Source organism: Staphylococcus sp. AtHG25, assembly GCF_003217445.1.
Lineage (GTDB): Bacteria > Bacillota > Bacilli > Staphylococcales > Staphylococcaceae > Staphylococcus > Staphylococcus haemolyticus.
On record NZ_QJSN01000002.1, the window covers coordinates 115,343 to 173,013 of the forward strand.

Here is a 57,671-nt window from a genome sequence, read left to right on the forward strand (position 1 = left end):
TATAACAAAATGCATCTTTATTACATTTCGTTATAGCTCTCTTTATTTGGTTTCATAAATATTTTGACCAAGTAATTGATAATAAATATGAGAAATAATTGACTCATTTGACACTTTAGAATAATCAACTTTATTCGTAGCCAGTACAATAATATAATCTTCATTAAAATATACCGTAAATATTTGACCGAAAAACACACCATTAATTCGATTGACTTGAGGAGTCGAATAGAATCCATATCTATAAGATTCTGGATATTTAGTGCTCCCAATTTCTTGAAGTAAAGATGTTGTAACTGCTTGATTGAAAATATTATTTTGCTGTAAATCATTAACTAATCTAGCCATATCATGTGTAGACATAAATAAATTTCCTGCACCATAATATTGATCTAATACATTCGGATTCATCGTTTTTAGTTTATTATTTTTTACTTTATATCCAGTGGCCATATTCTTTTTATAAGGCTTTTCATTAAAGAAAGCACTATGCTCTAAATGATAGGGTTCTGCTAGTAATTTATAATAATTTTCCACATAAGAATGATGTGTTACTGCTTCTATAACTTGCGCAAGAACTAGATAGTTAGCATCGTTATATAAATGCTTATGATAATATTTACTATTAATCCCTCTTCTTTGAATATCATGAACTGCCCCATCTAAACTCTTTGTATTAGGATTAGCATTAAATTTATATAAACCACTTCTATGTAACATTAAATCTTTCAATGTAATTGTTTTATTTGTCTTAAACCATGGCAAATACTTAGTAACAGGGTCATTAATATTAATTTTGTTTGATAATTCTAAGTGTTTGAGTACTAAGCCAGTAGTGAATTTTTGAGCTGATCCAATTAAATACATCGTATTTGCATTGCTTTTTTTCTTACTGCTAATATTTTGATAACCATACCCTTTATCAAGCATTAATTTTCCATCTTTTAAAACTGTAATTGATCCATTGAAATGAACATTTTTTAAATACGTATTAATTTGTTCAATATTATCATCTTTTGCTTGAACCGTTTTGAGCTTATCAACTGTTTTATGGCTTTTATCACGATGTTCTATATAAGCCTTATTATCATTAACATTGTTATATTCACTGTCCTTAATACTATAGTTAGTAATTTTAATGACGAATAATATAATGAGAAGTATTAAAACAATTAATACTAAAATAAAAGCTATAATTTTTAATTTGTTATTTTTCATGGGGTCCCTCTTACGTCTAATATAGAAGTATATCTAAATTAAAACCTATTCTATCTAAATCATTTTTTATTCGTTTAATATTTTATATTATATAACACAACATCATTGAATTCATCTTACTTTAATCATACAGTTATAATTTTTTATTACATCGTACTTTAGTATGATAAAGTATTATCTAATATTGCTTAATCATCTTTTGTAAATTCTATTTTAATAATGTAAATTTTGTATTAAACTTAAAGTTGTAATTCTCTCCAAAAAGTAATACAATTTAAGGCTATGAGAGTATACATTATATATAATTGCACCATCCTTACAACTTTGAATACAAGCAAAAAATATAAATTTATTTTTGATTTTATACTTCATGTTAAATAAAAATGTAACGATTTTTATTTTTCAAATCATAAAATCTCTTATAAAAGATAATATGTATAGGAGCAAATGCTATGAACCGATTTTTAAAATATTTTATGATGTTACTTACACTAGTACTAATCGTTGTTCCTGTAATTTTTATCATCAATTTGTATAAAACTTCTGAAAGTGCAATGCAAGCCTCATATGATAAATCTGATTCGAAGCGTCAATCAAACATACGCGAAGGAAAAGTAAACCCTTCTAAAGATGCAGTTTCAATCTTATTTTTAGGAATTGATGATAATGAAGGTCGTCGTAAAAATGGCCAAACTACAGAACATTCAAGAACGGATTCTATGATTCTTTCTACCCTCAGTCCTGAAAAGCGTCAAATACGATTACTTAGTATCCCACGTGATACGATTAGTTATATACCAAAAGTTGGTTATTACGACAAGATAACTCACGCACATGCTTTCGGAGGACCTGTAGCTGCTATGGATTCTGTCGAGGCGACATTAAACGTTCCTGTTGATTATTATGTACGAGTAAATATGGATGCCTTCGTTGAGGCAGTTGATGAACTTGGCGGTATTTATTATGACGTCCCTTACGACTTAAATGAGCCTAATACAGACGATAGCGGTAGAATTAAAATTAAAAAAGGCTATCAAAAACTTAATGGTGATGAAGCGCTAGCCGTTGCAAGAACACGACATCACGATTCTGATTTAAAACGTGGCGAAAGACAAATGGATTTAATTAAATTATTATTCCAAAAAGCTAAGAGCCTTGATTCATATGATAAATTAGATGATTTAGTACAAATAGTTGGGAAAAATGCGAAACATAATTTAACTTCTTCTGAAATCAAATCTCTAGCATCTATGTACTTATCTGATGACATTGAATTTAAAAAGTCTCAACTCAAGGGTAAAGATGATTACTTACAAAATATTTACTATTATAATCCGAGCGTTAGTAGTATTATGAAATATTCAAATATATTGCGTTCTGATTTAGGACTATCTAAAATAACAGATAAGGATGAATTCTTAGATCAACGCGTTATTAAACATTACGGTACACTTGTACCACTTACACCTCTTGATCAGTCTTTATTGAAAAATAATCAAAAAGATTCATCTTCTTCTGATGATAACAACAAGGATTCAACAAATTCAGATAACAATAATAATATACAATCATCTGAAGAAAATAGTTCAAACTCAAATGAAGGTATTGACCAAAGTAGTCAAGGTAGTACTCAAAGTGATAACTACAATCAGACAAATAGTTCTGATTCATTCAATAACAATCAAGATCAAATGAATCAAATTTACTAATTGAGAGGAGCATAAACTATGTCACGTAAAACATATGAAAAAGCTGCTAACATTAATGGTATGTTTAATGTTTTAGAGCAACAAATTATTCATAGCAAAGACATGGCATTATTTAGAAGTGAATTCTTTTACGTTAATCATGAACATCGTGAAAATTTTGAAGCATTATTAGTCTACTATGGTGAAAATTCTGTTAATCCAATTGTAAATGGTGCGTGCTACATTCTTGCTTTACCAGAAATCTTCAATAAAGTAGATGTTTTTGAATCGGATTTACCGTTCTCATGGGTTTATGATGAAAATGGTATTACTGAGACAATGCAAAGTATTAGCGTTCCTCTTCAATATCTTATTGCGGCAGCATTAGAAGTTACTGATGTAACATTATTCAAGCCTTCAGGTTTTACAATGGGCATGAATAATTGGAATATTGCTCAAATGAGAATATTTTGGCAGTACAGTGCGATTGTTCGCCAAGAAGCCTTATAATAAAACAATTTCCACTCCTTTTTACAAATTTGCTGTAAAAAGGAGTTTTTTTTATATCTTTAAATCATATAGAATAACTTTATACTTTTATAAATTTTATTTTTGAAACTTTTAATAATTACATATATATGGGGGAATTAAGATGTTTGAAATAGTAAAAAACAAAGATATGTTATCAGAATGTTTTTATATTAGAAGAGAAGTATTTGTGAAAGAACAAGGTGTTCCCTTGGAAAATGAATTAGATTCATTTGAGGAAGAATCTACACATATTATTGGCTACGACAAAAATCATGTACCTTTTGCATGTGCGAGATTTAGACCTTATAACAACGCAGCAAAAGTAGAAAGAGTTGCTATTTTAAAACCTTATAGAAAAGATGGGTATGGCAAAACAATGATGCACGCTATTGAACGTTTTGCAAAAGATAAAGGATACAATCAATTAGTTTTAAATGCTCAAGTACAAGCTCAAGGCTTTTATGAGAAACTAGGTTATATTCAAACGGGCCCAGTTTTTATTGAGGAAAATATCGATCATATAAAAATGTATAAGAATATTTAAACTATTTATATTCTAAATTCATAGAGTACTTGTAATTAATTAAATAGACTATCTCATTTTTTTAATAGTAGCTTAAACTAATGTATTTTAAATTATCTGTGCTTCGTAATGTAGTCCTTAGTAAAATCATAATTTGTTTACTATATGTAAGAAAGTATTAAAGTTAGTTTACAAATAAGTTAAATCTAATCATAGCCTTAATTTAAATACTATAATGAATTTGTAATATTAATAATAACGAGGAGTAACAAAATGACCAAAAAGTTTAATTTAAAATTTCCTTCGATGATTGCGATTACATTATTTGGTGCTGCATTTACTTCACAACATGCACATGCAGCTGAAGCTAATCAAAATTCGAATAATACAAATAATGTTATTGATGATCAACAAAATATAGAAAATGCTGAGCAAGCTAAAAAAGAAGTAACTAATTCAGCTCAAAATGTATCAGGGGTACAAACGTATCAAAATCCTTCTGATGTTAAAGCATCTGTTGCTACAGTAAGCAAAACGTATGATGCTAAATTAGATAATTTAACTTCAACAACACAGACTCAAGATCAACAAAGTACGCAAAATCAAAGTATTGCTAACACAAACGCTACTAATTCAAATAGTGAGCTAGCTAATGTTAAAGATAGCAAGCAAGAAGTTTCATCTTCAAATAAATCTGATCAAAAAACTAATATCAATAACACACAAAGTAATACTGATGCTAATAAGAAAACATTGCAAGCTTCTAAAAACGCTTTATCATCATCTCAAGTTCAGCCAAATAATGATACGTCTGCTAATAGTAATCAAAACACTACACAAAATGTTAATAATCAAATTGATGAAAGTAGCTCTAACTCACAACAAGAGAATAGTTTAACTTCATCAAATAAGAAGCAATTGAATTCATCAACTGTTACTCCATCACAATCTAATCAAGTGACTCAGTCTAACAACCAAATGGAGTCTAAGCAAAGCAGTGATAAGAGAGTTAGTACTTATAGTAATAATGATAATAATTCAACTCAAATAAACGTAGATCAAGCTAAAACATCACAAGAAGCTAATACTAAGAATGCATCAGCATCAAAAACAACTCAAACATCTACATCTAACAGTACACAATCAGGTTATTCTGGATTTAGATCTGTTGGTGGCAAAGGTGGTCCAGCAACTTCAGTAAAAACAGTTAAACGTTATGCAGCTAAAGCAACTACATCATCTTTACCGAAATATAAACCACAAGTAAGTTCATCAATCAACAATTATATTCGTTCGAATAACTTACAAGCACCTAAAATCGAAGAAAATTATTCATCTTATTTCCCTAAATATGGATATCGTAATGGTGTAGGTAAACCTGAAGGTATTGTAGTTCATGAAACGGCTAATGATAACTCAACTATTGATGGTGAAATTAATTACATGAAAAACAATTACAACTCAGCTTTCGTTCATGCATTTGTAGACGGTAACCGTATTATAGAAACTGCCCCTACTGACTACTTATCATGGGGTGCGGGTCCAAATGCTAATGATCGTTTTATAAATGTTGAAATTGTTCATACACATGACTATGCTTCATTCGCTAAATCAATGAATAACTATGCAGATTATGCTGCAACACAATTACAATATTATGGATTAACACCTAATAGTGCTGAAAATGATGGTCAAGGTACAGTTTGGACTCACTATGCAATTAGTCGATTCCTAGGTGGTACAGACCATTCTGACCCACACGCTTACCTACAAAGCCATAATTATACTTATAATGAATTATACGATTTAATTAATGAAAAATATTTAATTAAAACAGGCCAAGTAGCACCTTGGGGTACTACTTCAAGTAGTAGCTCATCTAATACCAATAAAGGTGGTTCAAGTAATAATGGTTCAACTACTACATCACCAAAATTAACTGTTAAGTCAAATAGTGCCTTAGCTCAAATTAAAACTGATAATAGTGGTGTTTACACAACAGTTTATGATGATAAAGGTAAAGCTACTAACCAAGTTCATAACACTTTATCTGTCACTAAATCTGCCACACTTGGTAAAGATAAGTATTATCTAGTATCTGACTACAATAGTGGTAAAGTGTACGGTTGGGTTAAGCAAGGAGAAACCGTTTATAATACAGTAAAATCTCCTGTAAAAGTAAACCAATCATATAATATAAAATCAGGTGCTACGCTATATACAGTGCCATGGGGTAACTATAATCAAGTAGCTGGAACTGTTTCAAAATCTAATACAGCACCATTTAAAGCAACAAAGTCTCAACAAGTTGGCACAGCCACTTATTTATATGGGTCTTTAAATGGTAAAAATGGATGGGTTAGCCAAGCATTTCTATCTAATATAACTAAACCAGCTTCTGGAAGTAAAACACCTACTGTAGATAATACTTTAAAAGTATCGAATCTTAAGAATACATTAGGTCAAGTTTCTACTAAGAATAAAGGAACGTATACAACTGTTTATGATAAAAATGTGAAAGCTAACGCAACTATTGGTGGAAAAACGTACAACATAACTAAGAAAGCTACGTTGAACAATAAAGATTATTACTTAATTTCTGATTATAATGGTAATACTTCACGTGGTTGGGTACCTGCTTCAGAAATTTCTGTTAAAACTACAACACCTAACAAAACTAATGCCACTTATTACGATATTAATGGAAATGCAAATATTTACGACACACCTTGGGGAACAGCTAAACAAGTTAAAGCTACAGTACCTTCAAGTGGTAAACAGTTAAAATCAATTGATAACCTTAAAGTTGGTAACGAAACGTACTTACACGGTATAATCAACAATGTTTGGGGTTGGATTAAATCAACTGATGTTAAACAAACACCTAAAGTAAATGCTAAATTTGCTGTAAACACTAAAGCTACTAAGCCATCTACTGCATCAACTCAAACTGTGTCGAAAGTAGCTCAAGTTAATGCGAACAACAGCGGTGCACGTGCAACTGTTTATGATAAAACAGGTAAAAATGCAACTAAGTATGCTAATCGTACTTTCAACGTTTCTAAAGAAAAAACAATTGATGGTAATACTTTTGTGTTACTTCAAAATACTACGACAAATACACCTTTAGGTTGGTTCAGTGTCAAAGACTTGAAAGTTCAAAACTCTAGTTCTGAACAAAAAACATCTGGTACTTATAAAATTAACAACAAAAATAATGGTCTATACTCAATTGCGTGGGGTACAAACCAACAACGTTTAGATAATAAAGATTTAGCTAATAAATCAATTAAAGTATCTAAATCAGTTGTTATTGGAAACACAACTTATCTATACGGTACAGTTAACGGTAAAACTGGTTGGATTGCTAAGAATGACTTAACTTCATCAAATACTTCATCAGATAATGGTGAAAAATATCAATATGAATTTATTATCAACACAACTAATGGTTATTACTATGATGACCCTAGTTCAGCTAAAGCAACTTCATTAAAAGCTTTTAATGAACAAATTTTCCAAGTAACAATTCGTAAAGTCGTTAATGGTAAAACTTGGTATTATGGTAAATTAAGTAATGGCAAATATGTATGGATTAAAGATACTGATTTGAAAAAAGAATTAGTTAAATATTCAAAATCATATAGAACATTAAATCAAGCTGTATCACTTCAACAAAATGCGTACGGGGCTCCACCACAAGTTCAAAGAAATGGTTATGGTTGGTCAAACGCGACTTATAGTGAAATTAAAAATGCTATGAACACAGAAAAATTAGCTAAAGATGATACGCTTAAATACCAATTCTTACGCTTAGATCGCCCGCAAAACCTTTCTGTAGCAAGTTTGAATCAATTACTTAAAGGTAAAGGTGTTCTTGAAAATCAAGGTCAAGCATTCAGTCAAGCTGCTGCTACTTCAGGTATCAATGAAATTTACTTAATTGCACATGCATTAATTGAAACTGGTAATGGTCAATCTCAATTAGCTAAAGGTGCAAACATCGTAAATAACTATGTTACTACTAATAGTGCTACAAAATATCATAATGTATTTGGTATAGCCGCTTTTGATGCTAATCCAATATATAATGGTATTAATTATGCTAAGCAAGCTGGTTGGAATTCAGTATCTAAAGCGATTATTGGTGGTGCTAAATTTATAGGTAAAGACTATATTAAAGCAGGCCAAAACACGCTATATAAAATGCGTTGGAATCCAGACCACCCTGCTACACACCAATATGCAACTGATATTAATTGGGCTAATTCTAACGCTCAATATTTAAAACAACTTTATAATGAAATTAAAGCTGTTGGTAAATATTTTGATATCTCAAGCTATAGCAAATAAATAACTATATTTACTAATAAAATGAATGAGACATAAAATTCTCATTTGAATAACCAAGATTCTAGGACATTAAGTTCTTGGACAAATTAAAAAGACAATTTCTATTGATAAACTATAGAAATTGTCTTTTTATAATTATTTTATTATATATATGTTGCTAGTTCGTACAATTTTAAATATTCAATTAAAAATTATATTCTTGTGCCCATTTAACTGTACTAAAAAAGCCCTATCACTATAATGATCATTTGGCTAAATTCATTAAGACAATAGGACTCATTTATTTAAATATATATGTGACGACTATTTAGCTTATCTAATAGTTGATTTAAACTTTGTATTTCTTCCTTACTTAGACACTGACAACGCGCTTCTATTAACTCACATCTTGCCGTATTGATTTGTTGAATCAAATTACGAGCTTCTTCTGTTAGGCATAAGTCTTTGCAACGTAAATCTTCATGAGACTGTTGACTAGTTATATATCCTTTTTGCACTAATTTCTTAATCCATCTAGATACAATGGATTGCTCTCTACTAATCTTCATCGTTAAATCATATTGCGACAATCGATCATAACTATATAAAATTCTCAATAGTTCTAATTGATCATTTGTAATATCTGTACGCTGTCCAAAACGTCTATTAACCAAATTAAGGTCATTATTAGTTAGTGTAATAAGTTTTTCTAGTTGATTATACATTGTTGTTCTACTCCACATTTGTAATTGATAATACTATTATACTATGATTTTTTTATATGTCATGTACTTTCAATATTTTGTCACAATACAATTCTAAATAATTCAATTTTAATTTCATTAAGTTTTAAAGCATCTCGCTGAATATATATTTAAACTATGAATCATTGATATATTCAATTGCTATTTATAGTTAGGATTGTCCTTATTAAGGTAATAATTACCTGCTTTTAAATAACTTGCAAATGCAGACCAAAGTACATATGGAATCTGTAATAATCCAGTCACTCGATGTATTTTAAACATTGATACTGCATTAGCAACTACTGAGATAAACAACATGATACTTTCAATTAATGCAATACATCTTACTTTCTTTTTTAAATAAAGTATCGACCACAAATAGTTTAAAGTTAACTGCGTATAATGTGTCACTTTAATTCGAGTTGTCTTTTTTTATTTTTAGTAGTGATTAAATAAGAAACGCCCATTAATAAATATAATATTGGCCATACAATCGGAAATGCTTTTGTAGGTGGAGAAAATGGTGGTTTTCTAAAATTTTTGTAGTCCTGTTGTAATTCCTTTGCTATGATTCGACTGATGATACTCCCACCTACCATTGGATGTATCAGCTTAATGATGTCTTTGAACGTGTTAATATTAATCCACTCCTTTAATGTGATAACTTGCTCTTCCTATTATGCAAACACTATTCATATTTAAATCTATTTTTCTAAAATCAAATAGAATTTACATACAAATAATAGTTATTACCCAACATTTCATCCTAAATTGTTGCATTTCAATGATAATATATACTAAATTAAATACAGTTATTAATTAAAAAAGGAGACAATCGTATGTCGATGGATACAAAAAGAGATTACTTTTTCGATAACGCGCGCGCCATCCTTATCTTTTTAGTCGTATTCGGTCATATGATTCAACCTTATACTTCTGAAAGTAAATACTTATCTGCATTATATTTGTTAATTTATAGTTTCCATATGCCATCGTTTTTATTTATCTCTGGATACTTTGCGAAACATTTAGATAAACCACATTACCTAGAAAATGTAGCTAAAAAGTTAATTGCACCTTACGCTATATTTTATGCATTCTTTTCTATCTATTATTTTGTAACTGGTAAAAGTGATGCAATTCAAATGGACCCTTTTAATCCTGTATTTGCTTTGTGGTTCTTACTTACATTATTTTGTTTCCATGTCATACTTGTCATAGTACGTCGCTATAAAGCATATTATGTATTATCTGTCGCTTTGATTATTTCAATACTTGCAGGTTTTTCTGATGATATCGATGGTTATATGAGTATTTCAAGAACAATCGTATTTTTTCCGATTTTTTATGTTGGTTATTTAACAACGCGAGCTCATACTCAATTATTGAGAAATAAAAAATTAAGGCTAATTTCAATCCTTGTACTTATTATATTTTTCATCGTCTACTATATACACCCTATCAATTTAGATTGGCTTTTAGGTAGTAGTCCCTATACTTCACTTGAAAATAATAATGAAAATGTGTACAGCCCATTGAAAAGACTATTGCTATACTTCGTTATCTTTGTAGCTATGTTCTCATTCCTCAATTTAATGAGTAATCATAAACGTGTTTATACTTATATAGGAAATCGCACAATGTACGTCTATTTATTACATGGTTTAGTTATAGGTATAGTTAGAGGATTGGAAATACATCCTTTTAAAGATCATATATCAGTATTCACTTACGGTTATTTAATTCTCATTTCAGTATTAATTGTATATTTACTATCGACGAACCTTGTTTGTAAATGGACGAATCCTTTGATTAATTTAAAGAAACCTTCTTCTTTTAGAGGATAATGAAAAATTAAATACAAAAGGACTTACCAAATTATGGTGACTAAAAAATATGTTATTATAAGATTATTCTAAAAATTTTATAGTAACATTTAAAGTTACTATAATTTGGTTTTTTGAGGTGTAAAAAATGAAACTATCTTTAAATACGAATTCCAAATTTTTAAGAGCACCAAGTATACGTCAGTTCTCTAATCGTATGAAGCACATTGATGATTGTGTGAATTTAACGATTGGTCAACCCGACTTTCCTATGCCAGATATGGTAAAAGAGGCATACATCAATGCGATTAAAGAAGATAAAACTAGTTACTCACACAATAAGGGATTGCCGGAAACTCGACAGGCAATAAGTAATTATTTCAAAAATAAGTACGGTTTTTATTATAGTGAAGAGGAAATCATTATTACGAATGGTGCGAGTGAAGCACTTGATACGTCATTGCGAAGTATTATCGAACCTGGTGATGAGATATTAATTCCAGGACCTATTTATGCAGGCTATATTCCTTTAGTTGAAACATTAGGTGGTAAGCCTATTTATATAGATACTACAAATACAGAATTTAAAATCACTCCAGAATTAATTGCGCAACATTACACTGATAAAACAAAAGCAATTTTGCTTAATTATCCTACGAATCCAACTGGTGTGATATTAGAACGTGATGAAGTAAAAGGCATTGTAAATTATTTGAAAGAAAAAGAAATTTTTATTATTAGCGATGAAATTTATGCAGAAAATACTTTCAAAGGTAATCATGTCTCATTTGCAGAATTTGAGGAAATTCGTGATCAACTATTACTTATTGGTGGGTTAAGTAAGTCTCACTCCGCTACCGGTATTCGTATAGGCTTCTTACTAGGTCCTGAGTACCTAATTGAAAAGTTAACATTTATGCATGCATATAATTGTATATGTGCAAATGTACCGTCACAAATCGCATGTATTGCTGCACTTAATGAAGGATTAGATGCGCCTCAATATATGAACCGAGCTTATATAGAGCGTCGTAACTATTTAGTAAGCAAATTAAAAGAATTGGGTTTCGAATTGGATGCTCAACCAGAAGGTGCTTTTTATATATTCCCAAGTATTCGTAACTATACTTCTGATGATTTCGATTTCTGCGTCAAAGTGCTTGAAGAAGCACACGTAGCAATGGTTCCCGGATCATCATTCACCGATATGGGTAAAGGTTACATTCGTATCTCTTATGCATATGACATGGATGTTTTAAAAGAGGGCATGCGTCGATTAAAAAGATTCTTAAAAGCAAACTACAGTATATAACTTTAATTAAAAAAGGACACTTAAAATAGTGGTTAACTGTCAATCAGTTTATCACTATATAAGTGTCCTAAAATTATACTTTTTTATATTACCGTTACTGATTTATGGGAATTTAGGAAATTGATCAAAGTCTGGATCACGTTTTTCTTTAAACGCGTCACGACCCTCTTTAGCTTCATCAGTAGTGTAGTAAAGTAATGTAGCATCTCCAGCCATTTGTTGTAATCCAGCCAAGCCATCAGTATCCGCATTCATAGCAGCTTTTAAGAAACGTAAAGCTGTTGGAGAGTGTTTCATAATTTCTTTACACCATTGAACTGTTTCATCTTCGATTTGATCTAATGGTACCACTGTATTAACTAAGCCCATGTCTAAAGCTTCTTGTGCATTATATTGACGACATAAATACCAAATTTCACGTGCCTTTTTATGACCAACGATTCTTGCTAAGTAACCAGAACCATAACCAGCATCGAATGAACCTACTTTAGGACCTGTTTGTCCGAAAATAGCATTATCAGCAGCGATTGTTAGGTCACATACTACGTTTAATACGTTACCACCACCGATGGCATAACCTCTAACCATTGCGATAACTGGTTTAGGAATGACACGGATTAAACGTTGTAAATCTAATACATTTAAACGTGGGATTTGGTCTTCGCCTACATAGCCACCATGTCCACGTTTCTTTTGGTCACCGCCAGAACAAAATGCTTTGTCACCTTCACCTGTTAAGATGATTACAGAAATGTTTTGATCATCACGTGCACGACTAAATGCATCAATCATCTCAGCTACTGTTTTAGGTGTAAATGCATTTCTTACCTCAGGTCTATTAATCGTTACTTTAGCAATTCCTTCGTAGAATTCATATTTTATTTCATCATATTCTCTAAGTGTTTCCCACTGTCTAGTCATTTTGCTCCTCCTTTAAAAAACCTAATACTATTGTATCAAATTCCGCTTTATCTTCCACATGAATTGTATGACCTACATTTGAAAAAGTATGGATTTGACTGTATTTCATACCCTTATTCATAGCTTGTCCAGTTTTCACAAATTTTTGGTCTAATTCACCAGTTAAAATAAAGCAAGGTATTTGAATATTACCAATTTGTTCCCATAAATTAGGCATTTGACCAGTGCCATAATCACGCAAAGCTTTTGCTAATTTATGTGGATCTTGGGATAATCGCATTTCTCTTATAGCCGACTTTTTATCTTTATCTAGTTCATATTGCGTATAAAATAATGGTAATTTTTCCCAATCATTAACGAATACCTCTAACCCAGCAATATCTAATACTTTTGCTCTTGCTGTATCTATTTGTTGACGCTCATATCGATTATTTTCATCTTTAATTCCTGGAGAACTACTTTCAATTATCAATTTTGACAAAGAGCAATTACCGTACAATGCATAATACAAGGCCACTCTGCCACCCATTGAATATCCGAGTAAAGTAATATCATAAGATTTGTATATATCTAATAACTCATCTAATTGTGTCGTAATGTATGGAAAGTCCCAAATTACATCAATTGGTGATTGATCTTGTCCATGTCCTGGTAAATCGACTGTAAGAACATTAGCCTCTTGTGAAAAATATTGAACATCATCATTAAACGTACGACTATCACTAATAAAGCCATGTAAAAGTACTAATAACTGATTTGAATTATTTTGTGATTGATAGAAGTTATAGTGTAACATTTAGAATACCACTCAATTTCTTATATAGAATTTGATGTTGTGACATATTGTCATCTCGATTTGTTACCATTTCGTAAATATGTGAATTCATATGTGATAGCTTTTCTTGAGTGAAATCTGCCACAGTATTAAATCGTTTGAATGTAAAATCATAAAGCAATGCTGTATATTCAAAATTCAATCCAGTCGGCGTTCCAAACAAACGTTCAAAATATGCTTCAGCAGATGCTTTTTGTGGAAGATATGAGAATATACCGCCACCATTATTATTAAGTAAAACAATATTTAAATTAATATTATTAATTTTAGCCATTAAAAGACCATTCATGTCATGGTAGAATGCTAAATCGCCGATTATCAGAGTGATTTTCTTGTGTACAGCCATTCCAATAGCAGTTGATACAACTCCATCGATACCATTTGCACCGCGATTCGCATATACTTCAACTTCACTATTATAAAGTAGATTATCGACATCACGAACTGGCATACTGTTACTTACAAAAATAGCATCATCTTTAGTTAATTTATCAATTAATATTTTTACAAATGCCGCTTCATCTGTTGCATTTGTCATATGTTTATCGATTGTATTTCTAGCCTGTGATTCAAGTGTTCGCCACATGTTTATCCAGTCTTTTCGATCGACAGCTGTTTCTTCGATAAGATTTCTAAAGAAATCATTTGCAGATATTTCATATGAAATACTCGGTGGCGTTGGAAATACATCTATCTTGTCATTATTCTGCACTAAAATTTGATATGCATTTGTGCGCTTAAGCCATTGATTTAATTTTTTTGAGATAACAGGTTTACCAACTCTTATTACGAAATCAACATCTAAGTCGAGTCCTGCACGATAGTATAAATCATATGTCGTAATCACATTTGGATGATTATACTTACGTAGTTGACTTAATGGATCTGCAAGTATAGGTATGTCATGCACGGTCGCATAAGTAAGTATTTGATCGATAGCTTGATGTTGCATATCACCAACTATTATTAACCCTTTTTTCTCTTTTAATATATGTCTGATGTCTTGAACATTAATATTTTTTTGATAATGCGGCAGCTTTTTAGAATAAGATGTTAGCCACTCTTGTCTTTCTAAGTTAGGTGTTAATGGCTCTCTAAATGGTAAATTAAAATGAATAGGACCTCTATGTGGACCATATAGATACTGACTTGCAATTTGCATTTGATAATAAATTACGTCTAGCACGTAATCAGTACCATCTGCTACAGGCATATCAAATTGAAAATTAACATAATTTGCGAACATATTAACTTGATTAATTGCTTGTGGTGCCCCCACACTTCTTAATTCATGTGGACGATCACTTGTTAATACAATTAAAGGTATACGACTAATTTGGCTCTCTGCAATTGCTGGTGTATAATTTGCCGCCGCAGTACCAGAGGTACATAAAATAGCTACAGGGCGTTCGCTACCTTTTATTAAGCCTAAAGCAAAAAACGCTGCACTACGTTCATCAGGATGTATCCATGTCTTAATATTAGGATGTGCTTCAAAAGCAATGGCCAATGGCGTTGATCTTGAGCCGGGACTAATTACAACTTCACGTACGCCATAGGCATATAACTCCGAAGCAAATGTATATACTTGTTTTGTTAGTGCGTCATTATGATTCATTCTTATCCACTACTCCTAAAGCATTCATCATCGGTGAAAATTTAACTGCAGTTTCAGCTAACTCACTATCAGGGTCAGAATCTTTTACGATACCACACCCTGCAAATAACGTGGTTTGATTTTGTTTTATTAACATTGAGCGTATTGCTACAATAAATTCACAATCATCATTCATGTCGATATAACCAACTGGTGCGCCGTATAAGCCTCGTGTTCCAAATTCATTTTCTTCAATAAATTTGAGTGCTTCATTTTTAGGGTAGCCACCTAAAGCTGGTGTAGGATGCATTTCATCAATTAATCCTATAAAGGAATTGTTTTTTAACTGACCTTGAATTTGAGTATATAAATGATATAGATGGTCGTTTTTTAAAATATTAGGTGAATGATTATATTCAATATTATCAACATAAGGCGTTATGTCATCTAGAATACTTTTAACTACAAAATCATGTTCACCTAAATTCTTTTTATCTTTTAGAAATGCTTGTATATTTTTTTCATCTTCGTCTATGTCGTTAGATCGCTTAATCGTACCAGCTACAGCTTTTGTAGATAGAACACCGTCTTCTACTTTTAAAAGTTGTTCTGGCGTTTGTGAAAAGAATACAGATTGATTGGATTCTAAAATGAATAAATAGCTGTTTCTTTCACTTTGTAATGCTCGATTAAGCACATAAGGTATATTAATTGGTTTATCAAATTTAATCATACGACGTCTTGCAAGAACGATTTTTTTAGTTTCATCAAGCTGAGCAATCGCATCCCTAACGAGTTCTTTCCACTCATCAACATAGATATCTTCCATTCGTAAGATATTCCCCATTGTTTCAACATGTTCAGCTTTAGCAATTTGAGTTTTTTCAAAGTAATTTACTACTTCTTTAAACTGTTCAATATCAAATTGGGCTCTTTCAACTGTATATGTCAGATAAGTAGTTTGTCCGATATTTGATATTAAAACTTGAGGTATCACAAAATGATTAATGCCAAATTCACGCCATTCATCATCAGATTTATGGCTAGAAAATTGAAATCCTCCAATGACTTTCAAATGATGCTTTTCTATATCCGGGTGTACCAATTCAATATCTTTTTTAAATTTTTCCCACTCACGAAAGATCGATTGCTTATTATCAAAGTTATTTTTGAATCTTTGAACAGCATGATAGCCGAAAAATGAAGACGTATTATCATTTAAGCGAAAATAAAAGCGATCTCCTGCCTGAGATTCTGTTAAATTGAATAATTCATCAGGTGTAAGTTCTCTATCAATTTTCACTTCAACAGATACCCAGCTTTTGTTACTTTCATATATTGACTCAATAATGTCATCTTCCTTTATATTCGCAGCCATTCATTTCACTTCTTTCATTATCTATTTTTTCTCATTACAATATTGTATCATTTTTAACTATTTATGGTGGCATAATTGCTTAATCTTCTAGAGAAATATTTTACGTTGATTGACCTTTATTTACTATTCTTTTAAAATACATATGTTAAAACAATATACAATAAGAGGTAGATTAAATTATGGCAAATCAATATCAACAATATTCTACTGTTAGAAAATATTGGCATTTGATGCGACCTCATACTTTAACTGCTGCTGTTGTACCAGTTTTAGTTGGTACTGCAACTGCAAAACTTTTTTTATTAGGGAGTCAAGATAACATCAAATTCATGTTATTTATTGCAATGTTAATCGCTTGTTTACTTATCCAAGCTGCAACAAACATGTTTAATGAATACTATGACTTTAAAAAAGGTTTAGATGATCACACTTCCGTTGGTATCGGTGGTGCTATCGTAAGAAATGGTATGAGTCCAAAACTTGTCATGAATCTAGCAATTGCTTTTTATATCGTTGCTGCATTGCTTGGTATCTTTTTAGCAGCGAATAGTTCATTTTGGATCATTCCAGTAGGAATCGTCTGTATGGCAATTGGCTATTTATATACAGGTGGTCCAATGCCAATTTCTTGGACACCTTTTGGTGAACTGTTTTCTGGTTTATTCATGGGCATGATTATTATTTTATTAGCGTTCTTCATACAAACTGGTAATATCAATAGCTTTGTGGTTTGGATTAGTATTCCAATAGTAATTACAATTGGTCTAATTAACATGGCTAATAATATACGCGACAGAGTCAAAGACCAAGCGAGTGGACGTAAAACTCTACCTATTTTATTAGGTAAACGCGCCTCAATTACATTTATGACAGTTATGTATATCATTGCATACGTTTTCGTTGTCTATACTGCATTATTTGTAGATGGTGGTTCACTATTTTATCTACTTGTCTTGTTATCATTCCCTATGCCAGTTAAAGCCATTCGTCGTTTCAAAAAGAATGATACACCTGCGAGTATGATGCCTGCTATGGCTGCAACTGGAAAAACAAACACAATTTTTGGTGTATTATACGCTTTAGGTATTTATATTAGTGCCCTATTAGGTGGCATTTAATATATCCTCAGATAAATTTCAAATATTTCATTGTAAGATGATTTGGAGTGAGTCAATGAAACTAATTATAGTTTCTGTCTCCTCCGTTTTTTTTGCCTATGATGAATAGACCATATGTAAATATTGATGGCCATACAACTCTATATCCTCAGTCCATTTAAAACCTAAACGTTCGTATAATTTCTTAGCTCTTGGATTATCGTAGTCACAACTTAAGCTCCACTTTCTATCCGGGTATGTAGATATTAGATAATTAAATAATTTAGTTGCAATACCCTGTCCTCTATATTCCGAGAATGTTGCAACAGCCTCAATGTACCATTCATCATCTTTAGATTCTTTCAAAGGTAATGGCGTACCTATTGCTTTTATGTCCTCTTCCAACGGCAATTTATTCCATGCTGCTTCTAACTCTAATTCTTTATCACCCTTATATGCTATGATGCATCCTGCAACATGATTGTCCTGCTCATATACCCAAATATTATTATAATTCGTTCTATAATTAATATTGACTATACTTTCTTTAATTGCATGAATAACACGTTCTTTAGTGATTTCTTGTACAATATCTAGTTCCATATCATGCCAAATGATATAACATAATTCCGCTATTTGCTTACTGTCACTCGGACGTGCTTTTCTGATCAATTTACCATTCTCCTCTCCATAAATTTGTTATCTTTATTATATAAAATTTACAAATATTAATAAATTAATTGCAGTAAATTGAAACATTTTAATTGTAATTATAATCATTTTTTCAATCACCTCAGTAATATTTGATTTAATTTTTGAAATGCTTAAAATATGAGATTAAGGAGGCAACATAGTTATGAGAGTTAATAAAACATTATATGTATTATGTTCTTTATTTTTGGGTGGTGTCGGCATTCATAAATTTTACGCAGACAAAGTGTGGCAAGGCGTGCTTCATTTAGTGTTCTTTTGGACTACTATTCCAACCATTATTTCAATTATCCATGGTATTATCATAATCTTTACAACTAAAGCTGATCAAAATGGCTATATATTTATACCAAATAACCGCAATCCAAAAATTTAATCAGTAATTTTAGAAATTATCTTTAATAATGTGTAGAACGGGTAAACTCAAATAAACATAAAAAAAGGAGTAAGCTAGTATGAATATTATCAAACGCGTACTTAGAATTGTTATAACAGGATATTTAGTAAAATGGATTCGTAATAAAATTGAGGGAAAATCAAACGGTGGTCAAAAATAAAATTTAAAAAGGTCTATTCGCTAACTTTGATTTAAGTAGTGAATAGACCTTTTATAATGAGTTACAGGATCCTAATTTACTCATTGAGAAATGCCTCCAGATTTTTATATTCATTAGTAAAGTTAATAAAATCTTCCTGGTTCTTATTAATCAACGCTTCATCAATCAATTTCATTAACTGTTTCTTTCGTCCTTGACGAAGCGCCTCTTCAATGACTAGCTCAACGCCTAAATCATTAACTGTCGTTACAAAATCTTCTAGTGTCGTATTTTTGACATTCGTGTTGTGATTCATTGTAATCACTGCCTTTCTTTTTTTGTATAGGGATAGTATACAAGCTTATATTTTTTAAATCAATAGAATATTCTGACTTTTCACAAAAAATAAGTGTAATTTTATATTTAATGATTACCTTGACAACATATAAAAATTTTATATAATAAATTTATATTATTAATCGTTGGGTTTTTAGCGCTTAATAATGATATAAATTTAAGGAGGTTAAGAGATGACAAATATTTCTCAAAGCCAAAATACTGTATATATTATTCGAAAAGGAGATATGATAATCAAACCCGTCATTGATGATTATGAGCAAACAAAAGGATCTGAAATATGGAAATATGATTCCACAATAGTTTCAAGCCCTTTCAAAACTCAAAAAATCGTTGAACGCTCATGTAAATTTTATGGTAATAGCTATATTAGTAAGAAATCCGAAACACAACGAATTGCCGGCATTACTAGTAAACCACCTATTTTATTGACTCCTCTCTTCCCCACTTATTTTTTCCCTACGCATTCAGACCGTTTAGAAGAAAACATGTGGATAAATATGCATTATGTACATGAAATTAAGCCTCTTAAAAATCGAAAATGTAAAATTATTTTTGCAAATCATCAAACATTAACACTTAATGTTTCCTACCACAGTATTTGGCACCAATACTCTAACTGCATTTTTTATTATTACATGGTCGATAAACAATCTCGTATGAAGTCAAACAATCCAGAAATGCCAATTGATTATGAAAAAACGACTTTAAATATTTTCGAAGCACTTTCACATTATTCACTATTACAAGATAAATAGTTTTACGTTTAATTTTAAATCATACGGGACTTTTATATTAATATAGTGTAAATGTTCCGTATATTTTTTAAATATAATCCCTTGCAAATTTTAAGTTTATTGATATAATAATATTTGTGCTCATAGAGATACATTATATAAATACATATTATTCCGCAGTAGCTCAGTGGTAGAGCTATCGGCTGTTAACCGATCGGTCGTAGGTTCGAATCCTACCTGCGGAGCCATATGGAAACGTACTCAAGTTGGCTGAAGAGGCGCCCCTGCTAAGGGTGTAGGTCGCGAGAGCGGCGCGAGGGTTCGAATCCCTCCGTTTCCGTTTGTTACCTTTAAATAGTATCAAATAGAGATTAAAAACCCCGTTATTACGGGGTTTTCTTTATATAGTTTAAAATAGTTTTAAATCTAAGCCGACAACGAAGTCGACAACTTACTGAATATTTCTCAATGTTGTCGGTTTTGTTGTCGGTTTGTCTCCTCAATCGCTTGTCGCTCTAGGGTTAGAGACGTTTCGTTTTTTTACCTTTCTTAGTATCTCAACAGTATATTGAAAATGATTAAGCTTTTCTATTTCTTTTCTAGATATTATCTGTTATCGTTATATTTAGTTCATCGATAAAACTATGGATGAAAATATAACCGACTCCTTTCTGCGACATTAGTTTCCGGCGCTATCTGATCTCTCTGTAAAGTTTTCAGATAGCGCTATTTTTATAATCGATAAATGTCATAATTGAAAACCAACATAATTTGTTATATACTTCAGAATAAGGAGCTCCCCCCTAAGGCTCCGAAAAAATCATCCTTTGTTATTTGATTTTCGGTCTAGGTAACCAAGATGCCATTTTATAAGTTGTTTTAACACTTCCGGAACTATCAGTACTGCCAATACTGTATGTCCTAGAAGTGTTTTTATTATATTTCTTATTTTTTCGGTTTCATTTATGTAAATAATTTGATATACTCACATTTGGAGTTCATCCTTATATTTATGTTGAACAAGAAAATCACCTTTTCTATAATTATTTAATTTTCTATGCGTTATCTGAATCCACACCTATGTTTTCAGATAACGCTTTTTTATTTAAATCAATATCTTCCGTGTTATTTTTACGCATAAAAAAATAACCATACCTATTAAGATACGGTTACTAGACGTCTATCAAATGAGTGGTCAGTTACTTACTGCTAAACGCAAGCAAGACCTCCACTAAATCGGAATGGCTACCGAGAATGATTAAATTATAACATAAAAAAAGAGGCAACCGTCAGCAACAGTTAGCCTCAAGTACACTCCTCAGATGTGTACCGCAATTTCTATTTGATTATAACATAAAAAAGCCTACTAGAGAGCGTATCATCTAGTAGGTAAATACATCACAATAACCTACCCTCATTCGAGGACACAGCAAACCGGCTCGTCAGCCGCACATATGAATTCTCAGTTAATGTGATGCAGACACTTTATTCAGTCTGTGTCAGTTGTGACTGGGTATGGTTCATGAATGGCCATTTCGTATCTCCATTATAACATAAAAAAAGAGGGACAAGCACGAAACTTGTCCCCAGTGAATGGAATAAAAATCGTGTTTTTTATTATAACATATTAATACACTTTTGTAATTCTTAAACGTTCATGCCAAATATAACCATTGTTATTTTTAGAATAAACACGACACCAACCGTCTTTAACTTCAAATACATAGAATTGATTATATCCCGCTCTATATACGTCGTTCGTCGTATACCATTCCTTACCTTTAAACTTCACTAAAGTGGCTCCGTAATGGTCAACTCTTGCTCTAAATTTAGCTTTAGATGATTTCTTCATCGTTTTAGGCGGAATGTTACCAACTTTTAAGCCAGTAGTGCTATCTAGTTTATTTTTCTGATTGACTATTTGTTTATTCGGTTTATTCGCTAATTTACTTCCACCTGAAGTTTTATAAATATTTTTAACGATAAGACGTTCATACCATACAAAACCGTTATTACTAGCACTGTATACTCTAGCCCAACCATCACGAATTTCATATACATAGAATACGTCGCCCGGTTTATATTCTTCATTTGTTGTAACCATCACATTATTGTGGTTAGGTCTACAAATAGTGACACCTGCGTTATCAGCAATTGCTTTGAAATATGGTTGATTACTCCAAGTTAATTTTTTAGGCGGCTTTTTGTTTACTGTAATTGAACTGTTAGATTGACGTTTTGTCGCTTTAACTTCTTTAATATCTGTTAGATCTACGCTATCATCAGCAAAGTCTGGCACAATGAAATGTGTTAAGCCTGTATAATCATCTTCACGCAATTTAGCTGGTGTATTGGCATTTCCATCATAGTTTTGCTCTAAGATTGTGAATGTATTTGTACCACCTGAATTGTCCCAAACTAAGCCTGTATGCCCCCATTCTCTGTAAATACCTTCAGTATACACTGCAATAGCGCAAATAGGAGGAACATAATTCCTTGTATTTTTAACCACTTTCCAACCTTTAGGCATAGCATTTAAAGTATGCAATTCTTTGGCATTACCATAAAATCTTACGCCACCGGTAACGTGATATATGAAGTCTACACTCAAATCTGCGCATTGATAAGCATACATTTTATCAAAGTCTACAAACTGACCTTTCAAGCTGTGCATGTATTCAATTGCTTGTTTATACTTAACCACACTTTGTGGCGAAGGTGTCGGCTTTTTGCTTGTTTTCGTTGATAATTTCTTGCTTGGTGCAGGTTTAACGCCATTAATATATTTAGCAATCTGTTTATCTAAATGCTTAACGTTTCGTGAATATCCGCAAGCCTCTAATAAGTTTCCGGGATCAATTTTATCATCTTGAATGTCTTGGTGTCCCGGCACTTCTGTTTTGTAATCAATACCCCAATAGTTACATAAATAAGCTAATACACGTGCCATATTATCTAATGACTTACGAGAACGTTTTTGACTACTAGGGAAGTAACTACCTTCCACGCCAAACGCTACATCATTTGCATCGGCGTTATACCATTGATTGTCTGTCGGTGTATTGTATAAAACATGCCATGCTTTTTCGGTAACTGGAATACAGACAATACATTCTTTATCATCAACAAAAATATGAGCGCTTGCGACGATTGACCAATCAATCATATACGTATTTTTATAATAATTCACGTTTGTTTGTGCTGTTGTTTCAGGATTACCTGTATCATGTGCAACCGCAAACAATGGTTTTTTACTTGTTAACGCTTGCCCACTTCTACGTGTTCCAATCGGTAAAAAATCATATTTAACGGGAACGCCATTCCATTTTTCTGCCATTATGCACGACCTCCACCAATTTTATTATTTTTATCTTTAGTTGATCCTGTACGTGTTCTTACAGTTTCCCAAATACCAGTAGCCATTAGTCCACTTATTAAGCCAGCAAGCAACCGACCGCCGATTGATAATTCAGTAACAAGTTCAGGGATAAACGCTGTAATACCACCTAAAACGATACCTATACCAATAGCTATTAAAGGTACAATATTTTTAGGTACGCCAGCTTGCTTAACCAATTGTGTTAATGCGATTGTGATAACTGAAATTACTGTTGCAAATGCAATGATACTTTCCATCTCTTCCACTCCTTATTCAAAATAAAAAGCCGACACATAAGTGCCGACTTAAATTAATTTTATTTACATTTACCAAACCAATAACAAGTCCAGAAACTAGCTTTTGCAAATAGTTTAAACATATCAATCACCTCCTTATATGCCGAATATCATTCTGATAATGGCAAAAATAATAGAACCTGCCACTGAAAAACCCATACCTAACATTAAACGTTTCATCTCTTTGATGTTTTTACGATTTTCTCTTTTATTTTCTTTATCAATTTCTCGTTCTCTATTTATACTGTCTAGAGTGAAATTCATTTTTTGGTTGATTAGTTCTTGATTATGTTGTCCATCTTTTATTTGCTCCAAAGATGCGAATATCTTTTCATCATTATCTTCTAACCGTTTTATTCTTGTTTCATAATCGCGTCCTTGACTACCCTCCATTCTTGCACCTCTATTCTGCGTTAGTTTCAGTTGTTTCTTCCACGTACTCTAGTGAAGTTGATAACTTTACTGGTTTAACTGTCACTTTTTCACTAATAATACCGAACTCATAATTTAATCCATTTAGACTATTTAAACGACTAGCAAGCGCTTTAACTTTATCTAAATCATCAAATTTAGTTGCGATATTCACATTATTAGTTGGGTAGAATTGACCTCTAAAGTCATTATCTAAAACAGCTTCTTCTCCTTTTTCATTCACTTGTACTAAGATATAACTTTCTGTGTTTTTTACGATTTCATTTGCCATGATAGTTTCCTCCTAAAATTTGGTATAAAAATAGTGCTAAAGGTTACTCTCCTTCAGCACTTACAGTATCTTTATTTTCTTGTTCTGATTGCTCTCTAATTACTGCTCTTAACATTGCATTTTCTTGTGAAAGTTTAGCGTTTTGAGTAACTAATTCCTCAATGACATAATTTGGATTAGCTTGTAATTGGTTGTTCATTTAATTGTTCCTCCAGTTTATTTATTTTTTCGTTTAATTGTTGTATTGCTCTAAGTGACCATGTAACCATTTCATAAAGATTAACGCCATCACCATAAATAAATTCATCAGGTGTTTTATAATCTCTACCAATAACAACTCCTCTATGATTTAATCCTTTCTCTTTACCTTCTTCATTTTTATATTTGAATTGATAAAGATCTAAATCATTAGCAATGACAGTTAAAGCGTCATAATCCCATTTCTTAATATCTGTTTTATATTGCTCAAGTGATGCGTTGTTAAAGGCTGAGGCTCTAACTGGTTTGTAACCAGTATCTCCACCGTTATACTTTAAGTTGTTTGTTACTCGTAATTCTCCAGTAGACACGCCGACATAAAAATTGTCATTTGAATTTAATCGAATAGATTCAGCTTGAATATCATGACACTGTAAATCGGTATAGGTAGGATTTCCGTTGTTATACCCTTTAAAGTCAGTAATACGCAAACGCCCATCTTTATTAGTTCTGACATAAGCAAAATCATTTTTTGCTGCTAAATCGCCATAAAAATTATTTGCGTAGAAACTACCAGTACCAATATTACCTTGATTATCAGTAGCATATACTATCGGCTCATAATCTCCGCTACTTTCTCCACGTATTCCTTTTTTCTTAAATCTTATACCAGAGCCTGCTAAACCTTTTGTGTCGTATATTTCCCCGTATAGTATTACACCGTCTGTATCTGCCGCTGTATCGTTTAATTTAACGTACATACTAAATTCATTAACACCAACACGTGAATTAGCGTTTGGTCTAAAGTAAATACTATTTTGATTACTACCGATATTTACAGTGTTATCTGCCTCTATAACAACACGATTATTTTCAGAACGCATAGCTACAACGCCAAGTCCTGAATGTAAAGTTACGCCACGTGCATTATCGTCATATGAGTAATCAAAAAATGCTAAGGTACCTGATGCACTAGAAGGGTTACCGTCTATATATGTTGATATACCGAAGTCAGACATATATATTGAGCGGTCATACTCGTTGTTTCTAAATCTTAAATAACCGTCTTTCATTCGTGTATATACGTTATTAGTTTCTGTGCCACTACGCCATGTTCTTTGGAATGAGCCGAACAATGAAATCTCATCATCTTTAATTACAACATAATTCGTACTACCACCGCCACGTATACCAACTTTATTAACATCAATATCTAAACCTTCTGGACTTAAATTCAAACGGTTGATAATTTCATCTTTACCGACTTTGTCATTTACACGATTAGCTACAACGTTAAAGTCTTTATTAACCGTAATATCTACTTTATCGCCTCTAAGTTGAATACCGTTTTTATCCATTGTGTATGATTGGATATTACCGTTCTCATCGTAACTTAAATTTATCCCTTTAGTTGTGGCTGATATTTCTGAAATGACTTGAGATAATGTTTTTCGACTAGCGTTGAACTTTTGTTCATCAACTTTTAATGCTATTTTATCGCCGTTTTGAGTGATTGATGTTTCTAGTTTAGTCATAGCTACGTCATTAGATCGTTTATATTCATCTGTGTATGCTTTAGCGTTTGTTTCGGCTTGTTGTATATCTTTTTTAACATCTTCGTTAGCTGGCGCCCAACCTGTAACTTTATCGCCTTCAACTAGGATAGCTTTTTCGACTGTTACGTTTAAATCGACGTTAGATTGACCTGCTACATCTTTATAAATAAAAAATTCTGTACTTTCAGATTGTGCCATAAATGTATAAGCAATTTGACCGTCTTTAATATCTACTGTATCTCTTATTCCTGAAGGGTTATATGGATAAACGCTAGTTTGTCCGCTTTGTCTTTCGTCATTAGTAACAATATCAGCTTTTAAAGTATAAGTTTTACCTGTCTCTAGTGGGTGCGATAAATAATATCTTATATAAGAAAAGCCTGCACCACTAGATCCGTCACTTCTTCTTTCGCTATCTAAAAGTAAGTTTTCACTTCCGACATCTAGGTTGTTGATTTGATTATCCGTATAGTTCTCTGTTTCTTTTTTTATGTTATTAGCATGATTTTTAGCCTCTGTTATGCCACTTTCAAATTTAGTTATTGTTACTTTATCAGTAATTTCATTTGAAAGTTGTTTTCTTTGGCTATCTGCATTATCTAATCTTTGAACCATTCCGTTTTTATCTAACGTATAATCTTCTTTAGATACCTTACTGTCAATTTGTGTAGGTAAAATATCAAGTGTAGCTTTATTGCTTTCGACTGTCGTTTCTAAAGGTGTAAGTCGTCCGTCAACATCTCTTAATTTTTGCTCTACATCATCACTTTTAGCCATCAAGCTAATTTGTTTATCTAATTCAGATATATTAGTTTCATTAGTTGTAACGCGTGTTGTGATTGGTTTTAATTGATTAGTTGTATTTTTATTTGCTGCTTCTTGCGCCTCTTGTGCTTTTTGTTCTGCGTATTCTTTAGCTTCATCTCGTTTTGCGATTGCGTCAGCGATTGCTCGTTGTTCTTCATCAGATACAATACCGTCAGCATATGCTTTTATTTCTGTCTGTTTTAATTCGTCTTGTGCATTTGCATAGGCTTGTGCTGCTTCTTGCGCGTCTTTTTGTGCTTGTTGTATTTGTCTTTGTAAATCTTCTGGCGCTGGCGTCCAGTCTGTCGCTACATTTCCTTTTTCAATCTTAATATTGCTTATTGTGTACTTATCGTCAGTATAGCCTTTATTATAAAAATCTAATAGCCATTTATCACTTTCTTTATTTGCTGTCATAAGTTTTTTAGTAAAACTAATTCGTTGTTTTTTGTTACCAATGTTTTCAAAGGTATTCATGCCGACAATAAAATCAAAGTTTATATTTGTATCATATACTCGCAAAATATTGCCCTGTTCCATTTCAACATCAAAACTTACTGTTACAACGTCGCCTAACTCTAACTTACTATGAGCGCTTGTTATATCTACTCTGAAAAACTGTTTTAAACCAGACATTTCGTCGTTTAAATCTTTTTTAATTTCTGCGCTTCCTTCTAATAAGTTTCGGCTTCCTACTGATAAATTATTTACTTTATTATCTGTATAATTTTTAGCGTTTTCTTGCGCTGCCTTTGCATACTCATTTGCTAAACTTTGTGCTTGTGCCGCTTTTTCTTCGGCGTGTTTTTTTGCTTCTTCAAATTTAATTTGCGCGTCTTGTATTGCTCGTTCTTCTTCGGCTGTAATTTTATCATCTGCGTAGGCGTTAGCTTGTGTTTGCGCTAAATTAATTTCAGCTTTTAACGCTTCTTCTTTTGCGGCGTCAGCGTCTATGCGTGCGCGTTCTTCTTCGTTGATTAAATTATCAGTATAGGCTGCCATTTCATCTTTTAATGATTGTTGTTGCTGTTGTAATAGCTGTAAGTTTGCGTCAGCTTGTCTAATGCGCGCTTGTTCTTCGTTTGTTATTTTGCTATCGGCGTATGCTTGCGCTCTTGTTTCTGCGGCGTCAGCTTGTGCTTTAGAAATTTCTTGTGATTTAACTAAAATTTCGTTTTGTAAATCTTCTGGCGCTAGTGTGTAATCAGTAGCAAAATTACCATATTCCAATTTAACTTTACCTACATAACCATTATTTATGAAGTCTTTATGCGTCATGGCATTACCGCCGAAGAATAACCTTATGTCCTTACCTATTCTATCTTCACTTACTTCGAATGTATGTGTAATTCGTGGTTTATCATTCGCTAAGGTATCTATATTCTCGCCGTAATATACGCCAAATTCACTTGGAATATTTTCTGTAAAATGTGGCTCAAAGCCTAATGAATAAGTACCGGCTTTTTCAACATTAGAAAGTATAATGTAATCGGTAATTTTTTCGCTATTTCTTATTAAGTTTCTTCCGCCAACTTCAATACCGTCTATTTTACGTTCTACACTACTTATATTCGCGTTTATTTCACTTTTGGTAGTATTAATCTTGCTGTCTATTTCTTTACCTAAAACACTATTTAAATCACTTATTTGACCGTCTGTATATTCTTGTAATGCTTGTCTAACGTTATTAACATCATTACGATTTGGAATATCCGCGTATAAACGTTGATTTTCGCTATCCCAACGGCCGTTAGGTAATGTTTCAGCAATTTTATTCATAGCGTCATTAAATTTTTTGTCAGTATATTGCGATTGCAATAATTTTAATCTGTCGTCTGCTGCTATTTGCGCATTACGCATAGCTTTATATAAATCTTGTAAACGTTCGCGGTAACGTAAAAATAACGCTTGTGTATCAATTAATTTTCCTATTGTTGCTGTTTCTGGTGTCATGCTGTCTAAATTTGTTTTTATGTTGTTATAAACGTTTATAACGCTATTCATTGCATTATCTAGCTGTAAACGTAAATCATCATCAACTAAGTATTCGTTATTAAGCAACTTGTAAACTTCGTCTAATAATTTTGAATGTTGTATGTTTAAATTTGCGAATGTGTTAGTTAAAGAATTGTAAAGCACTTTTTCACGCGTCATTCCGCCTAGCTGCTCAACGTCTTTAGCTGTTTCGTTTCGCCATTCTCCGTTAACATAACGTCTTAATACAGCAACGTCAGGGTTTGATGTGTCATACCATAATGTATCGTTTTGTGGGTTTTCTGGTGGCTCTGAACCTTTAAATATTTTACGTTCGTAATATTCTAATTCTCCAGCTACAACATCACTCACAATAGTATTTACATTAGAAATACTGTCGTTTAGTTTTTTAGTAATTTCATCTAATTTTCTATTAAAGAACTCTCTGAGTTTTGTTTCTTCGTATTCAATAACATTACCGAATGTAAATTCACTTTCATCTGCTAACCAATTGTACTTGATACCTATAACTTCTGCTTCTATATATAACGGTGGTCTGAAATCTCTGTCTTTCACTCTGACAATATCTCTTAGATGCACTGTTACATCATTATAATATTTATGAATATCAATTGAAGATACTTCATAACTTATCGCTGCTTGATTACGCTTATTAAGTTCTGTTTTAGCAAGTGTAGTCAAACGTTTAAGCGTCATATTCTCGTCGTTACTTTCAGGCTCATATACATCCCAAATATAACGGTTAGGTAGTCCGAAAATCTCTTGTGCTTCATCATCTACTACAACAGTTTCAATTCTTGAGCCATCTTCTTTTTCAGGACCAACTGCAAGTAAAGCTGTTTTCACTTCAGATAGATCAATCGTTCTTGTCATACCTGTTAAGTCTTTACCTTTAGTGATTTCCTTACCTTTGAATAAGTTTTTAGGTTTAGCAATTGATACATAACGATGTTCGACTGAATGAGCGCTTAACTCAATATAAAACTCAGGGACCATACTATAAGTAGTGCAAAGCATATAAATTAAATCAAACGGGTTAGTATGAGAAGTCCATGATGTTGTTCTATTACCACCATATTCTGTATCATCAGATACTTCCCAACCTGTATCAGCAAGTGTTTTAAGTAACGCTTGTGTTGTTGTATGTGCTTCAAATTTACCAGGTTTAATAGGTTTAGCTGTTTTCAAATCTTCTAAATAACTAGCATTACATTCAATTTCAGTCGTACCGTCAAAGTTATCTATAATGTGGATGATAATGAACTCTCTAAAAATACCATTGTTATCTTGAGCAATAATGCGATTACATTCTCTTAGTTTTTCTGCTCTAGTATTTTCAATTGTAAAATCAAAGGTTTCTGTTTTTTCTTCTACATTCATACTCATTTCAACATTAAGTAATGCGCCATCACTTTGACTAATAAAATCAATAATGTTGTCGTTAAAATCAAGTACATGTATTCCTACATTCTTCACTATCTAACCTCCAATCTATAAGAATCTATCTTGCCAGTATACTGTCGTGTCATATGTGTTTTCGGGGTAAATCATACATTCATTCACCCCTTTATTTATGTTGAAGAAGTCACTGCCAAATGTTTTTAAATCAAGTGCAGGTTCTTCGTTAATGGTTACCGTCTTTTCTTCCATATTGATATTAATTAAGTCACCTTTTTTGATGATTAAATCTCTTGCTTTAGGTGGTTTAGGTAATATTTCATGATTATAACTACCTAAAATTGTTGTAGGCATATGATAGTTACTACCATTTTTAGCAATGTAGATACTCACTGCCGATATAGGTCGTTGATAGAAGTTTCCTGCATCCACAAACACCTTTTCTGTCACATCTACTGGAGTAATTCGTTTAGGATATTCTACTTCATCGTATTTCCATGTTTTTATATAGAATTTATCTCCAATACGTTTTAAACGCATATAAATTACTATATGTTTCCATGTATAAAACTTAGGTGCGTTTGTATAACTGTATATCTTCTTTTGATTACCGTTTTGGTCGAATAGCGTTGCATAGATTGTTCCGATATTTTGTGTTGCTCTAGGGTTGCTGTAACCAATAGAAGCAATCACACGGTTATCTGTGTCATATATATACTGCGTTGCATGCGTTGCACCTTTTTTACCTTGATTAACATGTATTTTAACTGTCGAACTAAAATCTTGAGTGCTTTTACCGAATGAGTGCTTATATTCTGCACCATTCCATCCACTTGTACTTGTAATACTACTTTCATCAAGCATAAAAGCGTCTTTTGAAGAACTCATTGCCATAGCACCACCAACTGTTCCACCAGTAACGTTGTCGTTAATAGTACCGTTAGTGACTTTAGTCCATCCAAAGAAAGAACGCATCTCATCATTAAATAAAGTCGGTGTATAATCTTCAACTTTTTTATCTAAATCATCATCACCAATCATAAAATAGTCTTCGTTATTCTTCGTGATAGAGAAGTAACTCGCATTCTTTAACGCTGTTGCTTGCACAATGATAGGACTATCGGCTGTTCCTGTACTTACCACTGATACTTGGTCTGAAATAGCTGTGTTTTTAGTGCCTTCAACTGCGTATTTGTATGGATCAGCTAAAACAACATTAATACTGAATTGCCAAAACGTTTTACTATACTTTTCTAACTCAATCGGTCCTTCAAAGTAAGCATTCCAGTACCAATCTTGTGATTTAAACTGTAAAGGTACAGCATGGTCATAATCAAACAGCTTAACTAACTCATTTAATACTTCATCATGCGTTTTTTCGCCACCTGATGAAAGATAATCATTTCTGATGATTAATGGAAGTTCGAATTTATATTCTTTAAGTTGTCTTTGTTTAACTACACTCCCACTTCTACCTAATACTTCTTCAGTTTCAATACCAAAATTAAAAGAGGGTATTTTAAACCCTCTTTCAACTACTAACCATGGAAGTGTTTTATTATTAACTTTTATAGTATCAATCAATTATGTGACCTCCCCTGGTTTAAATCTTGATTTTCTTTGTTTTTGTCTATTGTATTTATCAATAGAATTGAAAACTTGTTGTTCGTGTGTATATTTATCAATTGTTGGATTAAAGTCTTTATCAGCAATTGCATTATTACTTGCTACTATTTGAGTTAATAGAGCAATTTGTTGTTGTTGTGCTTGTAACATTTGAAGTAAAACATCATTATCATTACTACTATTTGGTTTGGGTAGTGAATTAGGTCGTTTATTTCCTCTAGCGCTACTTTTCTTATCTATATCTTGTGCTGCAAGTGCTAGCATTTTCATAGCGTCACTACGTCTAGCTGGATCAGTTGGAATTATCCATTCAGGATAACCACCTTCTGCAATGTTGTACCAACCTGCAGATTTGATTAAGCCACCTGTGGCAAAACGTCTTGAACCAGTTGGTCCCCAACCACTTTTACCATAAGGTAAATCTCTGCGCCAGTTAGAGTTATTAAAGAATGCAAGCAATTGGTCGTAACCATTTTTAATGTTTTTATGACCTTTAACCGCATATGTTTTGAATGTACTTGGTACGTATTGTAATAGTCCTTGTGCCGGTGTACCTCGTAAGTTGTTAATATCTCGGATGTTACCTTGTGTTACTCCAGCGTTACCGTTGGATTCTCTAGCAATTTGTGCAACGATACCGTTTAATTCTCTATTAGATAAATTAACTTTCATTTTCTTAGCTGCTCGTTTGATATCGCCTTTCCACTTGCTTGCTGATTTGTTTTGACTTCCACCGCCATTATGTGTTTTTAGCCATTTAGTAGGGTCAAACGGTCGTCCGTTACGTTGCATTTCATAATGTAAATGAAGTCCTGTTGAACTACCAGCGTTTTGTCCGTCCTCTCTAGGATCGCCACCGGATACGCCTAAAAGTGTACCCGGTCTTACTTTTTTAGTACCATTGAACGCTAATTTGTGTAAATGGCCGTAAATTGATTTCAAATTACCGTTAGTGATTTCGACGTGTCTACCAAAACCACCACTCCAACCGTTAAATGTTCTAGCTGTACCGCTCATAGTTGAATAAACTTTATCGTGTTTGTAGTTGATATCTAATCCATAATGAGGTCGTGCGAATGGATAACCAGCTGCTCTTGCTGCTGCCGCTGTTGGTGCAAAGCCGAAGTTAATACCTTTTGAAAGGTCAATATATCCACCGTCGCCACCGCCAGCTTCTTCAAACCATTCCTTAACTTTATTAACGGCTCCCTCTTTTAGTTTCTTGAACATACCTTTCATAAGGTTAAATGGTAATTCAGCACCTTTAGGTATGCCAAATGAAGCCATATTAATACCAAAGCCTTCAAATACTTTTTCTAATAATTTTTTTGGTTTTTCTATCCAATCTAGTACATCGCCAATTTTATCGGATAACCAATCTTTACCTTTTTTAGCAGTGTTTAACGCACTATCAACAACTGCTTTTCCACCTTCTACAACCTTACCAGTCATAGCTTTGACGCCGTCTTTAGTTTTTTGAGCTACGTCGCCCACTAAATTGTCATCTTTTTTATGTTTTTTCGGCTTTTTGCCTCCACCTAATAAATTGCCAATAGCTGTACCTATACTGAATTTAGGTATTGTACCGCTGTTAAATTGTGGTCTATTAAGTAAACTATGCGTTTGTGCGCCATTTAAAATACGAGTTCCTTTGGCAAGTGGAATTGTTGTATCTGTAGCTGGTGTGATGAAAGCTTTACCGCTAGGTGGAATGACTGTTTCATGTCTAAAGCCACCTGGACCATTGCCTGGACCTTTATCTCCAACGGTAGCTAAAGTGTTTCGATTAAGTTTACCTTTCGTAATATAACTTTGAGTATGGGTGCTTTCAGTACCAGTAGAGAGTTTTATTTCAGGTAACTTAGGCATATCTAATTTTCCAGCTACCCAGTTCACACCGCCAATTAATTTATTTAAACCTTTTTTAACTGCTGTAACCATTCCAGTAATATGGCCTTTGATTTTTCCAATAATGTTTTTAAGTCCACCATTCATATTATTGAATGTTCTTCGAACACTGTTCCATAAACCTTTAGCCATATTAATCGTTGTATTCTTGATACTACGCCAAGTGTTAGACATAAAACTTTTAACTTTGTTAAAAATATTACGCGTTCCATTTGATAAACTATTCCAAGTACCTTTAACGCCACTCCATAAAGATTTCGCTAATCGCACTGTTGTATTCTTGATGTTACGCCAAATATTACTCATAAAGTTTTTAAGTTTATTAAAAATTCTTTTAGTACCGTTGTATAAGCTATTAAATGTATTTTTGACACCAGACCATAACGCTTTAGCTAACCTCACTGTTGTGTTTTTAATATTACGCCAAACACTACTCATGAAGTTCTTGAGTTTATTGAATATACGGTGTGTAAATCGTGATAGAGCATTCCATACACCTTTAACTCCTGACCAAAGACCTTTAGCAAGTTTGACAGTAGTATTTTTAATGCTACGCCATACATTAGACATGAAGTTTTTTAGCTTATTAAAGATATTGCGCGTTACTTTAGATAAACTATTAAATGTATTTTTTACGCCACTACTTAAACCTTTAGCGAGTTTTACTGTTGTGTTTTTGATAGCTGTCCACGTTCTTATGATAAAAGCTTTTAAATTAGCTAGTATTTTTCGAACACCATTATACATGCCTTTAATAGCATTAATAACACCGTTTTTAATAGCATTCCAAGTTTTAATAGATATTGCTTTAATACTTTGCCATAGACGATTGATGAAGTTTTTCAATGTATTAAGAATGTTTCTAGCTGTGCTGACCAATGTTCGAACAATGGCTAGCACTCCAATTTTTAAGGCAGTCCATAATTTAATAGAAGTATTTTTAATGCTTGTCCACAATGCAGATAGGAAACCTTTTAAAGTTGAGAAACTATTTTTTGCTAAAGCTACGAGGCTTCGAATGATTACTAATACACTACTTTTAATTGCAGTCCAAATTGCAATGGAAATATTTTTAATTCCATTAAGAATAGCAACTATAACATTTTTTAATCCAGTAAATAAAAACTTAATAGTGGCAACTAACACTTTAACTATTCCAAGCGTTACATTTTTTACTATCGTCCATATTGTTCTAAAAGAATTAATAATCAATTGTCCGATAGTTTTAACAATAACCACCATATTACCGAGTGTAGAACGTAATATGCCCGAAATAATTGATAAGTATCCACTGAATACTTGTTTTACACCTTCCCATAAAAGTCTAAAGTCTCCTGTAAACAAACCTTTAAATATTTTAATAACGCCACGAATGACATTAAGCCCGCCTTGGACTATTTCACGTAAGCTAGTGAACACATTGATGACAATTTGTTTAATACCACCGAATATAATACCAAAGAAAGCTTTTATACCCGATAATATTGGTTTAATTACACCATTAAATAGCGAATTCAAAATTGAGCCTACTGCAATCTTGATAGTAGTAAATACCATGATAATAAAATCGCCATTTTGTTTCCAAAATGTTTTAAAGAAAGCTCCTATAATAGTAGATGTTGTTTTTATGAAGTTAACAAAATCATTGTAAGCGCCACGTACCATTAAAAGAGTAGCATAAAATTGTTTTGCTGCTTCATCAGGTAGTATCTTTTTAAGAATGTTTAAACCTTTCCCAGAATTATTATTCATAATAGCGCCGATTGCACTAAAGAATTGTTTAATTACACTCCCTAAACCAATGAACGCATTTTTTATCGGTGTGACTACTGTGTTGACGATATTTCTAAATGTTTCTGACTTTTTATAAGCAACTACAAATGCTGTTCCTATACCTGCAATAGCTGCAACTGCGATACCAACCGGACCTGTTAATGCAGTCATTAGTCCGCCAATCAAAGGTATCTTAGTAAGTAGTTGCCCTATATTAGGTAAAACGCCTTTAATACCACCATTAAATAGGCTAAAGAATTTAGCCCCGCCTTTAGTAGCATTAAGTAACGTCATAGCTTCTGAAATACCTACAATACTATGTGCAAGTACTCCAGTTGCAACAATGAGCGGAGGTATAGCAGCGCCTAATAAAGTGAATGCTGCGATTGCTATCTTAGTAGCATTACTTGTCCCTTGTAAGTGTTCGAATAGTCCTGTCAACTTATCTGCTAAGAATGAAACGATAGGTGCAACTGCATCTCCAATTGTTCTAGCAAAGTTGATGAAAGTGTTTTTTAACATTTTCAACTTACTACCCATTGTTTCATAACGGATGTTAGCTTCATCAGTCAAAGCACTATTTTCTTTCCAACCTTCTGAGCCTGTTTTGAGTGCTTTATCTAGAACTTGATGATTGTTAGCCATACGTCTAATAGTATCGGCTTCTCTTATTCCTTTGATACCTACATCATCTAAGGCTTTTAATACTCCTTTTGCTCCGCCTTCAGTTTCACCTAAACCTTTAACGAACATTGATAAAGCTTTACTTGGGTTATTTTCCCAAATTTGTGCAAATTCTTTACCACTAACGCCTGCAGTTTTAGCAAAGCTATCTAAAGTGTCGCCACCTTCAGCAACAGCTTTTGTCATCTTATTCCAAATCTGTGTCATGGCAGTACCGCCGGCTTCTGCCTCGATTCCTACTGATGACATCGCTGCACTAACTGACATAATTTCATCAGAACTAAAGCCTGCTTGTGCGCCTGCACCAGCTAAACGTTGTGCCATTTCAACAATTTCTTTTTCAGTTGTAGCTGTACTATTACCTAAAGCAACAACTGTAGAACCTAATCTATCTACATCTTTAATTGGCATATTTGCAGCATTAGCAAATCTTGCAAACTCTGTTGCTGCTTCATCTGCAGTAAGATTTGTAGCTACACCTAAGTTCATCATTGTTCTAGTGAATGAAGTGATATCTTGTTTCTTGATACCTAGTTGCCCTGCAGCTTCTGCTACTCCTGCTATTTCTGTTGCAGCGAATGGCATTGTATTACTCATTTTAGTAATCTCGTTGCCCATTTTATTTAATTCGCTACCACTCATGTTAGTTGTTTTAGCCACACCTGCTAAAGCTTGTTCCCAATCAACAGAAGATTTAATAGCTATTCCCATACCTGCAACTGCTGGCATAGTCATATAAAGCATTGAAGTAGATCCAACACTTCTCATAGTAGAGCCTACATTTCTAATAGAATCTTTATACTTATTAACACTTTGAATACTTCTACCAAACCCACTAGATGCTAAACGTTGTGCGTTCCGTTGTTCTGTTTCTAGTCGTTTATAGCTTTGCGTTGTTTGATCTAGTTCGCTCTCAAGTTCATTCATCTTAATTTTTTGTTGAGTGATAGCACTAGATAATTCTCTAGCTTCTTGGCTGTCGCGCCCTTGTGCAGTAGCTACATGATTGTATTGCGCAATTAATTCTCTTAACACTACACGTTGCTCTGACATGTTAGTTTTAAGTGTGTTTAAATGATTACCATAGGCTTTTACACTTTCCCCTGCACGAGCAAGATTGCTTCTTGATAGTGATAGAGTATCATTAAACTGCGACATCTTTGCTCTAATTTGAGCCATAGAAGAAATGCCTTGCTTTTGTTCCATTTCTAGACGGTTATGCGCTTGTGTTGTTTGATTTAATTGAGTATTTAACTCTTTTAATTTCAAACGTTCTTCAGATAACTTTACATTAAGCTGTTGTGCTTCTTGACTTGTAGCACCGTATTGTTTTTTAGCAAAGTCATACTGTCTTGATAAATTTTGAACAATAAGTTGCTGTTGTTTCATTCCATTGTTCAATTCAGAAATGCGCGCTTTATATGCTTGAGCGGTTTGACCACTCATTTTGAATTTATTAGCACTAATTGTTAAAGATTGTGCTACTTGTGACATTTTTTGTCTAATTTCAGACATTGAAGCAGTTAAAGTTTTTTGTTCGAATGCAAATCGTTTAGCTTCCATAGTCGTTTTCTTATATTGATTGTCTAGTTGTCCTAAAGTTGCTTTTTCTTGTAAGATTTTCTCTTTTAACTCTAACGCTTCTTTACTCATAACGCCTTGTTCTCTAGCAACCTTTTGATAACGACCTTCTAATACTCTAATTGTATTTTGATGTTTTTGAATAACTGTGTTTAATTGATTTAAATAATTCTTGTAACTACTTGTAGATTTTTCTGTACTTTGAAATGCCATATTTGCAATGTTAAGTTGACGTTTCATTGTACCTAGAACATCATTAATCTTTTTCATTGAGAAAATTGTTTGTTTAGTCGTTGTACCGAATTGTTTCATCTCTTGTTCAGTTGAATTCAATTGTCGTTGATACATTTGCAATGCTCTATGTTGCTTACTATATTCTTGACGTAACTTTTCTGCTTCAACACTAGAACGTTGTTCTTCTAAAGTCATTTTCTTTAACTGATTAGAAATGTCTTTCATAGAATTTTCAGTTACATCAATCGCTTTAGTTAATTCTTTCGTTCTTGTTGCATAAGACTGCATGTTTTTCTCTGAGTGCTTGAAATTAGCATTAGATCTACGCATTTCTGAATCTAACGTTTTGAATTGCGCTCGTATTTGTTTCATTGTACGTTCAATACCAACATCACGCATATTCATTAAGATTGATAAACCTTTAAATCTTGATTCAGCCACTTACTGCCCCTCCTTCCTTATTTAGGTATAAAAAAATAGCCTTAGTATCAATGACTAAGGCTACAATGCAGAGAATAGCGCATCGGCTTTTTCATCAGTATCAACAGTATTTAGATGACGTTCATCTAAAATTTGAAGTATATAATAAAATGGCATTTCAAGAACTTGGTTTGCTGGTGTACCATTTTCCACCATATCTTTTACGACTTTATCCAAATTCTTCAACATGCCATTGTAAGTTAATTCTTCTTTTTTTAATTTGTTTAACTGATGCTCTGAATAAACTTTTTTGTTTCCTCGTCTTGTTGACCATTAGCAATGAATTGTACTTGTTTTTGTAATGTTTCAAGTGCGTCAGGCGCATGTAGACGATTTCTAATATCTTTAGCAGTGAATTGTTTACCATAAATTTTAACTACTACATCGATTAATTTATCTAATTGTTCTTTGAATGATAATTCAACTTCTCCATTTTCTGCTTTCTCTAATTCAGCCATGATATCCACTGATTCATATAAAACATCTAATGGTATAAAGTGTGGTGTTAAGTATGTTTCTAATTTAATTTCTTCTGCTTCTGGGTTTTCTACTAAACGAATATAGTTACGCTTTAATTTGTTTGACATGTCTTAATATCTCCTTTTATTTCGAAATAAAAGGACGGCATCACACCGTCCTAAAGATAATTTATTTTTCTTCTACTCTTTCAAAGAAAGGTAACTTATAACCTTTTTTCTTTAAACGTTTTTCAAAGTCGTTGACTACTTTTACTTTTTCTTCTACAACCTCATCTTTACGATATTCTTTACCAGTTTTAAGGTCTTTAGCATCTTTTAAAACTTTATATTGAACCATGGATTAACACTCCTTATGCTTCAGCAGCAGATTCTCCTGTTGTACTATCATCAGTATCTACTTCTGTTTTACTGTCATAAGCGCCATTTAATAATTCTTCGAAGAATGAGTCAACATTTGCACCTTCACGAGAACTATCGAATAAGATTTTACGTTTACCGTCAGCCACACGGTGCATTGCAGTACCTTCAGATTCTTCTGAACTAAATTCCCAGTTTTCTTCAGCTGTTTGACCTTCTAAGTTCGGATCAGCAAACATAACTTTAGTTAAACCAACTTGTTGGTAAGAACCATCGCGACGTTCACGTTTAAACCATACTGCTACATAGTTATTTTGTTTACCGCGTTCTTCAGAATATACTCCATTTTCGTCGTAAATTTCATTAAAGATTAATTCACGAATTTCTTGAGGGAAAGCATGCATTGTCATTGAAATTGTACCTTCACCATCTGTATTACCTGATTCAATGATTGAACCATCAGCGTAAGCATTAACAATTTCTCCGCCAGTTTCTACTGAAATTTCTTGTAAACCACGAGTTTGTGTTACATTTGAATATTTGATAGTACCGTCTAATTCATCTGTTTCTAATAAAGCGAAACCTAAATCTTTAATATTGATAAATGATTTTGGTGTTTTAGCATATTTAACCATTTAATTTTCCTCCTCATAAAAAATTGCTTCATATCGTCTTGTTGAGCGATACAAAGCAAATTCTTTGTTATATTCATTTCCTAAATTACTTACTTGCCCTGCTTTCAATTCTTTCCAGAGCAAATCACTAATACGTTGTGATATTTCGTTTCTTCTTAATCGTGCATTGTAATCTGCACTAGCTTTCACAAATACATCTATTTGAACAATATAACTATACGCTGCACGTTCTCCGTCATAATGTACTTCGGGAATAGGATCATCAAAGTCATCTAATACGACATAAGGCTTTGTGATGTCTTTAACGTCAGGATAGTCATTGAACTTTACATTCTTGATATCTAGTATTTTCATTAGTTTTTCGTCATCTTTTAGGACGCTATATATTTTATTTAATATATCAATCATAGTAACTTCTCCACTTCTTCCTGCACCGTTTTATAAAACTCTTTCTCAGCTGTACGCAATGCTTTATCTATCGCACCAAAACCTTTAGGTCGAATAAACTTACCATTTCTAGCGTGAAAGCCTTTCTCGTTTAAATGAACAATAGAATATCTATGATGTGGTCCTTCCCAATATACTCGAACAGAACGAACGCCTTTATCCCAATAAGGCGCTGATAGCTTAGCCTCTTCATACTCTGCGCCAGTATCTCTAAAGTAACGAATATTACTTTTGATACCGTCTAAAACAATATTTCCCGCCTTAACCAACGCCTTATCTATGATTTTGTTCATTCTTTGACGACTAAATCTATTCTCCAAATCTTTTTGAAGTTGTTTTAATCCATCTGCACGAATACCACTAAAATTATTACTCGCCATTAGATACCACCCCTGCAGTTAACATTAAAAATTGTTCGTTCTCTACATCGGGTTGTACTAATTTAATATTCAAATCTTGATGAATATATGGCGAATCTATTGCAACGTAATGTTTTTCGTTTGGTATATATTGCCCATGTGTTTCACGTATAAATATCTTCACATCATGTTCTGTACCATTTGCAATTGCTTGTTGTAATTCAGTCATTTTCCACTGTGGAACGTATGCCCAACAATGATATAAAACTCTTTTACGTTTTACACCTGCTTCTGGTCCTTCGTTCTCTTGATACTCATAAAAATGAACACGCGTATTTAACTTTTTTGTTGTAATAAATGGTTTTTTAAATTTACTTTTCATTTCCATCACGCTCTCTTAATGTCAAAAAGCCAAAGTGTAACAAATCATCTTGATAATTGTCGTTAAAAAACTCTAATAAATCTTCATAATCATATCGAGCGCGTGCAAAAACTAAGTTTTTACCATTCAAATTACTATTAATATCAAATGCGCCAAAACGTGTTTCTAAGTTCTCGTAAGACATATTTAAAACACGTAATAAGTGTTCATCTTCCGTATCATGAGAAATCTTAGTGTATTCTTTAAATTCATCTAAATTTTCATCCGATATTTTAACGCTTGGCATTAGTATCAACTACTTTCTTAGGCTTGTGCTGCACCATCTGTAGTACCACCTGCAGGAGTTGAAGTACGAACTGCAGTAGATAATTCTAAGTCATACACGCGTGATGCATTGTTATCAGCTGGTTGGCCATAAGCAAATGTTTTAGCAGTGTATAAAATACAATCTTCTAAAGCTAAAGTTTGGTCGAATTTTTTAACTGTTAATCCGCCACCACGTACTGCATCATAGCGATCAGTTACAAAAGCAACTAATTTATTTGTTGGAACAAATTCAGATGATACGATTTGTACGTTATAAGGTAATACTGTTACAAAACCACCATTAGCAGTTAAATAAGTGTAACGTGCTTGTACATCCCATGAGTCTTGTGGGTTAACTACTAATACAACTTTACCGTCAATATTTACTTCTTTACCGTTCTCTTTAACAGATAAGCCTTTTAATACGTCTTTTAATTCATTTACAGTTGTGTCTGCATCTGCAAAAGTTAAAGTTCCAGATGTTGTTTTATCAACGACACCGCCATTTTCTTGGATATCTTTCATTAATCCAACTGGTTGGTCTTTAGATGCACCTTCACCTGTTAAGAATGCAGCTTCTAAAGCAACCGAAATAGCTTCTTCAATTTGAGTACGAACAAAACGTTCTACCCAGTTAGGCCCAAACATTTTTAAGTCATCTGGAATAACTACGAAACAAGTTAATTTAGATTGTTTGAATTCTTCTTCATCAAATGCAGCATCTAATTGACCTTTGATTTCACCGAAGATTTTACCCCAAACAGCTTGACCTGTTGGTTCTGCTTTAATGATACGTGTTACTAAACCTGCGTTTTGAATGTTGATTTTTGAAAGTAATGGATGTTCTGATTGTAAATCATCAAACACACGTTCAATAACTGTTTCAGGTAATAATTTTTCTTCTTTATATCCTACTTCTGTATTGATTTCATTAAAGAATTTACGTTCTTCTGAAGTTAAAGGATCTTGTGAACGTTTAGCTAAAATACCATTGTCTACTACACGATTATTTACTTCCGCTGAAATTTCTTCTTGTAAATCGTTTGATAATGCATCAAACATTTCTCCGAATGCTTTTGATTGTTCTTCATCACTTGCACCATTGCGAACTAATTCTGCAAAGTGTGCTTTGTGATCTTGATAGTTTTTTAATTTCTCTCCTACTTTGATAGGCATTAATATTCCTCCTTAAATTTATGCATAAAAAATAGCCATTAACATCAATTGCTAATAGCTACTTAAAATGCAAATCTTGAAAATTTATTTTCTTTTGGTGGTGGATTAGTACCTCCGCCTTGGCCTTCGCCTTCATTACCTTCGTCATCGCCCTTTTCTAATTTATCTAGGTGTGACTTAATGTTTTTAACTTCGTTTTCCAAATCTGCAATACGTTGTTCATTTGAATCATCACTTGAAGGTTCATCTGGTGTTCCTTCTTCTGCTTCATTAATCATTGCATTGATAATTTTTTGTTGTTCTTTAAGTCTTGCAATATACTTAGAATCTTTCAAATTACTTACACCTTCTTTCTGCTTATCAACAGATTTACGAGATGATTTCTCATCTGCAAAACCTTTATTGATTGCCTCATCTGCAGTTAACCATGTTTCATTAGTGATTAGATTAACAATCTCATCACGATCTAAACCTGTTCTATCGTGATATATATCAACAATAGATGTATCAATTGCAGTTAAAGCATTCAATGTTTTCTGAATGTCTGATTTGTTACCAAAAGCCATTGTAGAAGCTTCATGTACCATCATATTTGCGCCTGTTCGGATAATAATCTTATCTCCTGCCATTGCAACTAATGATGCCGCACTTGCAGCTAATGCAGTGACTTCAATTGTAATGTGATTTGATAAGGACTTTAAGTAATTATAAATTTCTATTCCTTCAAACACATCACCACCGCCAGAATTTAAGCGAATAACAATATCTTCTTTAACATTATCAAGCGAATCTTTCACAGCTTTAGCGCTGATAGTGTCGTCAAGAAAAGATAAGTTAGCAATAGTACCTGACAACGTTAAAATGTGCTTGTTATTCTTAGTTTCGTTTCTAAAAACTGGCGTGACATTTCTCACAATTGGATTACCCATTATTAGTCTCACCCCCTTCTGTTGGTGAAACTGATTCGTAGTTTTTAGTTAATACGTATTCATCTAGGTGTCCATCATCTCCTGGTTCATCGCCAAGCATGACACGAATTTGATTACCAGTATAAGTACCAGAAGAACGCAGTTTATCAATCGCTTCTGCTAATTCGATTGGGTTTTTCTTATCTATACCGACAATTTCAATGCGTTTATTTTCTTTTAAGTACTCATCTTTAAAAAATAATTTAGCATTTAATTCACGCTCTAATTTCTTAGTTAAAGGTTTAAAACAAAATTGATTAGTTGCTTCAATCGCTTTTTCTAAATCTGCATTTTCTCCTAGAATTAGAGAGGGTGATATACCGACAATACGTGCAATATAGATGAGAATATCTTCTATTGCTTGTCGTAACTCTTTGAAATCTGAACCATTCGCACTAGAATTATTTGTTGAATGTTCTTCGTATTCCAACCCTTTCGTTAAAGGCACAACTGCAACTTGATTTTTCTCAAAGGTGTTAAAAATCATATCAATATAATCTTGAATACCTTTCGTACTTAATTGCGTTGAACCTATATTTAAAACGCCTCGTATTTGATTTTTCTTGAGTTGCATATTCAACATGCGACCAAATACTTCGCCATAATCTTCAAACAGTCCTAACGAGAATTTATCTAACTTTTCATTGGCGTATTCTAAATAAATTACATCATCCATTGAAAAGTAGCGATTATATTTATAGTCGTTAACCATAACTGAATTAAAGCGATGTGGTAATAGTCCTAACTCTGTTTCATGTTCGAAATCATCTGCCACATATAAATAATCATCATCCGATTTAATGATTAAAGCTTCGTTATCTACAAGAAGTTTATAAATAAATTTCTGCCAAAACTGTGTAGCATTTTGATTAGGGTTTGGTCGAACATTCAATAAGTAATACATATCATCTTTAGTGACATGATCACTTTCTTTCACTCTAAATTCAGATCGAGCGATTGTCCTTGCTACATACTCAACTACCACATTTAAAGCCATTCTTTTGATATAAGCTTTTGAACTTGTTTCTTGTAAAAGTTCTAAATCATACATCCATGAAATCTCTTTATTTTTTTGAAATATCTTATCAAATAGCCCCATAACTTATTCCCTCCTTCCTTTAAAATCTCAAGCCCCTTAACAGATTGATTTCTTCTTCTAAATTAGAATCTTTCAAATCATCTGCTCTATACAACGCATGTATAAGAGCTTGGAAACCATCAGTTTTACGTCTTATTGGCTCTTTCTTTTCGTATTCTTTGTTGCCATCTTTACGTATCTTAACGGCAACATTTTGCGTGTACCAACGCATTAGAGGGTTATCACCAAAGATAAGGTGATGTTGCGCGAACATATCTTCAACTCTTGGTGCAAGTAATGATTGAATTGCACGAGTGTTTTTTATTACTTCATATTCGATACCTGCATCTTCAAATAAAGGTCTAAGTAAATCCATACGGAAGTTGTCGGCTACGACTTTTTGTAGTCCGTAATTCTTTTGCGCTTCGATAAACCAATCAATAATATGTTTAGGGTTTATTGTTGGCTCATCTACAATTGTGAGTAAACCTTTTTTCTCCCATTCATGAATAGGTGGCTTTAATTTGTATTTATCAAGAAATTCTTTTCTAGCGAATGAGTGAGTTTTCCAAATATAATCATCACCGGATCTAAACAATAAACCGACTGCTGCAAAGTCTTTTAAACTTGCATAGTCAAGTCCACCAATACATTCATTGTTTTCAAGTGGAGGTATAGGTCGATTTGTAGCCATTATGTCATCCCACGGTGCTACAACACTTTGAGTATCAGTTTCAGGCATGTTCATTCGTTTAGTCATAAATTCCGGTCGATTAGATGGATTAAACTGAAGTCCTAGATATTGTTGATGGACTTCTTTAAATAATTGAGCGCCATATTCACTTTTAGGGTTTTCAAACATTGGGTTTGCTTTTTCCCAAAGTTCCGGTTTATCTATTTCTTCTTTATCATCAATTTTGCAAATGAAAGGGAACAATCTATCTTCTGGATTAATACCTTTTAAGACATTGTCTGCTCTTTCTTTTAATCTATCTAAAAACCCTTCTCTTACATATCCGTCTGTACCTATGTAGAAAGTACGAGGGTGTGCAACTTTACCTAGTCCACTTCGTTTAATATTAATAATCGTATCTTTTTCGTAAGCATGGACTTCGTCAAAGAAAATACAACCTTCACGAGCGCCATCTTTCGTTTTCTCATTAGATGTATCAAACAAGAACTGTGATTTGGTACTTGTTCCTTCCACATAAACCTTACTTAAATAAAAAGGGTTGTTAGGTCGTTCGCTTGTAATATATAAGTTGTTACTTTCTATCATTTCATAGATTTCCCTAAAACTTACTAGCGCCTGTTTCTCACTATTAGCTACTACTGACATATTATATTTAGGAATACCGTGTAATGGTGTCATAAAGAACGCTGCTAACGTACTAATATAACCGTTCTTACCACCACCACGAGCCATTGATATGAAGAACTCCGAAAAATAAGGCGTTTTAGTATCTTTTTCATATAAGAAAACAAAACATGAAATGAACTTTTGGAAGTCTTGTAGTTTGAAAAACCATTTCTCACTAAACTTGATGTAATCTTCTATTTTTTGATCATCAAAATAAAGGTCATCACGTTGCAAGATATTATCTTCTAAAAAAGATACAAGTCTAATGCGCTCTTTGTTAAAAATAACGTTGCCTGATTTATATTTTTCTATATAATCTGTAACATGTTTAGGTATCTTCATGTTAAATCAGGTCCTTTCGCTTGTTCTTGTCTGCGTCTTTCTTCGGCTTTTCTTTCTAAATGAAACGATTTCTCTAAAGCTAACAACGAACCATTCACTTTGTTCTTCTCTGCTATTGCAGGATTAGGTTTGATGTACTCTTGTGAAGCGTTTTTCACTACTGTAATAGGCCCAGACTGTTCGATATAAACATCTAATGCGTAAAATAATTTAAGTAAGTTGGTATAGCGCTCAACTTTTTCAACTTCTATATCATTATCTGTATCTATCTGCTTCATTAGGTAATCTTCTGAAGCATTAATTCGTTCAATTTGACTGGGTGTTAATTTATCTTTGAGGTATTTATCCTTTTTCAATCCCCTCCCCCCTTTGCTTATTTTTTATTTTTTTCGAAATGTCAAGCCCCCTTACGTATCTTTTGATGAATATATCTGCAGAGTTGACCCAAGCGCCGGTTTCCGCGAAGCCTTTTGTGACGCGGTTTATTTAGGTGGGGGGTATTTGATACTTTTTACACTTTTATTTATTTTAATTAAATAATATTTTTATACAATTTTATTTTACCAATTTTCATCATTGTATTTATTCTTTCTATTATTTGGATTATGTTCAAATCTCCCATGACGTTTGTTGTGATGAAATTTACATAGTGTTCTTAAATTAGAAAGTTCATATGCTAAATCTGGTCGTAATTCCAACTCTTTAATATGGTCAACTTCTAGTGATTGTTTCTGATTAATCGTCAATCTACCTTCTGCATTACACATCACACATTCATAATGGTCTCTTGCCAATACTTTTAATCTTGTCTTACGCCACTTAGCATTAGAGTAGAAACCTTTATTCTTTGTACGTTGTTCAATATAGTCTGCATATGCTTTACTCATCTCTATTACTCCAAACAAAAAGACACACCACCTATGTGATGTGCCTGTATATTCATATCGTGTTAACTCAAGTATATATAATTAAATAAACTATTTATAATAGTGTGTCATGTGTGGCATATGTGACATTTGTCCTGTTAAGTTTGAGACTTCATATATATATTCACAATGACATCTAGCTTTCTATATATTTCTTTTCTATCTACTCTCATTAACATGGCAATAGTATTTATCTTCTCGCCTTGTTTGAGTAATTGAAGTATATGATAGTTCTTGTCATTCGTTATCTTATGTTCATACTCATCAATGAATGATACCTTATCTATAAGCTCTTGTGTCTTACGTCTATCCTTATCATTGCGTATCACTCTTACTAATACCTTATCGCCTGTACCACCTTTAGCTTTAGGCATAGCTGATTCAATACCATACTGTCCGATTGATGTACTATCGTACTCATATACTTGATGATCAATTAATCGCCTCATCCAATGATAATCCATTATAAGTTGTTTCACTTCCGTTGGTGTGTACAAGTGATTACCTCCATTACTTAAAATGTTTCTTCGCTCTTTGTATTTCAAACTCCACATCTTCTATGTCGCAATCTCTTACGTACTTAGTAAATAGATACACATTCGTATATCTCTGTGCGTCTAACTCCTGACGTAAGACTGTATTGTTACCTATCGCTATAAGTAGAAGTATGCCGAGTATAATGGTTAGTGCTATCCACATTACTCACTCACCTCTGCTTTAATTCTGTTTAAATCAATCTGATCCCACTCACTAGCAAAGTCTTTAGGTGCAGTATCAATATCATCTTCGCTTTCTAAAATAGTGATGAGTAGAGAAGTGAGATACTTCCCTAACTCATACATAGCGATTAAGAATAAATCTTTTAGTATGCGTTTAAACATCATACTTACCTCCTAATCTATGATAGTTATGCCCACAATGATTACATCTCATATATTCGATTGGACTGTTATAATCTTTAGCCATTAGATTTCCGCCTAAAATTTTGCAATTAGGACATTCACTTAATCCTGTGATTTTCTTATATTTCTCTTTCGCTTCTTCCTTATCCTCTGCCTCAACCAACGTCATACGTTCATTCTCTCTAGGTTGTTCTACATTGACATGCACATAACCTGTGCTATCTGTGAATTCTCTGATTAGGAATTGTTTCACTTCCCCAGCACCTCTTTTACTTTAGTTAGTATATCTTTATTCTCCTGTACTTCCGTATGCTCCTCGCTCTGACATTTCTTCAAACTCTTGCACCTCCGTTGGCTCTGGCAACATAACTGGTGTAACAACTAACTGCGCTAAACGTGTACCAGCTTTAATTACGACCGCCTCATCATCTATGTTATCTGTGATAATTCCAATTTCTTTGTTATAAGTGTGGTCGATTGTACCTAACGCTACACGTAATTTAGTTTTAAGTGAGTTACCTGAACGTGGTCTAACTTGTGCCTCATATCCATACGCTAAATCAATCGCAATATGTGTTGGAACTACTTTTGTACTATGCGCTAGAATAGTTGTATCTTCTGCTACATATAAATCTAATCCACTATCTGTCGGATTTGCTCTTGTTGGTAAAATTGCATTTTCTGATAATAATTTAATTGGTAAAATTCCCATTTATTGTTCCTCCTTATATTTATCTACAATTTTCGTGACTTCATGTGCATAATCGTCAGGTGCTACTATATAATCAACATTTAAAATCTCATCAAACGCCTTTGCCTTCCTTTTCACTTCTGCCAAATCATTGATGAGTTCATCCCGTTGCTTACGAAAACTGTCACATTCTCTTCTAACTTTCTTCAACCTAGCGTCCATAACACTAGATACAAACTTAGCTTCTGCGTTCATCTCAAACACTCCCTGTTCATATTCTTACTTTCTCTCGGCACTTGCATTGTTACATGTACATTTGTCATCCGAATAACAAAACCTTCAATGCCCATAGCCTTTAGTTCGTGCTGAACTTCAGTAGGCGATTTACCTTTTGTTTGATATTTGTATGTCTGATTTACTGTTTCGCTTAACTTAAAAATTCTGGTCATGAGATTAACTCCTCACATATCTCATCAAACGTTTGAATACCTCTACCTTCAGTGATATCCATAATTACGCCATACACATATTGGTTGATACTGAACTCTGTTCGGTCTTGTTCATCCGGAATGTGTCCTGTCCCCTGTCTAATATCAGTACATTGCACATAAATCTTAATATCCCTCTCACTTGCTTTTTTAAGGTGCTGTGCGTACCCCATTTCGCAAATTGTACCTTGTGCATGAGGTAAGTAATCGAATATCATTACATCGCTTGTTTCCATGCCTAATGTGTCATTAAACACAATACGTTCCGCTAATTTATCTTGCTTAGCATTCGCTTTATCGTTGATATCCTTATCGTCGTGTGGTGCATAGACTTTAAAGCCTAATCGTTGTAACTCTTGCTTTTCCCACTCTCTACGCATCTGTTGTCCTATGCTTAGCATATCGCCGCCTAAATAGATCATTGTTCTGCCTCCCACTTCTCAAATGCACGATTTAAATACCAACGTGCTTTATCTAAATCTTCTTTACCGTTTTTATGATTGGCACGACTGATATATTTGATTGCGTTACCGATACTGAAGGCAAGTTCTGGTTTGTAGTCTTTCGTTACTTGTTCAATAAAATCTATAATCTCAATATCGCCGTAAGTATAATGTGGTGGTTCGTTTATAAAATCTACTTTACGAGTGAACGGCTCATTTACTCTCACAAAATCATCATTATCTGTAAGTATAAATTTATAACCACCTGCATTCTCTACCTCTGCATACCAAACTGTTTTCAAACCTTTTTCTATTGCATACACACGATTGACTATGGCCGTTTGCATAGCATTAATACCTTTAAATGCTGCTTGGAACTGAACAATATTATCTACTTTCAAATCAATTATTCTTACATTTTCCATTCCGCTACCCCCTTACCTTTGGAAATATGTCATTCTCCGATAAGTATCTAAACCACTTACTACTCACTCTGTGCTTAGCGACTAATTCTTCTGAACGTCTTGCTCTTGCGATACGTTGCTCACGTCGTTTACGTTTCAATGCTCTTTCGTGTGCTGCTCTAATATACATAAGCTGACGATATTCTCTTTCTGATAATCTGCCGTACTGCTCTTTATTGCTTAATCGTTGTTCTTCTTTTACTAATTCATCATTATTAATCACGATACTCATATACTCCTTTGCCATAGATTAATTCTGGACCACGTAAACCTTCTTTATATCTCTTGCGAACTGTGCTATCAGATACATCAAAATATTTGTACACATCACACAATCTGTAACGTTTACCGTTTAAATTCACTTTCGGCATAGTGTCACTTCCAATCTGCGTAACTGACACTAACGTCAGTAATGTTTTTGATATTATCGAGTAAATTGTCAGGATCATTTTTATATCTATTAGCGTAATGTTCGATATAGTTTTCTCTATCTGCATGTTTGTTTATCCAAATAGATTGTTCTACTTCAACTGTTAGGTCGAATGTGAGTTTTAGTGTTTCTTCCTGCATTACACTTCCTCCACTTCTAAAATAATTTTTGGTTCCTCTGCATATTGCTTAAAACTGTGTATCTCAACGATTTGATTATCGTCTTTCCATAGGTGATCGTTCGCTGCATCTAACACAGTTTTAATTAAGTTATCTATATCTGGCTTAGTACGTTTGTACTGTCCAATTGCTAATAACTTTTTACGATTACTCCAGCTTTTTGGTGCCTTGAAGTAAAACGATAATGTCACTTTCAATTTTCCATCGAGTAATGCGTTTGGCATCTGCTCTCTTATGAAGTCCTTATGCTTTGTATAAGACGTTGGCATGTACGTTTGAACAAATCTACCTGTATTTCTGAAACGTGGACGAGGCGAGCCAATAGGTGCCTCATACGTTTCGTTAAAGTTAATTTCTATCTGCACGTTGTCACTCCTGTAATGTAAATAATTCGATTTGTTTATCATGTTTTGTTATACGTTCATTCGCTAATTCGAAGTATTTTTCATCTAATTCGAAACCAATATAACTACGTTCATTGTTAATACATGCGATTGCTGTTGTCCCACTTCCTATGAACGAGTCAAGAATAATGTCTCCTTTTTTGGTTAACCTCTCAATAAGCCACTCCATGACATACAATGGCTTTTGCGTTGGATGTCCTTTACCTATTTTTTGACTTTTTGGCGTTATAGCTGTTTTTATTAATGGTCTTTCATACTTTTCACTCAATCTATTAAAGGTCCATTTACTACCTTTTTTAACACCATAAATAGCGACTTCGTAATCTGTTATAAAACGTCTATCTCTATTTCTAGGTATTGGGTTACTTTTTTCAATTCTTATTAAATCTTTTATTTCAATATTATTTTTTTCTAATTCTTCGATAATGTAGGTAATCTTTTTCCAATCAGCGAAAATGACAACATTCCCACCTTTTTTTAATTTTTTTACCGCTAATGATATCCATGAAATTAAATCGAATTCCTTATCCCATTCGCCGAAATCAATACCGTATCTCCCCATAGTTTTGAACCTGTTTTCTCTAGCTATAATATAAGGAGGATCAGTGATAATAGCGTCTACACTCTCATTGGGTATTTTCTTCATACCAATCAAACAATCTTCGTTGTAAATTTTATTTAGTTCCATTTGCTCACTCCTACACATCAAATATTGTTGCTTGTAATCCTAGTTCTCCTTCGTATAGAAGCTCATACACGCCTTTGAAACGTTTCAACTCACTATCAGTCATCTCTTTGTATTCTTCGCTAAAATGAGCGCCTGTGAGTGTTTTAACGATATTCAAATTACGCTCATGTTTCTCTACCTTTATTTCTTCTGTTCCGTCTGGTCTATACAGATAATACTTTTCGATAATTGCCATCTTTATCTCTCCATTTCGTCTCACGTTCAATAATGTCTTTCACTTTCTCATAGTCATCGAATGGAGATATCTTTTTCTCTTCCAACAAGCGATTGATAGCCCGACCAACTTCAATCAGTAACGTTCCAATGAGTTGATCGTTGCTATAATCTCGTCGGTACATTGTTCCAAGTAACTTTTTGTATTCGATAACCGTCATGTCATAAACCTTTGTGTACGCTTGTAGTATTCAAATTCGATGACACCTGTTTCTCCGTCTTTATTCTTAGCAATATTGCATTCAACTATCGACTTACCGAGTTCATCTTCTTCATCTTGGTTGTAGTAATCATCTCGGTATAAAAGCATGGCTAAACTTGCGTCTGCCTCAATTCCACCTGCTTCTTTCATGTCTGACAACATAGGTCGTTTATCATTTCGACTTTCTACACCACGACTAAGTTGTGAAAGTAATACGATAATTGCACCTGTTTCGTTTGCTATTATTTTCAAATCACGACTTATTTTTTCGATACCGTTTCTGCGGTCTAATTTGCTATCTGTTTGCATTAATTGAAGGTAGTCGATGAATATGACCTGTTGCTTATCTTTGTTCTTCATGGCTTGCTTACGGACTTCCTGAGTGCTTACGTTGCTTTGTGAATTAACATCTATTTCCAGTTTTAATATTTCGCTTGCAGCACTTGTTAATTTAGTTAAGTCATCGGCGCTTAAGTCTGATTTTTTCTTAATACGTGACAATTCAATTCCAGTCGCTGCGGATAACATTCGCTCTAATATTGCTACGCCTGTTGTTTCTAAACTAAATAGCGATGTCTTATAACCCTGTTTAGCGATATTAAGCATCATCTGAAGTGCAAACCCTGTTTTACCTACTGAAGGTCGCGCTGCAATTACAATGAGCTGTGTTGGCTCTAAACCGCCTATTTTATAGTCCATTAACGGAAAACCTGTCTTAATCACTTTCTTAGGTTCATCGCTATACAACTCTTCTACAAACTCATCTACAATTTGTTTTGTACTTGTTTCATCTGTCGCACTAATCAGTGATACTTGGTTTAAGTCAGTAAGCATTACTTCAAACGATTGCATATTAGGCGATTGGTTAAATTCATTGATTACTTCATTCGCCTGTGATATTTGATAGGCTTCCAATAAATTTTGCTGATAGCGCTCAAATATGCCATAACCAATAAAATCGGAATTATATAGTTTTTGTATCGTGTCGAAGTTTAAGAAGTTTTTGTTCTTCGATGTTTCTAAGAATATTTCTTGATGATCTACCTTACCGACTTCAAACACATATTCCATAAACACTCTGAAATCGTCGTAATAGAACATATAAGGTCTAACACGCAACTTTTCGATAAGTTCAGGTTTTTTTAGCAAACTTGAAATAATCGTACTTTCAACATCTCTGCGTTCATTCATGGTTGTTCACCTCGAACTTTCTAAGCTGTTCTGCGAAGTCATCAAGTATCTTTTTTCGTGCAGCTACATATTCAGGGTCGTTTTTCATTTTCCAACGATGCTCTTTTACATCATCTGGCGCCTCTTCATATTCCATTTTCTTAGGTGCTTTTCTCATGATTTTAGGTAAGTTAGGTGGATATGAATTGCCGGAATTAATATAGTTGTTTAATGTTTTTAGTGTTGGTTCGTAATCACCATTTTCGCTAAGAACTTCTATCCATGTTTCTAACTTTGGTTTATCGAACTCTAAATTATAGATGTTCCTAATTTTTTTGATGATTTGTAACGCTTCTTTCTTAGTCATACTCATTACTCATCACCTAATTCTTGTTCCATCGCTGCAATTAAATCGTCGGTTTCATTAGTTTTCTTTTTCTTAGGCGTTACTTTAGCTAGTGCTTTCTCTTTGGTATCTACACCTTCGTTATTCCAATTTCTTAATACTTTGATTAGGTAGTTAATACCTTTCTTATTTTGTTTACAGTAGTTAATTGCTACTCCTGTTATTTCTAGCTTGTTTCCTTTAATAAGATTGAGTTCATCTTCTAACTCCTGTACTTTTAAAGGACTTTGCATCATTTCTAATTCTTTACTAACCAATTGGAAAATTTGTGACGTGTCGTCTGTCACATTATTAGTTATATTATTATTAGTTAAATCATTATTAGTTATATTATTATTAGTAGTGTCGGGTTTCCCTGAGTGGGAATTTCCCAACTGGGGTTTTCCCAAGTGGGAATATCCAATGTGGTTAGGTTGTTCGAAAACCCGATATTCATACTCTCTGAAATGACCTTTATCATCTCTAATTCTTTTACGTTGAATGTAACCTACTTTTTCCAACTCTTTAATACCAGTCCGCAAGCTATCTCTACCGTCGCAAGCGTGCTTTTTTAATTCGGTTTCATATATTTGCCAGTCATCTGGTCTGCTTAACAAATAAAGTAGTATACCTTTAGCTTTCCAACTTAAATTAGGGTCATGTATAAAATCTTTATTAACTGTCACAAAATTACCCGACTCTTTATAGACTCTAAAGATCGCCATTTCTTTTCTCTCCTTTCAACATCTTATTTAGTCGATCGTCCGCATCAACCCAGCTATCTGTTAAGTGATACTTTTGATTAAATGTGTCCATTCCTATCTGGTGCTGTTCCGAATGATGAGAACGACATAGTGCTAATACTTGATTGCCTACATGATTTATCTTGTTACGATTGCGCCCTTTACCTACTGCATATCTATGCGCTAAGTCAGAATGTGGTTTTCCGCAGATAATGCAGTTACGATTAACTGTTGACCAATATAGAAATGCTTTATCATTTTTAAGTAAGTCGCTTGTTTTATAGTTGAGTGGGATATTGTTATGAAACACCCAGTCGAGAATGACTTCGATCAATTCTCTAGCTTGTCCTCTTGAACAATTACTTAATGACAAGCGTTCATCATAGCCATTTAGAAACGTTATATAATCTTGGAACATTTCCCTCATGTATTCTCGGGGTTGCCCTGTATAACCCTCTATGTCGTTACATAGAGCAAACACTTTTCGTCGCTGCTTATCAGTGATTAGGAATGGATCAATAGCTTTAACTTCGCATTCAACTTCTAGTCCGTTATCTAGTAATAACGATGTTTTGTTGTCTATATCTACACCCTCAATGACAACGGTAGTCGTACCGTCATCTTGAGTAATGTAATTTTTAATAATTGGCATCTAAATCAGTCCTAGAACGGTAGATCATCATCATCTATATCTGCGTTGTTATTACCAAACGGGTTATTGCCTGCTGGTGCTTGTCCTCGTTGCTGTTGAGGTTGGTTGTTTTGTTGATTGTTATTCTTTGGTTCTAAAAATTGAACGCTGTCAGCCACGACTTCCGTTACATATACACGTTGGCCGTCTTTTTCATAGCTACGTGTCTGAATACGACCGTCTACTCCAGCAATTTGTCCTTTTGATAGATAATTATTTACGTTTTCTGCTTGTCGTCTGAAAGCTACTACGTTTATAAAATCAGCCTCTTGTTCGCCATTTTTATTTTTATACGGTCTATTTACTGCTAATGTAAATCTTGCATTCGCTACATTACCTTCATTAAAGTTTGGATCTTTCGTTAATCTACCTACTAAAACTACTCTGTTTATCATTTGTCATTCTCCTTATCTAATTCTTTAGTTATGTCGTCTAATTTGTTATGTGCTTCAGCTATTTGCTTTTTGCTCAAATCGTTTATGTCAGAAATTTTTAACCATCGTTTTGTTTTTTCTACTGATGAGTCTCCGCCTTTTTCATTTGCTAAATTTACAAATTCATTTATACGTTCCTCTAAAATTGTTATATCGTCATCGCTTCCACTTGGCGTTTCTTCGCCTAAATATAAATAGTTGCCTAGCCCGAATTTAGCTGCACATTTAACCATGCATCGCTTAGTTGCTTTGTTAATATCAAATATTGCAGTAGCACTTCCTACGGTTACTGGTTTGTTTCTAAAATCTAATACTGGTAGCCATTCACGTTTAGTTACTCCGAATACTGTTAATTCGACGCACACCATGTAACCTTCGTTGGTTTTGAGATAGGGAACAAAAAAGTTTTCATTTGTGCTATCTGGATAAGGGAATTCGATTACTCTTTCTGTATAATTCGGATCTTCTTTAGTTAATTCTTGTTGTACATACGCCCACGATAAGTAATTTAAGTTTTGTTTTTTCTCAACATGTGCGCTCACATCTCTACTGTTTAATTCTCTAAACTTGTCTGAGAAGTTAGGTTGTTCAGCCATCGTTTACTTCCTCCAAATCCTCAAAATTGTATACTTTACGTGTTTCTTTTGTTTCGATTGTTGATACTTCAATCAAGTGTTTATCCCAGTCAATGTCTATATCTTGCAAACCATCGAATTTACGAGCATTACGTCTTAAAGCATTGTAATTAGCATATTCTTGAGCAGTAGGTTTATTAGTGATCCAACGTCCAAAGTGATTATCTTTAATGCGATACTCTACTTCACAATTTGATATTGGCTCTTGCATTCACATACTCCTCCAGTCTCTTGTCTGCTCTGTCTGCTCTAGCATCTGCACTTTGATATAGGCTTATATATAAATTGATGTTGTCGTTTAAATCATTGATATGCTCGTTAGCAGTATCTAGTTGTCTTTTTAGATGTTTGTTTTCCAAACTAATTAACATTAAATCTCTACTGTCTTTAAGCAAGTTGTTATATTCTTTTAAAGATAGTGTTACCTCTTGCATATATGTGCCTCCCGTTATATGATTAAGATGAATTTTTTCTTAAATGTTTGACTGTTAGTCGTTGCAGCGACTTCCAGTCTTTTTTTGTGCGTAAAATAATTTGTCAAAAAATAGATACGTTACTGTTGACGCAACTATTGCAATCGCTACTGCATTAGTGATGAATACGCTCATCATCATTGATAAGAAGAATGTTACGTTGAACATCATTCCTGCTATTAAGATTGTTTTGTCTTC

General features: G+C 33.2%; 67 protein-coding genes and 2 tRNA genes (1 of these 69 cut by a window edge). 12 read left to right on the plus strand and 57 right to left on the minus strand.

The features are described 5' to 3' along the window. Positions 1 to 42: 42 nt before the first annotated feature. The gene (locus tag BDW31_RS02155; protein WP_053024328.1) at positions 43 to 1,218 is read right to left on the minus strand and encodes a serine hydrolase domain-containing protein; all 1,176 of its coding nucleotides are present in this window, start codon (positions 1,216 to 1,218) and stop codon (positions 43 to 45) included. 452 nt (positions 1,219 to 1,670) lie between these two features. On the opposite strand from BDW31_RS02155, the gene BDW31_RS02160 reads away from it, so the two are divergent. From BDW31_RS02160 to BDW31_RS02175, 4 genes are all read left to right on the plus strand, one after another. Then, positions 1,671 to 2,927 (plus strand): LCP family protein, encoded by a 1,257-nt coding sequence (locus tag BDW31_RS02160; protein WP_053024327.1) that lies wholly within the window; start codon positions 1,671 to 1,673, stop codon positions 2,925 to 2,927. An 18-nt stretch (positions 2,928 to 2,945) separates the two neighbouring features. After that, positions 2,946 to 3,416 carry a DUF2538 family protein gene (locus BDW31_RS02165; protein WP_037549264.1) on the plus strand — a complete coding sequence of 157 codons (471 nt, stop codon included), beginning with the start codon at positions 2,946 to 2,948 and terminating at the stop codon, positions 3,414 to 3,416. Positions 3,417 to 3,558: 142 nt separating this feature from the next. Then, positions 3,559 to 3,981 carry a GNAT family N-acetyltransferase gene (locus BDW31_RS02170; RefSeq protein ID WP_037535528.1) on the plus strand — a complete coding sequence of 141 codons (423 nt, stop codon included), beginning with the start codon at positions 3,559 to 3,561 and terminating at the stop codon, positions 3,979 to 3,981. A 252-nt stretch (positions 3,982 to 4,233) separates the two neighbouring features. Further along, on the plus strand, positions 4,234 to 8,313 hold the full coding sequence (locus tag BDW31_RS02175; RefSeq protein ID WP_110709040.1) for a glucosaminidase domain-containing protein: 4,080 nt from the start codon (positions 4,234 to 4,236) through the stop codon (positions 8,311 to 8,313). A 284-nt stretch (positions 8,314 to 8,597) separates the two neighbouring features. Here the strand turns inward: BDW31_RS02175 and BDW31_RS02180 are convergent, their stop codons facing one another. The 3 genes from BDW31_RS02180 to BDW31_RS12925 all read right to left on the minus strand — a co-directional run bounded on the left by BDW31_RS02180 (position 8,598) and on the right by BDW31_RS12925 (position 9,637). Next, complete coding sequence (locus BDW31_RS02180; RefSeq protein WP_037535525.1) at positions 8,598 to 9,017, minus strand: MarR family transcriptional regulator; 420 nt, start codon at positions 9,015 to 9,017, stop codon at positions 8,598 to 8,600. 180 nt (positions 9,018 to 9,197) lie between these two features. After that, a complete protein-coding gene (locus tag BDW31_RS12920; RefSeq protein WP_370741134.1) occupies positions 9,198 to 9,449 on the minus strand; it encodes a TspO/MBR family protein in 252 nt (83 codons plus the stop codon). Beyond that, entirely contained in the window at positions 9,446 to 9,637 is a 192-nt protein-coding gene (locus BDW31_RS12925) for a TspO/MBR family protein (RefSeq protein WP_370741135.1), read from the minus strand. The genes BDW31_RS12920 and BDW31_RS12925 overlap by 4 nt, the downstream gene beginning before the upstream one ends. Positions 9,638 to 9,877: 240 nt before the next feature. Here BDW31_RS12925 and BDW31_RS02190 point away from each other — a divergent pair, with 240 nt between their 5' ends. Both BDW31_RS02190 and BDW31_RS02195 read left to right on the plus strand, forming a co-directional pair. After that, entirely contained in the window at positions 9,878 to 10,885 is a 1,008-nt protein-coding gene (locus tag BDW31_RS02190) for an acyltransferase family protein (protein ID WP_110709042.1), read from the plus strand. A gap of 127 nt (positions 10,886 to 11,012) precedes the next feature. After that, positions 11,013 to 12,176, plus strand: coding sequence for an aminotransferase class I/II-fold pyridoxal phosphate-dependent enzyme (locus BDW31_RS02195; protein ID WP_037549255.1), 1,164 nt, complete (start codon positions 11,013 to 11,015; stop codon positions 12,174 to 12,176). Positions 12,177 to 12,278: 102 nt separating this feature from the next. Here the strand turns inward: BDW31_RS02195 and menB are convergent, their stop codons facing one another. Genes menB through BDW31_RS02215 form a run of 4 tightly spaced genes read right to left on the minus strand, consistent with a single transcriptional unit; the run spans position 12,279 to position 16,907 of the window. Continuing rightward, a complete protein-coding gene (gene menB, locus BDW31_RS02200) occupies positions 12,279 to 13,097 on the minus strand; it encodes a 1,4-dihydroxy-2-naphthoyl-CoA synthase (RefSeq protein ID WP_011276187.1) in 819 nt (272 codons plus the stop codon). Continuing rightward, positions 13,090 to 13,893, minus strand: coding sequence for a 2-succinyl-6-hydroxy-2,4-cyclohexadiene-1-carboxylate synthase (gene menH / locus BDW31_RS02205; protein WP_037549249.1), 804 nt, complete (start codon positions 13,891 to 13,893; stop codon positions 13,090 to 13,092). Before menH ends, menB begins: the two co-directional genes overlap by 8 nt. Then, positions 13,880 to 15,550 carry a 2-succinyl-5-enolpyruvyl-6-hydroxy-3-cyclohexene-1-carboxylic-acid synthase gene (gene menD, locus BDW31_RS02210; protein WP_037549242.1) on the minus strand — a complete coding sequence of 557 codons (1,671 nt, stop codon included), beginning with the start codon at positions 15,548 to 15,550 and terminating at the stop codon, positions 13,880 to 13,882. Before menD ends, menH begins: the two co-directional genes overlap by 14 nt. Then, on the minus strand, positions 15,540 to 16,907 hold the full coding sequence (locus BDW31_RS02215; RefSeq protein WP_053024324.1) for an isochorismate synthase: 1,368 nt from the start codon (positions 16,905 to 16,907) through the stop codon (positions 15,540 to 15,542). Before BDW31_RS02215 ends, menD begins: the two co-directional genes overlap by 11 nt. Before the next feature lie 179 nt (positions 16,908 to 17,086). Here BDW31_RS02215 and BDW31_RS02220 point away from each other — a divergent pair, with 179 nt between their 5' ends. Beyond that, on the plus strand, positions 17,087 to 18,025 hold the full coding sequence (locus tag BDW31_RS02220) for a 1,4-dihydroxy-2-naphthoate polyprenyltransferase (RefSeq protein ID WP_037549220.1): 939 nt from the start codon (positions 17,087 to 17,089) through the stop codon (positions 18,023 to 18,025). Positions 18,026 to 18,121: 96 nt separating this feature from the next. Here the strand turns inward: BDW31_RS02220 and BDW31_RS02225 are convergent, their stop codons facing one another. Continuing rightward, on the minus strand, positions 18,122 to 18,676 hold the full coding sequence (locus tag BDW31_RS02225) for a GNAT family N-acetyltransferase (protein ID WP_053024323.1): 555 nt from the start codon (positions 18,674 to 18,676) through the stop codon (positions 18,122 to 18,124). A gap of 184 nt (positions 18,677 to 18,860) precedes the next feature. On the opposite strand from BDW31_RS02225, the gene BDW31_RS02230 reads away from it, so the two are divergent. Continuing rightward, entirely contained in the window at positions 18,861 to 19,091 is a 231-nt protein-coding gene (locus BDW31_RS02230; RefSeq protein WP_037549201.1) for an NINE protein, read from the plus strand. A 79-nt stretch (positions 19,092 to 19,170) separates the two neighbouring features. Beyond that, positions 19,171 to 19,272 (plus strand): SAR1012 family small protein, encoded by a 102-nt coding sequence (locus BDW31_RS12690; RefSeq protein WP_011276194.1) that lies wholly within the window; start codon positions 19,171 to 19,173, stop codon positions 19,270 to 19,272. A gap of 76 nt (positions 19,273 to 19,348) precedes the next feature. Here the strand turns inward: BDW31_RS12690 and BDW31_RS02235 are convergent, their stop codons facing one another. Next, positions 19,349 to 19,567, minus strand: a complete 219-nt coding sequence (locus tag BDW31_RS02235) for an IDEAL domain-containing protein (RefSeq protein ID WP_037549198.1) — start codon at positions 19,565 to 19,567, stop codon at positions 19,349 to 19,351. Between the two features lie 214 nt (positions 19,568 to 19,781). Here BDW31_RS02235 and BDW31_RS02240 point away from each other — a divergent pair, with 214 nt between their 5' ends. The 3 genes from BDW31_RS02240 to BDW31_RS02250 all read left to right on the plus strand — a co-directional run bounded on the left by BDW31_RS02240 (position 19,782) and on the right by BDW31_RS02250 (position 20,685). Beyond that, positions 19,782 to 20,366, plus strand: a complete 585-nt coding sequence (locus tag BDW31_RS02240) for a competence protein ComK (protein WP_011276196.1) — start codon at positions 19,782 to 19,784, stop codon at positions 20,364 to 20,366. Between the two features lie 152 nt (positions 20,367 to 20,518). After that, positions 20,519 to 20,593, plus strand: a tRNA-Asn gene (locus BDW31_RS02245). Between the two features lie 3 nt (positions 20,594 to 20,596). Further along, positions 20,597 to 20,685 (plus strand) — tRNA-Ser (locus BDW31_RS02250). A 480-nt stretch (positions 20,686 to 21,165) separates the two neighbouring features. Here BDW31_RS02250 and BDW31_RS02255 read toward each other — a convergent pair. The 47 genes from BDW31_RS02255 to BDW31_RS02470 form a co-directional block, all read right to left on the minus strand. Further along, complete coding sequence (locus BDW31_RS02255; protein ID WP_110709044.1) at positions 21,166 to 21,294, minus strand: hypothetical protein; 129 nt, start codon at positions 21,292 to 21,294, stop codon at positions 21,166 to 21,168. A gap of 678 nt (positions 21,295 to 21,972) precedes the next feature. After that, on the minus strand, positions 21,973 to 23,682 hold the full coding sequence (locus BDW31_RS02260) for a peptidoglycan recognition protein family protein (protein WP_181414814.1): 1,710 nt from the start codon (positions 23,680 to 23,682) through the stop codon (positions 21,973 to 21,975). Then, complete coding sequence (locus BDW31_RS02265) at positions 23,682 to 23,981, minus strand: hypothetical protein (protein ID WP_110709048.1); 300 nt, start codon at positions 23,979 to 23,981, stop codon at positions 23,682 to 23,684. The genes BDW31_RS02260 and BDW31_RS02265 overlap by 1 nt, the downstream gene beginning before the upstream one ends. A gap of 135 nt (positions 23,982 to 24,116) precedes the next feature. Beyond that, positions 24,117 to 24,413, minus strand: coding sequence for a DUF2951 family protein (locus tag BDW31_RS02270; protein ID WP_110709050.1), 297 nt, complete (start codon positions 24,411 to 24,413; stop codon positions 24,117 to 24,119). 10 nt (positions 24,414 to 24,423) lie between these two features. Then, on the minus strand, positions 24,424 to 24,723 hold the full coding sequence (locus BDW31_RS02275; protein WP_110709052.1) for a hypothetical protein: 300 nt from the start codon (positions 24,721 to 24,723) through the stop codon (positions 24,424 to 24,426). A 43-nt stretch (positions 24,724 to 24,766) separates the two neighbouring features. Then, positions 24,767 to 24,922: a hypothetical protein gene (locus tag BDW31_RS12420; protein ID WP_176714878.1), complete on the minus strand. Its 156-nt coding sequence runs from the start codon at positions 24,920 to 24,922 to the stop codon at positions 24,767 to 24,769. Continuing rightward, positions 24,900 to 30,755, minus strand: a complete 5,856-nt coding sequence (locus tag BDW31_RS02280; RefSeq protein ID WP_110709054.1) for a phage tail spike protein — start codon at positions 30,753 to 30,755, stop codon at positions 24,900 to 24,902. Before BDW31_RS02280 ends, BDW31_RS12420 begins: the two co-directional genes overlap by 23 nt. A 15-nt stretch (positions 30,756 to 30,770) precedes the next feature. Beyond that, positions 30,771 to 32,261 carry a phage distal tail protein gene (locus tag BDW31_RS02285; RefSeq protein ID WP_110709055.1) on the minus strand — a complete coding sequence of 497 codons (1,491 nt, stop codon included), beginning with the start codon at positions 32,259 to 32,261 and terminating at the stop codon, positions 30,771 to 30,773. Then, positions 32,262 to 38,924, minus strand: a complete 6,663-nt coding sequence (locus BDW31_RS02290; RefSeq protein ID WP_110709058.1) for a phage tail tape measure protein — start codon at positions 38,922 to 38,924, stop codon at positions 32,262 to 32,264. Between the two features lie 60 nt (positions 38,925 to 38,984). Continuing rightward, the gene (gpGT, locus tag BDW31_RS12425) at positions 38,985 to 39,140 is read right to left on the minus strand and encodes a phage tail assembly chaperone GT (RefSeq protein WP_017175428.1); all 156 of its coding nucleotides are present in this window, start codon (positions 39,138 to 39,140) and stop codon (positions 38,985 to 38,987) included. 47 nt (positions 39,141 to 39,187) lie between these two features. Further along, on the minus strand, positions 39,188 to 39,550 hold the full coding sequence (gpG, locus tag BDW31_RS02295) for a phage tail assembly chaperone G (protein WP_011276043.1): 363 nt from the start codon (positions 39,548 to 39,550) through the stop codon (positions 39,188 to 39,190). A 61-nt stretch (positions 39,551 to 39,611) separates the two neighbouring features. After that, positions 39,612 to 39,779, minus strand: coding sequence for a hypothetical protein (locus BDW31_RS12430; RefSeq protein ID WP_011276044.1), 168 nt, complete (start codon positions 39,777 to 39,779; stop codon positions 39,612 to 39,614). Between the two features lie 13 nt (positions 39,780 to 39,792). Then, entirely contained in the window at positions 39,793 to 40,434 is a 642-nt protein-coding gene (locus tag BDW31_RS02300) for a major tail protein (RefSeq protein ID WP_110709060.1), read from the minus strand. After that, positions 40,435 to 40,842 carry a hypothetical protein gene (locus tag BDW31_RS02305; RefSeq protein WP_070548980.1) on the minus strand — a complete coding sequence of 136 codons (408 nt, stop codon included), beginning with the start codon at positions 40,840 to 40,842 and terminating at the stop codon, positions 40,435 to 40,437. Beyond that, the gene (locus BDW31_RS02310; protein WP_110709062.1) at positions 40,839 to 41,261 is read right to left on the minus strand and encodes an HK97 gp10 family phage protein; all 423 of its coding nucleotides are present in this window, start codon (positions 41,259 to 41,261) and stop codon (positions 40,839 to 40,841) included. Before BDW31_RS02310 ends, BDW31_RS02305 begins: the two co-directional genes overlap by 4 nt. Next, positions 41,251 to 41,622, minus strand: coding sequence for a head-tail adaptor protein (locus BDW31_RS02315; RefSeq protein ID WP_017175423.1), 372 nt, complete (start codon positions 41,620 to 41,622; stop codon positions 41,251 to 41,253). Before BDW31_RS02315 ends, BDW31_RS02310 begins: the two co-directional genes overlap by 11 nt. Further along, positions 41,612 to 41,908 (minus strand): phage head-tail adapter protein, encoded by a 297-nt coding sequence (locus BDW31_RS02320; RefSeq protein WP_110709064.1) that lies wholly within the window; start codon positions 41,906 to 41,908, stop codon positions 41,612 to 41,614. The genes BDW31_RS02315 and BDW31_RS02320 overlap by 11 nt, the downstream gene beginning before the upstream one ends. A gap of 17 nt (positions 41,909 to 41,925) precedes the next feature. Beyond that, on the minus strand, positions 41,926 to 43,104 hold the full coding sequence (locus tag BDW31_RS02325) for a phage major capsid protein (RefSeq protein ID WP_011276050.1): 1,179 nt from the start codon (positions 43,102 to 43,104) through the stop codon (positions 41,926 to 41,928). Between the two features lie 62 nt (positions 43,105 to 43,166). Beyond that, positions 43,167 to 44,033: a head maturation protease, ClpP-related gene (locus BDW31_RS02330; protein ID WP_110709066.1), complete on the minus strand. Its 867-nt coding sequence runs from the start codon at positions 44,031 to 44,033 to the stop codon at positions 43,167 to 43,169. Then, on the minus strand, positions 44,026 to 45,171 hold the full coding sequence (locus BDW31_RS02335; RefSeq protein ID WP_110709068.1) for a phage portal protein: 1,146 nt from the start codon (positions 45,169 to 45,171) through the stop codon (positions 44,026 to 44,028). The genes BDW31_RS02330 and BDW31_RS02335 overlap by 8 nt, the downstream gene beginning before the upstream one ends. 19 nt (positions 45,172 to 45,190) lie before the next feature. Further along, positions 45,191 to 46,852, minus strand: coding sequence for a terminase TerL endonuclease subunit (locus tag BDW31_RS02340; protein WP_070844121.1), 1,662 nt, complete (start codon positions 46,850 to 46,852; stop codon positions 45,191 to 45,193). Then, complete coding sequence (locus BDW31_RS02345) at positions 46,849 to 47,208, minus strand: hypothetical protein (protein WP_048668029.1); 360 nt, start codon at positions 47,206 to 47,208, stop codon at positions 46,849 to 46,851. The genes BDW31_RS02340 and BDW31_RS02345 overlap by 4 nt, the downstream gene beginning before the upstream one ends. 204 nt (positions 47,209 to 47,412) lie before the next feature. Further along, positions 47,413 to 47,739 (minus strand): HNH endonuclease, encoded by a 327-nt coding sequence (locus BDW31_RS02350; protein WP_110709070.1) that lies wholly within the window; start codon positions 47,737 to 47,739, stop codon positions 47,413 to 47,415. 137 nt (positions 47,740 to 47,876) lie between these two features. Continuing rightward, entirely contained in the window at positions 47,877 to 48,275 is a 399-nt protein-coding gene (locus BDW31_RS02355) for a hypothetical protein (protein WP_017175415.1), read from the minus strand. Between the two features lie 13 nt (positions 48,276 to 48,288). Continuing rightward, positions 48,289 to 48,477 (minus strand): DUF1514 family protein, encoded by a 189-nt coding sequence (locus BDW31_RS02360; RefSeq protein WP_049438167.1) that lies wholly within the window; start codon positions 48,475 to 48,477, stop codon positions 48,289 to 48,291. Then, positions 48,477 to 48,659 (minus strand): transcriptional activator RinB, encoded by a 183-nt coding sequence (gene rinB, locus BDW31_RS02365; RefSeq protein WP_110709072.1) that lies wholly within the window; start codon positions 48,657 to 48,659, stop codon positions 48,477 to 48,479. The genes BDW31_RS02360 and rinB overlap by 1 nt, the downstream gene beginning before the upstream one ends. Beyond that, positions 48,652 to 48,933 (minus strand): DUF1381 domain-containing protein, encoded by a 282-nt coding sequence (locus BDW31_RS02370; protein ID WP_110709074.1) that lies wholly within the window; start codon positions 48,931 to 48,933, stop codon positions 48,652 to 48,654. The genes rinB and BDW31_RS02370 overlap by 8 nt, the downstream gene beginning before the upstream one ends. Before the next feature lie 36 nt (positions 48,934 to 48,969). Continuing rightward, a complete protein-coding gene (gene dut / locus BDW31_RS02375; RefSeq protein WP_110709076.1) occupies positions 48,970 to 49,392 on the minus strand; it encodes a dUTP diphosphatase in 423 nt (140 codons plus the stop codon). Continuing rightward, the gene (locus BDW31_RS02380; RefSeq protein WP_110709078.1) at positions 49,393 to 49,626 is read right to left on the minus strand and encodes a hypothetical protein; all 234 of its coding nucleotides are present in this window, start codon (positions 49,624 to 49,626) and stop codon (positions 49,393 to 49,395) included. 190 nt (positions 49,627 to 49,816) lie between these two features. Continuing rightward, the gene (locus BDW31_RS02390) at positions 49,817 to 50,281 is read right to left on the minus strand and encodes a nucleoside 2-deoxyribosyltransferase (RefSeq protein ID WP_258365719.1); all 465 of its coding nucleotides are present in this window, start codon (positions 50,279 to 50,281) and stop codon (positions 49,817 to 49,819) included. Further along, positions 50,278 to 50,727, minus strand: a complete 450-nt coding sequence (locus tag BDW31_RS02395; protein ID WP_375342105.1) for a DUF3310 domain-containing protein — start codon at positions 50,725 to 50,727, stop codon at positions 50,278 to 50,280. The genes BDW31_RS02390 and BDW31_RS02395 overlap by 4 nt, the downstream gene beginning before the upstream one ends. A 4-nt stretch (positions 50,728 to 50,731) precedes the next feature. Further along, complete coding sequence (locus BDW31_RS02400) at positions 50,732 to 50,989, minus strand: hypothetical protein (protein ID WP_110709083.1); 258 nt, start codon at positions 50,987 to 50,989, stop codon at positions 50,732 to 50,734. Continuing rightward, positions 50,982 to 51,137 carry a hypothetical protein gene (locus tag BDW31_RS12435; protein ID WP_181414815.1) on the minus strand — a complete coding sequence of 52 codons (156 nt, stop codon included), beginning with the start codon at positions 51,135 to 51,137 and terminating at the stop codon, positions 50,982 to 50,984. Before BDW31_RS12435 ends, BDW31_RS02400 begins: the two co-directional genes overlap by 8 nt. 4 nt (positions 51,138 to 51,141) lie before the next feature. Next, entirely contained in the window at positions 51,142 to 51,336 is a 195-nt protein-coding gene (locus BDW31_RS02405; RefSeq protein ID WP_110709086.1) for a hypothetical protein, read from the minus strand. Continuing rightward, a complete protein-coding gene (locus tag BDW31_RS02410) occupies positions 51,336 to 51,740 on the minus strand; it encodes a RusA family crossover junction endodeoxyribonuclease (RefSeq protein WP_011276631.1) in 405 nt (134 codons plus the stop codon). The genes BDW31_RS02405 and BDW31_RS02410 overlap by 1 nt, the downstream gene beginning before the upstream one ends. Before the next feature lie 4 nt (positions 51,741 to 51,744). After that, complete coding sequence (locus tag BDW31_RS02415) at positions 51,745 to 52,467, minus strand: DNA-methyltransferase (RefSeq protein ID WP_258365720.1); 723 nt, start codon at positions 52,465 to 52,467, stop codon at positions 51,745 to 51,747. A 10-nt stretch (positions 52,468 to 52,477) separates the two neighbouring features. Beyond that, positions 52,478 to 52,702: a DUF3269 family protein gene (locus tag BDW31_RS02420; RefSeq protein WP_110709087.1), complete on the minus strand. Its 225-nt coding sequence runs from the start codon at positions 52,700 to 52,702 to the stop codon at positions 52,478 to 52,480. Next, positions 52,671 to 52,901, minus strand: coding sequence for a hypothetical protein (locus tag BDW31_RS02425; protein WP_053027827.1), 231 nt, complete (start codon positions 52,899 to 52,901; stop codon positions 52,671 to 52,673). The genes BDW31_RS02420 and BDW31_RS02425 overlap by 32 nt, the downstream gene beginning before the upstream one ends. Continuing rightward, positions 52,898 to 54,133: a DnaB helicase C-terminal domain-containing protein gene (locus BDW31_RS02430; protein ID WP_053021839.1), complete on the minus strand. Its 1,236-nt coding sequence runs from the start codon at positions 54,131 to 54,133 to the stop codon at positions 52,898 to 52,900. Before BDW31_RS02430 ends, BDW31_RS02425 begins: the two co-directional genes overlap by 4 nt. Then, positions 54,126 to 54,485: a hypothetical protein gene (locus tag BDW31_RS02435; RefSeq protein ID WP_053018514.1), complete on the minus strand. Its 360-nt coding sequence runs from the start codon at positions 54,483 to 54,485 to the stop codon at positions 54,126 to 54,128. The genes BDW31_RS02430 and BDW31_RS02435 overlap by 8 nt, the downstream gene beginning before the upstream one ends. Continuing rightward, positions 54,485 to 55,222, minus strand: a complete 738-nt coding sequence (locus BDW31_RS02440) for a DnaD domain protein (RefSeq protein WP_110709089.1) — start codon at positions 55,220 to 55,222, stop codon at positions 54,485 to 54,487. The genes BDW31_RS02435 and BDW31_RS02440 overlap by 1 nt, the downstream gene beginning before the upstream one ends. After that, positions 55,209 to 55,892, minus strand: a complete 684-nt coding sequence (locus tag BDW31_RS02445; RefSeq protein ID WP_110709091.1) for a putative HNHc nuclease — start codon at positions 55,890 to 55,892, stop codon at positions 55,209 to 55,211. The genes BDW31_RS02440 and BDW31_RS02445 overlap by 14 nt, the downstream gene beginning before the upstream one ends. An 11-nt stretch (positions 55,893 to 55,903) precedes the next feature. Continuing rightward, on the minus strand, positions 55,904 to 56,326 hold the full coding sequence (locus BDW31_RS02450; RefSeq protein ID WP_110709093.1) for a single-stranded DNA-binding protein: 423 nt from the start codon (positions 56,324 to 56,326) through the stop codon (positions 55,904 to 55,906). Next, the gene (locus BDW31_RS02455; RefSeq protein ID WP_053033154.1) at positions 56,323 to 56,961 is read right to left on the minus strand and encodes a Sak single strand annealing protein; all 639 of its coding nucleotides are present in this window, start codon (positions 56,959 to 56,961) and stop codon (positions 56,323 to 56,325) included. Before BDW31_RS02455 ends, BDW31_RS02450 begins: the two co-directional genes overlap by 4 nt. Then, positions 56,954 to 57,211, minus strand: coding sequence for a DUF2483 family protein (locus BDW31_RS02460; RefSeq protein WP_053032650.1), 258 nt, complete (start codon positions 57,209 to 57,211; stop codon positions 56,954 to 56,956). Before BDW31_RS02460 ends, BDW31_RS02455 begins: the two co-directional genes overlap by 8 nt. After that, positions 57,186 to 57,434, minus strand: a complete 249-nt coding sequence (locus tag BDW31_RS02465; protein WP_110709095.1) for a hypothetical protein — start codon at positions 57,432 to 57,434, stop codon at positions 57,186 to 57,188. The genes BDW31_RS02460 and BDW31_RS02465 overlap by 26 nt, the downstream gene beginning before the upstream one ends. A 54-nt stretch (positions 57,435 to 57,488) precedes the next feature. Then, positions 57,489 to 57,671, minus strand: the 3' portion of a protein-coding gene (locus tag BDW31_RS02470; RefSeq protein ID WP_110709097.1) for a DUF1270 family protein. It continues 9 nt past the right edge of the window; 183 of the gene's 192 nt are visible here — the last part of the coding sequence; the start codon falls outside the window, past its right edge — the gene reads right to left on this strand; it ends in the stop codon at positions 57,489 to 57,491.

Excerpts from the sequence above, each read along its gene's own strand:
- BDW31_RS02155 (WP_053024328.1), bottom strand. The coding sequence starts at position 1,218 with ATGAAAAATAACAAATTAAAAATTATAGCTTTTATTTTAGTATTAATT.
- BDW31_RS02160 (WP_053024327.1), top strand. The coding sequence starts at position 1,671 with ATGAACCGATTTTTAAAATATTTTATGATGTTACTTACACTAGTACTA.
- BDW31_RS02165 (WP_037549264.1), top strand. The coding sequence starts at position 2,946 with ATGTCACGTAAAACATATGAAAAAGCTGCTAACATTAATGGTATGTTT.
- BDW31_RS02170 (WP_037535528.1), top strand. The coding sequence starts at position 3,559 with ATGTTTGAAATAGTAAAAAACAAAGATATGTTATCAGAATGTTTTTAT.
- BDW31_RS02175 (WP_110709040.1), top strand. The coding sequence starts at position 4,234 with ATGACCAAAAAGTTTAATTTAAAATTTCCTTCGATGATTGCGATTACA.
- BDW31_RS02180 (WP_037535525.1), bottom strand. The coding sequence starts at position 9,017 with ATGTATAATCAACTAGAAAAACTTATTACACTAACTAATAATGACCTT.
- BDW31_RS12925 (WP_370741135.1), bottom strand. The coding sequence starts at position 9,637 with ATGGTAGGTGGGAGTATCATCAGTCGAATCATAGCAAAGGAATTACAA.
- BDW31_RS02190 (WP_110709042.1), top strand. The coding sequence starts at position 9,878 with ATGTCGATGGATACAAAAAGAGATTACTTTTTCGATAACGCGCGCGCC.
- BDW31_RS02195 (WP_037549255.1), top strand. The coding sequence starts at position 11,013 with ATGAAACTATCTTTAAATACGAATTCCAAATTTTTAAGAGCACCAAGT.
- menB (WP_011276187.1), bottom strand. The coding sequence starts at position 13,097 with ATGACTAGACAGTGGGAAACACTTAGAGAATATGATGAAATAAAATAT.
- menH (WP_037549249.1), bottom strand. The coding sequence starts at position 13,893 with ATGTTACACTATAACTTCTATCAATCACAAAATAATTCAAATCAGTTA.
- menD (WP_037549242.1), bottom strand. The coding sequence starts at position 15,550 with ATGAATCATAATGACGCACTAACAAAACAAGTATATACATTTGCTTCG.
- BDW31_RS02215 (WP_053024324.1), bottom strand. The coding sequence starts at position 16,907 with ATGGCTGCGAATATAAAGGAAGATGACATTATTGAGTCAATATATGAA.
- BDW31_RS02220 (WP_037549220.1), top strand. The coding sequence starts at position 17,087 with ATGGCAAATCAATATCAACAATATTCTACTGTTAGAAAATATTGGCAT.
- BDW31_RS02230 (WP_037549201.1), top strand. The coding sequence starts at position 18,861 with ATGAGAGTTAATAAAACATTATATGTATTATGTTCTTTATTTTTGGGT.
- BDW31_RS12690 (WP_011276194.1), top strand. The coding sequence starts at position 19,171 with ATGAATATTATCAAACGCGTACTTAGAATTGTTATAACAGGATATTTA.
- BDW31_RS02235 (WP_037549198.1), bottom strand. The coding sequence starts at position 19,567 with ATGAATCACAACACGAATGTCAAAAATACGACACTAGAAGATTTTGTA.
- BDW31_RS02240 (WP_011276196.1), top strand. The coding sequence starts at position 19,782 with ATGACAAATATTTCTCAAAGCCAAAATACTGTATATATTATTCGAAAA.
- BDW31_RS02260 (WP_181414814.1), bottom strand. The coding sequence starts at position 23,682 with ATGGCAGAAAAATGGAATGGCGTTCCCGTTAAATATGATTTTTTACCG.
- BDW31_RS02265 (WP_110709048.1), bottom strand. The coding sequence starts at position 23,981 with ATGGAAAGTATCATTGCATTTGCAACAGTAATTTCAGTTATCACAATC.
- BDW31_RS02270 (WP_110709050.1), bottom strand. The coding sequence starts at position 24,413 with ATGGAGGGTAGTCAAGGACGCGATTATGAAACAAGAATAAAACGGTTA.
- BDW31_RS02275 (WP_110709052.1), bottom strand. The coding sequence starts at position 24,723 with ATGGCAAATGAAATCGTAAAAAACACAGAAAGTTATATCTTAGTACAA.
- BDW31_RS12420 (WP_176714878.1), bottom strand. The coding sequence starts at position 24,922 with ATGAACAACCAATTACAAGCTAATCCAAATTATGTCATTGAGGAATTA.
- gpG (WP_011276043.1), bottom strand. The coding sequence starts at position 39,550 with ATGTCAAACAAATTAAAGCGTAACTATATTCGTTTAGTAGAAAACCCA.
- BDW31_RS12430 (WP_011276044.1), bottom strand. The coding sequence starts at position 39,779 with ATGGTTCAATATAAAGTTTTAAAAGATGCTAAAGACCTTAAAACTGGT.
- BDW31_RS02300 (WP_110709060.1), bottom strand. The coding sequence starts at position 40,434 with ATGGTTAAATATGCTAAAACACCAAAATCATTTATCAATATTAAAGAT.
- BDW31_RS02305 (WP_070548980.1), bottom strand. The coding sequence starts at position 40,842 with ATGATTGATATATTAAATAAAATATATAGCGTCCTAAAAGATGACGAA.
- BDW31_RS02310 (WP_110709062.1), bottom strand. The coding sequence starts at position 41,261 with ATGGCGAGTAATAATTTTAGTGGTATTCGTGCAGATGGATTAAAACAA.
- BDW31_RS02315 (WP_017175423.1), bottom strand. The coding sequence starts at position 41,622 with ATGAAAAGTAAATTTAAAAAACCATTTATTACAACAAAAAAGTTAAAT.
- BDW31_RS02320 (WP_110709064.1), bottom strand. The coding sequence starts at position 41,908 with ATGCCAAGCGTTAAAATATCGGATGAAAATTTAGATGAATTTAAAGAA.
- BDW31_RS02325 (WP_011276050.1), bottom strand. The coding sequence starts at position 43,104 with ATGCCTATCAAAGTAGGAGAGAAATTAAAAAACTATCAAGATCACAAA.
- BDW31_RS02330 (WP_110709066.1), bottom strand. The coding sequence starts at position 44,033 with ATGGGTAATCCAATTGTGAGAAATGTCACGCCAGTTTTTAGAAACGAA.
- BDW31_RS02335 (WP_110709068.1), bottom strand. The coding sequence starts at position 45,171 with ATGGGGCTATTTGATAAGATATTTCAAAAAAATAAAGAGATTTCATGG.
- BDW31_RS02340 (WP_070844121.1), bottom strand. The coding sequence starts at position 46,852 with ATGAAGATACCTAAACATGTTACAGATTATATAGAAAAATATAAATCA.
- BDW31_RS02350 (WP_110709070.1), bottom strand. The coding sequence starts at position 47,739 with ATGAGTAAAGCATATGCAGACTATATTGAACAACGTACAAAGAATAAA.
- BDW31_RS02360 (WP_049438167.1), bottom strand. The coding sequence starts at position 48,477 with ATGTGGATAGCACTAACCATTATACTCGGCATACTTCTACTTATAGCG.
- rinB (WP_110709072.1), bottom strand. The coding sequence starts at position 48,659 with ATGTTTAAACGCATACTAAAAGATTTATTCTTAATCGCTATGTATGAG.
- dut (WP_110709076.1), bottom strand. The coding sequence starts at position 49,392 with ATGGGAATTTTACCAATTAAATTATTATCAGAAAATGCAATTTTACCA.
- BDW31_RS02380 (WP_110709078.1), bottom strand. The coding sequence starts at position 49,626 with ATGAACGCAGAAGCTAAGTTTGTATCTAGTGTTATGGACGCTAGGTTG.
- BDW31_RS02390 (WP_258365719.1), bottom strand. The coding sequence starts at position 50,281 with ATGATCTATTTAGGCGGCGATATGCTAAGCATAGGACAACAGATGCGT.
- BDW31_RS02395 (WP_375342105.1), bottom strand. The coding sequence starts at position 50,727 with ATGGAAAATGTAAGAATAATTGATTTGAAAGTAGATAATATTGTTCAG.
- BDW31_RS12435 (WP_181414815.1), bottom strand. The coding sequence starts at position 51,137 with ATGCCGAAAGTGAATTTAAACGGTAAACGTTACAGATTGTGTGATGTG.
- BDW31_RS02405 (WP_110709086.1), bottom strand. The coding sequence starts at position 51,336 with ATGCAGGAAGAAACACTAAAACTCACATTCGACCTAACAGTTGAAGTA.
- BDW31_RS02415 (WP_258365720.1), bottom strand. The coding sequence starts at position 52,467 with ATGGAACTAAATAAAATTTACAACGAAGATTGTTTGATTGGTATGAAG.
- BDW31_RS02420 (WP_110709087.1), bottom strand. The coding sequence starts at position 52,702 with ATGGCAATTATCGAAAAGTATTATCTGTATAGACCAGACGGAACAGAA.
- BDW31_RS02425 (WP_053027827.1), bottom strand. The coding sequence starts at position 52,901 with ATGACGGTTATCGAATACAAAAAGTTACTTGGAACAATGTACCGACGA.
- BDW31_RS02430 (WP_053021839.1), bottom strand. The coding sequence starts at position 54,133 with ATGAATGAACGCAGAGATGTTGAAAGTACGATTATTTCAAGTTTGCTA.
- BDW31_RS02435 (WP_053018514.1), bottom strand. The coding sequence starts at position 54,485 with ATGAGTATGACTAAGAAAGAAGCGTTACAAATCATCAAAAAAATTAGG.
- BDW31_RS02440 (WP_110709089.1), bottom strand. The coding sequence starts at position 55,222 with ATGGCGATCTTTAGAGTCTATAAAGAGTCGGGTAATTTTGTGACAGTT.
- BDW31_RS02445 (WP_110709091.1), bottom strand. The coding sequence starts at position 55,892 with ATGCCAATTATTAAAAATTACATTACTCAAGATGACGGTACGACTACC.
- BDW31_RS02450 (WP_110709093.1), bottom strand. The coding sequence starts at position 56,326 with ATGATAAACAGAGTAGTTTTAGTAGGTAGATTAACGAAAGATCCAAAC.
- BDW31_RS02455 (WP_053033154.1), bottom strand. The coding sequence starts at position 56,961 with ATGGCTGAACAACCTAACTTCTCAGACAAGTTTAGAGAATTAAACAGT.
- BDW31_RS02460 (WP_053032650.1), bottom strand. The coding sequence starts at position 57,211 with ATGCAAGAGCCAATATCAAATTGTGAAGTAGAGTATCGCATTAAAGAT.
- BDW31_RS02465 (WP_110709095.1), bottom strand. The coding sequence starts at position 57,434 with ATGCAAGAGGTAACACTATCTTTAAAAGAATATAACAACTTGCTTAAA.